The sequence below is a fragment of the Micromonospora sp. DT201 genome (assembly GCF_049841575.1).
GTDB lineage: Bacteria > Actinomycetota > Actinomycetes > Mycobacteriales > Micromonosporaceae > Micromonospora.
Genome location: NZ_JBNCKP010000003.1, coordinates 112093 through 168322 on the forward strand (window position 1 = coordinate 112093; position 56230 = coordinate 168322).

General features: G+C 71.0%; 53 protein-coding genes (2 of these 53 running past the window's edge). 32 read left to right on the forward strand and 21 right to left on the reverse strand.

Annotation, left to right across the window (positions count from 1 at the left end; translation table 11 throughout):
* From ACLQ28_RS07460 to ACLQ28_RS07485, 6 genes are all read left to right on the forward strand, one after another.
* Positions 1-208, forward strand: partial view of a hypothetical protein gene (locus ACLQ28_RS07460; RefSeq protein ID WP_425685457.1) — the 3' portion only. The gene continues 749 nt to the left of window position 1, outside the view; 208 of the gene's 957 nt are visible here — the last part of the coding sequence; the start codon falls outside the window, past its left edge; its stop codon occupies positions 206-208.
* Between the two features lie 12 nt (positions 209-220).
* A complete protein-coding gene (locus ACLQ28_RS07465) occupies positions 221-2473 on the forward strand; it encodes a heavy metal translocating P-type ATPase (protein WP_425685458.1) in 2253 nt (750 codons plus the stop codon).
* A gap of 73 nt (positions 2474-2546) precedes the next feature.
* The gene (locus ACLQ28_RS07470) at positions 2547-2720 is read left to right on the forward strand and encodes a CsbD family protein (protein WP_110564605.1); all 174 of its coding nucleotides are present in this window, start codon (positions 2547-2549) and stop codon (positions 2718-2720) included.
* A 163-nt stretch (positions 2721-2883) separates the two neighbouring features.
* Positions 2884-3231 carry an ArsR/SmtB family transcription factor gene (locus ACLQ28_RS07475; RefSeq protein ID WP_425685459.1) on the forward strand — a complete coding sequence of 116 codons (348 nt, stop codon included), beginning with the start codon at positions 2884-2886 and terminating at the stop codon, positions 3229-3231.
* Positions 3228-3506, forward strand: a complete 279-nt coding sequence (locus tag ACLQ28_RS07480; RefSeq protein WP_425685460.1) for a hypothetical protein — start codon at positions 3228-3230, stop codon at positions 3504-3506. Before ACLQ28_RS07475 ends, ACLQ28_RS07480 begins: the two co-directional genes overlap by 4 nt.
* 122 nt (positions 3507-3628) lie before the next feature.
* Positions 3629-5080, forward strand: coding sequence for an alpha/beta hydrolase (locus ACLQ28_RS07485; protein WP_425685461.1), 1452 nt, complete (start codon positions 3629-3631; stop codon positions 5078-5080).
* 45 nt (positions 5081-5125) lie between these two features.
* On the opposite strand, the gene ACLQ28_RS07490 is transcribed toward ACLQ28_RS07485, so the two are convergent.
* The 3 genes from ACLQ28_RS07490 to ACLQ28_RS07500 form a co-directional block, all read right to left on the reverse strand.
* Positions 5126-6343, reverse strand: coding sequence for an RNA polymerase sigma factor (locus ACLQ28_RS07490; protein ID WP_425685807.1), 1218 nt, complete (start codon positions 6341-6343; stop codon positions 5126-5128).
* 32 nt (positions 6344-6375) lie between these two features.
* Positions 6376-6732: a YciI family protein gene (locus ACLQ28_RS07495; protein WP_425685808.1), complete on the reverse strand. Its 357-nt coding sequence runs from the start codon at positions 6730-6732 to the stop codon at positions 6376-6378.
* Positions 6733-6972: 240 nt separating this feature from the next.
* A complete protein-coding gene (locus ACLQ28_RS07500) occupies positions 6973-8256 on the reverse strand; it encodes a DUF2786 domain-containing protein (protein WP_425685462.1) in 1284 nt (427 codons plus the stop codon).
* Positions 8257-8736: 480 nt separating this feature from the next.
* Here ACLQ28_RS07500 and ACLQ28_RS07505 point away from each other — a divergent pair, with 480 nt between their 5' ends.
* Both ACLQ28_RS07505 and ACLQ28_RS07510 read left to right on the forward strand, forming a co-directional pair.
* Positions 8737-9234, forward strand: coding sequence for a DUF2243 domain-containing protein (locus ACLQ28_RS07505; RefSeq protein ID WP_425685463.1), 498 nt, complete (start codon positions 8737-8739; stop codon positions 9232-9234).
* Positions 9231-10226: a cytochrome c oxidase assembly protein gene (locus ACLQ28_RS07510; RefSeq protein WP_425685464.1), complete on the forward strand. Its 996-nt coding sequence runs from the start codon at positions 9231-9233 to the stop codon at positions 10224-10226. Before ACLQ28_RS07505 ends, ACLQ28_RS07510 begins: the two co-directional genes overlap by 4 nt.
* A gap of 24 nt (positions 10227-10250) precedes the next feature.
* Here the strand turns inward: ACLQ28_RS07510 and ACLQ28_RS07515 are convergent, their stop codons facing one another.
* From ACLQ28_RS07515 to ACLQ28_RS07525, 3 genes are all read right to left on the reverse strand, one after another.
* Positions 10251-10520 carry a hypothetical protein gene (locus tag ACLQ28_RS07515; protein WP_425685465.1) on the reverse strand — a complete coding sequence of 90 codons (270 nt, stop codon included), beginning with the start codon at positions 10518-10520 and terminating at the stop codon, positions 10251-10253.
* 31 nt (positions 10521-10551) lie between these two features.
* Positions 10552-11685 (reverse strand): CaiB/BaiF CoA transferase family protein, encoded by a 1134-nt coding sequence (locus ACLQ28_RS07520; RefSeq protein ID WP_425685466.1) that lies wholly within the window; start codon positions 11683-11685, stop codon positions 10552-10554.
* A gap of 84 nt (positions 11686-11769) precedes the next feature.
* Positions 11770-12936 (reverse strand): acyl-CoA dehydrogenase family protein, encoded by a 1167-nt coding sequence (locus ACLQ28_RS07525; protein ID WP_425685467.1) that lies wholly within the window; start codon positions 12934-12936, stop codon positions 11770-11772.
* A 404-nt stretch (positions 12937-13340) separates the two neighbouring features.
* Here ACLQ28_RS07525 and ACLQ28_RS07530 point away from each other — a divergent pair, with 404 nt between their 5' ends.
* The 4 genes from ACLQ28_RS07530 to ACLQ28_RS07545 all read left to right on the forward strand — a co-directional run bounded on the left by ACLQ28_RS07530 (position 13341) and on the right by ACLQ28_RS07545 (position 15846).
* Positions 13341-13979 (forward strand): TetR/AcrR family transcriptional regulator, encoded by a 639-nt coding sequence (locus ACLQ28_RS07530; RefSeq protein WP_425685468.1) that lies wholly within the window; start codon positions 13341-13343, stop codon positions 13977-13979.
* Between the two features lie 112 nt (positions 13980-14091).
* Positions 14092-14940 (forward strand): MBL fold metallo-hydrolase, encoded by an 849-nt coding sequence (locus ACLQ28_RS07535; RefSeq protein WP_425685469.1) that lies wholly within the window; start codon positions 14092-14094, stop codon positions 14938-14940.
* Between the two features lie 7 nt (positions 14941-14947).
* Positions 14948-15607 (forward strand): CGNR zinc finger domain-containing protein, encoded by a 660-nt coding sequence (locus ACLQ28_RS07540; RefSeq protein ID WP_425685470.1) that lies wholly within the window; start codon positions 14948-14950, stop codon positions 15605-15607.
* Positions 15604-15846, forward strand: a complete 243-nt coding sequence (locus ACLQ28_RS07545) for a hypothetical protein (RefSeq protein ID WP_425685471.1) — start codon at positions 15604-15606, stop codon at positions 15844-15846. The genes ACLQ28_RS07540 and ACLQ28_RS07545 overlap by 4 nt, the downstream gene beginning before the upstream one ends.
* Positions 15847-15879: 33 nt before the next feature.
* Here the strand turns inward: ACLQ28_RS07545 and ACLQ28_RS07550 are convergent, their stop codons facing one another.
* Positions 15880-16686 carry a zf-HC2 domain-containing protein gene (locus ACLQ28_RS07550; RefSeq protein ID WP_425685472.1) on the reverse strand — a complete coding sequence of 269 codons (807 nt, stop codon included), beginning with the start codon at positions 16684-16686 and terminating at the stop codon, positions 15880-15882.
* 72 nt (positions 16687-16758) lie between these two features.
* Here ACLQ28_RS07550 and ACLQ28_RS07555 point away from each other — a divergent pair, with 72 nt between their 5' ends.
* The 7 genes from ACLQ28_RS07555 to ACLQ28_RS07585 all read left to right on the forward strand — a co-directional run bounded on the left by ACLQ28_RS07555 (position 16759) and on the right by ACLQ28_RS07585 (position 26339).
* Positions 16759-17799 (forward strand): TRM11 family SAM-dependent methyltransferase, encoded by a 1041-nt coding sequence (locus tag ACLQ28_RS07555; protein WP_425685473.1) that lies wholly within the window; start codon positions 16759-16761, stop codon positions 17797-17799.
* A gap of 392 nt (positions 17800-18191) precedes the next feature.
* Entirely contained in the window at positions 18192-18281 is a 90-nt protein-coding gene (gene kdpF / locus ACLQ28_RS07560; RefSeq protein ID WP_036390805.1) for a K(+)-transporting ATPase subunit F, read from the forward strand.
* Positions 18281-19936, forward strand: a complete 1656-nt coding sequence (kdpA, locus tag ACLQ28_RS07565) for a potassium-transporting ATPase subunit KdpA (RefSeq protein ID WP_425685474.1) — start codon at positions 18281-18283, stop codon at positions 19934-19936. Before kdpF ends, kdpA begins: the two co-directional genes overlap by 1 nt.
* A 20-nt stretch (positions 19937-19956) precedes the next feature.
* Entirely contained in the window at positions 19957-22152 is a 2196-nt protein-coding gene (gene kdpB / locus ACLQ28_RS07570) for a potassium-transporting ATPase subunit KdpB (RefSeq protein WP_425685475.1), read from the forward strand.
* On the forward strand, positions 22152-23036 hold the full coding sequence (locus ACLQ28_RS07575) for a potassium-transporting ATPase subunit C (RefSeq protein ID WP_425685476.1): 885 nt from the start codon (positions 22152-22154) through the stop codon (positions 23034-23036). The genes kdpB and ACLQ28_RS07575 overlap by 1 nt, the downstream gene beginning before the upstream one ends.
* Positions 23037-23109: 73 nt before the next feature.
* On the forward strand, positions 23110-25662 hold the full coding sequence (locus ACLQ28_RS07580; protein ID WP_425685477.1) for a DUF4118 domain-containing protein: 2553 nt from the start codon (positions 23110-23112) through the stop codon (positions 25660-25662).
* Positions 25659-26339, forward strand: coding sequence for a response regulator (locus ACLQ28_RS07585; protein ID WP_425685478.1), 681 nt, complete (start codon positions 25659-25661; stop codon positions 26337-26339). Before ACLQ28_RS07580 ends, ACLQ28_RS07585 begins: the two co-directional genes overlap by 4 nt.
* 37 nt (positions 26340-26376) lie before the next feature.
* Here ACLQ28_RS07585 and ACLQ28_RS07590 read toward each other — a convergent pair whose 3' ends face one another.
* From ACLQ28_RS07590 to ACLQ28_RS07600, 3 genes are read right to left on the reverse strand one after another with little or no spacing between them, the layout of a single operon-like run.
* Positions 26377-26880 (reverse strand): SAV_915 family protein, encoded by a 504-nt coding sequence (locus ACLQ28_RS07590; protein ID WP_425685479.1) that lies wholly within the window; start codon positions 26878-26880, stop codon positions 26377-26379.
* Positions 26877-27380 (reverse strand): universal stress protein, encoded by a 504-nt coding sequence (locus ACLQ28_RS07595; protein WP_425685480.1) that lies wholly within the window; start codon positions 27378-27380, stop codon positions 26877-26879. The genes ACLQ28_RS07590 and ACLQ28_RS07595 overlap by 4 nt, the downstream gene beginning before the upstream one ends.
* Positions 27377-27799, reverse strand: coding sequence for a hypothetical protein (locus ACLQ28_RS07600; protein WP_425685481.1), 423 nt, complete (start codon positions 27797-27799; stop codon positions 27377-27379). Before ACLQ28_RS07600 ends, ACLQ28_RS07595 begins: the two co-directional genes overlap by 4 nt.
* Before the next feature lie 240 nt (positions 27800-28039).
* On the opposite strand from ACLQ28_RS07600, the gene ACLQ28_RS07605 reads away from it, so the two are divergent.
* Positions 28040-28795 carry a dienelactone hydrolase family protein gene (locus ACLQ28_RS07605; protein WP_425685482.1) on the forward strand — a complete coding sequence of 252 codons (756 nt, stop codon included), beginning with the start codon at positions 28040-28042 and terminating at the stop codon, positions 28793-28795.
* A 23-nt stretch (positions 28796-28818) separates the two neighbouring features.
* Here ACLQ28_RS07605 and ACLQ28_RS07610 read toward each other — a convergent pair whose 3' ends face one another.
* The 5 genes from ACLQ28_RS07610 to ACLQ28_RS07630 all read right to left on the reverse strand — a co-directional run bounded on the left by ACLQ28_RS07610 (position 28819) and on the right by ACLQ28_RS07630 (position 36944).
* Positions 28819-29922 (reverse strand): L-dopachrome tautomerase-related protein, encoded by a 1104-nt coding sequence (locus ACLQ28_RS07610; protein ID WP_425685483.1) that lies wholly within the window; start codon positions 29920-29922, stop codon positions 28819-28821.
* Between the two features lie 100 nt (positions 29923-30022).
* A complete protein-coding gene (locus ACLQ28_RS07615) occupies positions 30023-30907 on the reverse strand; it encodes an SMP-30/gluconolactonase/LRE family protein (protein WP_425685484.1) in 885 nt (294 codons plus the stop codon).
* Between the two features lie 80 nt (positions 30908-30987).
* Positions 30988-31353 (reverse strand): carbohydrate kinase family protein, encoded by a 366-nt coding sequence (locus ACLQ28_RS07620; protein ID WP_425685485.1) that lies wholly within the window; start codon positions 31351-31353, stop codon positions 30988-30990.
* Positions 31354-31365: 12 nt separating this feature from the next.
* On the reverse strand, positions 31366-33819 hold the full coding sequence (locus ACLQ28_RS07625; RefSeq protein WP_425685486.1) for an ATP-binding protein: 2454 nt from the start codon (positions 33817-33819) through the stop codon (positions 31366-31368).
* 98 nt (positions 33820-33917) lie between these two features.
* Complete coding sequence (locus tag ACLQ28_RS07630) at positions 33918-36944, reverse strand: S8 family serine peptidase (protein ID WP_425685487.1); 3027 nt, start codon at positions 36942-36944, stop codon at positions 33918-33920.
* Between the two features lie 376 nt (positions 36945-37320).
* Between ACLQ28_RS07630 and ACLQ28_RS07635 the strand changes: the two genes are divergently transcribed.
* On the forward strand, positions 37321-38163 hold the full coding sequence (locus ACLQ28_RS07635) for a serine/threonine protein kinase (protein ID WP_425685809.1): 843 nt from the start codon (positions 37321-37323) through the stop codon (positions 38161-38163).
* A 42-nt stretch (positions 38164-38205) separates the two neighbouring features.
* Here ACLQ28_RS07635 and ACLQ28_RS07640 read toward each other — a convergent pair whose 3' ends face one another.
* The gene (locus ACLQ28_RS07640; protein WP_425685488.1) at positions 38206-39588 is read right to left on the reverse strand and encodes a DUF222 domain-containing protein; all 1383 of its coding nucleotides are present in this window, start codon (positions 39586-39588) and stop codon (positions 38206-38208) included.
* A gap of 136 nt (positions 39589-39724) precedes the next feature.
* The gene (locus ACLQ28_RS07645) at positions 39725-40204 is read right to left on the reverse strand and encodes a winged helix-turn-helix transcriptional regulator (protein WP_425685489.1); all 480 of its coding nucleotides are present in this window, start codon (positions 40202-40204) and stop codon (positions 39725-39727) included.
* A 103-nt stretch (positions 40205-40307) separates the two neighbouring features.
* Here ACLQ28_RS07645 and ACLQ28_RS07650 point away from each other — a divergent pair, with 103 nt between their 5' ends.
* The 3 genes from ACLQ28_RS07650 to ACLQ28_RS07660 all read left to right on the forward strand — a co-directional run bounded on the left by ACLQ28_RS07650 (position 40308) and on the right by ACLQ28_RS07660 (position 43703).
* Entirely contained in the window at positions 40308-41855 is a 1548-nt protein-coding gene (locus ACLQ28_RS07650) for an MFS transporter (protein ID WP_425685490.1), read from the forward strand.
* A 184-nt stretch (positions 41856-42039) separates the two neighbouring features.
* Positions 42040-42582 (forward strand): TetR/AcrR family transcriptional regulator, encoded by a 543-nt coding sequence (locus ACLQ28_RS07655; protein ID WP_425685491.1) that lies wholly within the window; start codon positions 42040-42042, stop codon positions 42580-42582.
* An 89-nt stretch (positions 42583-42671) separates the two neighbouring features.
* A complete protein-coding gene (locus ACLQ28_RS07660) occupies positions 42672-43703 on the forward strand; it encodes a zinc-binding dehydrogenase (RefSeq protein WP_425685492.1) in 1032 nt (343 codons plus the stop codon).
* Between the two features lie 7 nt (positions 43704-43710).
* Here ACLQ28_RS07660 and ACLQ28_RS07665 read toward each other — a convergent pair whose 3' ends face one another.
* Positions 43711-44892 carry a low temperature requirement protein A gene (locus ACLQ28_RS07665; RefSeq protein WP_425685493.1) on the reverse strand — a complete coding sequence of 394 codons (1182 nt, stop codon included), beginning with the start codon at positions 44890-44892 and terminating at the stop codon, positions 43711-43713.
* Between the two features lie 436 nt (positions 44893-45328).
* Between ACLQ28_RS07665 and ACLQ28_RS07670 the strand changes: the two genes are divergently transcribed.
* The 5 genes from ACLQ28_RS07670 (at position 45329) to ACLQ28_RS07690 (ending at position 50297) form a co-directional block, all read left to right on the forward strand.
* A complete protein-coding gene (locus ACLQ28_RS07670) occupies positions 45329-45502 on the forward strand; it encodes a hypothetical protein (protein WP_167517360.1) in 174 nt (57 codons plus the stop codon).
* A gap of 696 nt (positions 45503-46198) precedes the next feature.
* On the forward strand, positions 46199-46504 hold the full coding sequence (locus ACLQ28_RS07675; protein ID WP_425685494.1) for a glycosyltransferase: 306 nt from the start codon (positions 46199-46201) through the stop codon (positions 46502-46504).
* A gap of 120 nt (positions 46505-46624) precedes the next feature.
* Positions 46625-47761 (forward strand): glycosyltransferase, encoded by a 1137-nt coding sequence (locus ACLQ28_RS07680; protein WP_425685495.1) that lies wholly within the window; start codon positions 46625-46627, stop codon positions 47759-47761.
* Complete coding sequence (locus ACLQ28_RS07685; RefSeq protein ID WP_425685496.1) at positions 47758-48810, forward strand: glycosyltransferase; 1053 nt, start codon at positions 47758-47760, stop codon at positions 48808-48810. The genes ACLQ28_RS07680 and ACLQ28_RS07685 overlap by 4 nt, the downstream gene beginning before the upstream one ends.
* Positions 48807-50297 (forward strand): glycoside hydrolase family 130 protein, encoded by a 1491-nt coding sequence (locus tag ACLQ28_RS07690; RefSeq protein ID WP_425685497.1) that lies wholly within the window; start codon positions 48807-48809, stop codon positions 50295-50297. The genes ACLQ28_RS07685 and ACLQ28_RS07690 overlap by 4 nt, the downstream gene beginning before the upstream one ends.
* A gap of 56 nt (positions 50298-50353) precedes the next feature.
* Here ACLQ28_RS07690 and ACLQ28_RS07695 read toward each other — a convergent pair whose 3' ends face one another.
* Positions 50354-51352, reverse strand: coding sequence for an ice-binding family protein (locus tag ACLQ28_RS07695; RefSeq protein WP_425685498.1), 999 nt, complete (start codon positions 51350-51352; stop codon positions 50354-50356).
* 275 nt (positions 51353-51627) lie between these two features.
* Between ACLQ28_RS07695 and ACLQ28_RS07700 the strand changes: the two genes are divergently transcribed.
* Together ACLQ28_RS07700 and ACLQ28_RS07705 are read left to right on the forward strand one after the other, a co-directional pair.
* Positions 51628-52842 carry a PP2C family protein-serine/threonine phosphatase gene (locus ACLQ28_RS07700; protein ID WP_425685499.1) on the forward strand — a complete coding sequence of 405 codons (1215 nt, stop codon included), beginning with the start codon at positions 51628-51630 and terminating at the stop codon, positions 52840-52842.
* A gap of 69 nt (positions 52843-52911) precedes the next feature.
* A complete protein-coding gene (locus tag ACLQ28_RS07705; protein ID WP_425685500.1) occupies positions 52912-53979 on the forward strand; it encodes a DUF2855 family protein in 1068 nt (355 codons plus the stop codon).
* 10 nt (positions 53980-53989) lie between these two features.
* Here the strand turns inward: ACLQ28_RS07705 and ACLQ28_RS07710 are convergent, their stop codons facing one another.
* Both ACLQ28_RS07710 and ACLQ28_RS07715 read right to left on the reverse strand, forming a co-directional pair.
* Positions 53990-54802, reverse strand: a complete 813-nt coding sequence (locus ACLQ28_RS07710; protein ID WP_425685501.1) for an RNA polymerase sigma factor SigF — start codon at positions 54800-54802, stop codon at positions 53990-53992.
* Between the two features lie 236 nt (positions 54803-55038).
* Entirely contained in the window at positions 55039-55224 is a 186-nt protein-coding gene (locus ACLQ28_RS07715; RefSeq protein ID WP_425685502.1) for a hypothetical protein, read from the reverse strand.
* 320 nt (positions 55225-55544) lie between these two features.
* Between ACLQ28_RS07715 and ACLQ28_RS07720 the strand changes: the two genes are divergently transcribed.
* A protein-coding gene (locus ACLQ28_RS07720) for a sigma-70 family RNA polymerase sigma factor (protein ID WP_425685503.1) crosses the window boundary here: on the forward strand, positions 55545-56230 show its 5' portion. 1207 nt of this gene lie beyond the right edge of the window; the window shows 686 of its 1893 coding nt (coding positions 1-686); the start codon lies at positions 55545-55547; its stop codon lies beyond the right edge, outside the window.

A 56230-nucleotide genomic window follows, 5' to 3' on the forward strand; every position in this document is an offset into this window, starting at 1 on the left:
GGCCGTCACCTTCCTCGTCGAGGTGCCCTCGGCTGGCAGCTACCGGCTCTACCTCGACTTCCGGCACGGCGGGGCGGTGCACACCGCCGAATTCACCGTCAGCACCGGCACCTCGCCCGCCGTCGCCCCGCCGACCGAGAGCGACCCGAGCGGACCCGCGCCGACCGACGGTGCCGAGCACGGCACCCCCGGACACGGGCACAACTGACGGGACCAGACGATGACCACCACCAGCAGGCCGCTGCCCGAGGCACCGAACCGGGTCGAATTGGCGATCGGCGGGATGACCTGCGCCGCCTGCGCCGCCCGGATCGAAAAGAAGCTCAACCGGATGGACGGGGTGAGCGCCACCGTCAACTACGCCACCGAGAAGGCGACCATCCGGTACGCCGACGGCGTCACGCCGGACGACCTGATCGAGACCGTGCAGAAGACCGGCTACACGGCGGCGTTGCCCGCCCCGCCGACCGCCGAGCCGGCTGCGGATCCGCTGAAGGGCCCGCGTACCCGGCTCTGGGTTTCGGTGGTCCTGAGCGTGCCGGTGGTCCTGCTGGCCATGGTCCCAGCCTGGCAGTTCGACTACTGGCAGTGGCTGTCGCTGACCCTGGCCGCCCCGGTGGTGGTCTGGGGTGGGCTGCCGTTCCACCGGGCTGCCTGGACGAATCTGCGGCACGGCGCTGCCACCATGGACACGCTGGTCTCGCTCGGCACCCTGGCCGCGTTCGGCTGGTCGCTCTGGGCGCTCTTCCTTGGTGACGCCGGCATGCCGGGGATGACGCACCCGTTCCGCTTCGCCATCACCCGCACCGACGGTGCCGGCAACATCTACCTGGAGGCGGCCGCGGGGGTGACCGTTTTCATCCTGGCCGGTCGCTACTTCGAGGCGCGATCCAAGCGGACCGCCGGTGCCGCCCTGCGCGCCCTGCTCGAACTCGGTGCCAAGGAGGTGGCGGTGCTGCGCGACGGGGTGGAGACCCTGATCCCCGTCGACCAGCTCGCCGTCGGTGACCGGTTCGTGGTCCGCCCCGGGGAAAAGATCGCCACCGACGGTGTGGTCGACGAGGGCACCTCCGCCGTCGACGCCAGCATGCTCACCGGTGAGTCGGTGCCGGTCGAGGTCGGCCCGGGTGATGGCGTGGTCGGCGCCACCATCAACGCGGGCGGGCGACTGGTGGTCAGCGCCACGCGGATCGGCGCGGACACCCAACTCGCCCGCATGGCCGATCTGGTAGAGCAGGCACAGAGCGGCAAGGCGGCCGTGCAGCGCCTGGCGGACCGGATCTCCGGTGTCTTCGTGCCCATCGTCATCACGCTGGCCGTCGGCACGCTCGGCTGGTGGCTCGGCACCGGGGCCGGCCCGACCGCCGCGTTCACCGCCGCCGTGGCCGTACTGATCATCGCCTGCCCCTGCGCCCTTGGCCTGGCCACCCCGACCGCGCTGCTGGTCGGCACCGGCCGGGGCGCCCAACTCGGTGTGCTGATCAAGGGGCCGGAGGTGCTGGAGTCGACCCGCCGGGTGGACACCGTGGTGCTGGACAAGACCGGCACCGTGACGACCGGCCGGATGACCCTGGTGGACGTGGTGCCGGCGAGTGGCGAGGACCGGGCCGAGCTGCTCCGGCTCGCCGGGGCGGTGGAGGCCGCCTCCGAGCACCCGATTGCCCGTGCGGTCGCGGCGGGTGCCGCCGAGGCCGGGTCGCTGCCCCCTGTGACGGGCTTCGCCAACCTGGAAGGGCTGGGCGTGACAGGCACGGTCGACGGGCGGGTCGTGCTGGTCGGCCGGGCTCGGCTGCTGCGTGAGCGCGAGATCGACGTACCCCTGGAGGTCGAGGAGGCCGTCAGCGCAGCGGAGGCCGCCGGTCGTACGGCGATCGTCGCGGGCTGGGACGGCCGGGCCAGGGGCGTGCTCGCGGTCGCCGACGTGGTTCGGCCGACCAGCCGGGCGGCGGTGGCCCGGCTGCGGGCGCTGGGGCTCACTCCGGTCCTTCTGACGGGGGACAACACCACCGTGGCCCGCGCGATCGCCGCTGAGGTGGGCGTCGACGAGGTGATCGCCGAGGTGCTTCCGGCCGGAAAGGTCGACGTGGTGAAGCGGCTCCAGGCGCAGGGACGGTCGGTGGCGATGGTCGGTGACGGGGTCAACGACGCCCCGGCGCTGGCCCAGGCCGACCTGGGGCTGGCCATGGGCACCGGCACCGATGTCGCGATCGAGGCGTCCGACCTCACTCTCGTCCGCGGCGACCTGGACGCCGCCGTGGACGCCATCCGGTTGTCCCGACGCACGCTCGGCATCATCCGGGGCAACCTGTTCTGGGCGTTCGGCTACAACGTGGCGGCCCTGCCGTTGGCCGCCGCCGGGCTGCTCAACCCGATGATCGCTGGCGCCACGATGGCGCTGTCCTCGGTCTTCGTGGTGGCCAACAGTCTGCGGCTGCGCCGGTTCCGTCCGGCTGCTGGCGATCGTGGGCTGTGACGGCGGTAATGGTTGGACCGGCGACGGCGGGGGTACTTGTGGGTTGTAGCGACGCTTGCAATGGAGGTTGGCAATGGGTATCGACGACAAGATCAACAACGCCACCGAGGATGCGGCCGGCAAGCTGAAGGAAGGCGCTGGTCGCGCCACCGATAACGAGCAGCTCGAGGCCGAGGGTCGCGCTGACCAGTCCACGGCGAAGCTCAAGCAGGCCGGCGAGAAGATCAAGGACGCCTTCAAGAGCTGACGTACGACGTAACCCGCGCGCCGGGCCGGTGATCACTCACCGGCCCGGCGTTCTGCGTGTCCGGCCCTGCCGGTGACCCTGAGATCCCCCTGATTCCGCCACCGACCCCCACCGTCACGCGCCGATACCTGCTAACTTCTATTGGCATGTGCAAGGGCTGGTTATGAGCAGCGCTCCACCGCCGACCGGTGACGACCTGGTCCGGGTGCTGGCCACGTTGGCCAACCCGCACCGGCTGCGGGTCGTCGCCGCGCTGGCCCACGAGCGTGCCTACGTCAGCGGGCTGGCCCGGCAACTGGGCATCAGCCGAGCGCTGTTGCAGGTCCACCTACGGAAACTGGCGGCGGCCGGGCTGGTCACCGCCAGCCTCGAGTTGTCGGAGGACGGAAAGGCCATGAACTACTACGAGGTGGAGCCGTTCGTGCTCACACTCACCCCCGAGATCATCGCGGCGGCAGTCGAGACGCTGACCGTGCCCGACTCGGCCGATCAACCAGGAGCGGACCGATGACCGGGATGAGCGACCACGACTGGACCGAGGTGGTCGGGGCGATCGGCGTCTTCGCCCTGCTGATCAGCGTGTTCACGGTGACCGTCGTCCAGCTCGCCAAGACTCGGCGGGCCCGCTTCGAGTCGGCCCGCACGGACGACTACCGCCGGCTCGCCGAGACGGCCGCTCAGGCCCAGGCGGAGAACGCCCGACTGCTCGCGGCCATGGATGGCCGGCTGGGCGGGATGGAAACCCGGATGACCACGCTCGAACGCGTCCTCCGCGAGGTCGACTGACCGCGGCGGACGAAGGCCCCGGGCCGTCGAGCGGCTACTCGACGGCCCGGGTGGAAGCAGCATCACCTCGCCCAATGGCGAGTTTCACCGGTAACGCTCCTTCGAGGAGAGGACAGCACCTCATGCTGCGCGTACGCAAATCCGCCGTGGGCTGGGCGACCGCCCTGGCCCTCACGGCTGCCGGGCTGACCCCGGCGAGCCCGGCCGCGGCCCTTCCCGCCATCGACTGGCAGCCCTGCCCCACGGACGCCACCGCCGAGTGCGGCACCCTGTCGCTGCCGGTCGACTGGAACCGACCTCGGGGGGAGCGCTTCGACCTGGCTCTCGCCCGCCGGGTCGCCACCGACCAGGCTGCCCGCCAGGGGTCACTGGTGTTCGGCCCCGGCGGGCCGGGCGACAGCGGGGTCGACCGGGTGGTGAACGGCAGCTCCCGGTTCAGCGCCGAGCTGCGCCGCCGGTTCGACATCGTCAGCTTCGACCCGCGCGGCACCGGCGGCAGCCACCCGGTGGTCTGTTCCCGGGACCTGCTCGCGAAGCAACCGCAACTGATCGCCGACCAGGCCCAGTTCGACGCCACGCTTGCGAGCAACGCACTGCTGCGCGCCGACTGCCGGGCCCGTACCGGGCCGCTCTACGACCACGTCGACACCACAAGCGCCGCCCGCGACCTGGACGCGGTCCGCGCCGCACTTGGCGAGCGGCAGCTGACCTTCCACGGCAGCTCGTACGGCACCCTGCTCGGCGAGCGGTACGCGGAGCTGTACCCCGACCGGGTCCGCGCCATGGTGCTGGAGGCCGCGATGGACCACAGCGTCGGCACCCGAGCCTTCCTCGACAGCCAGGCCGTCACCTCGGAGGGTGCGCTCGACGAGTTCTTCGCCTGGTGTGACAGGTCCACCGCGTGCGTCCTGCGCGGGCAGGACTTCCGGGCGATCTGGGCCGGGCTGCACGAGCGGGCCGAGCGCGGCACGCTGACCGACCCGGACCGCCCCGGGGTCGCGCTCACCCCGTTCGAGCTGAGCCGGCTCGCCCACAAGAAGCTCTACGACACGTGGCGGTGGCCAGGACTGGCCGAGTGGCTGGGCAAGATGGATGCCCCCACCACCCTTCGAAGCGCCGACCCATCTGCCGCCGACGCCGTGGCGTCGTACCCCTTCGCGGTCTTCTGCCAGGACTGGAGCCTGCCCGTCCGCGACTACCGTGAGTACGCCGGACACCTGCGCCGGACCGCCCGGCTCGCGCCCGACCTGCGCTATCCGACAGCGCTGTTCGCCCTCGCGACCTGCCTGGGCACCCCGCAGCCGGTCGCCAACCCGCAGCACCGCCTGCGGGTCCGCACCGACGTGCCGCTGCTGCTCGCCGCCACTGTGCACGACCCGGCGAGCGGGTACGACTGGTCCACCAACGTGGCGCGGCAGTTGGGCAGGCACGGTGTGCTGCTCACCTACCAGGGGTGGGGGCACGGCAGCTACACCACCAGCCCGTGTGTGGGGCAGGCTGTCGACTCCTACCTGATCGATCGGGTGGTGCCCGCCCGGGGCGCCACCTGCCCGGCCATCGAACCCGAAGTCTGACCGCCCGTCGTCGGTCGTCGGGGGAGCCGCTCCGCGCCGTCGGCCTCATCGTTGCCCCGTCAGCCGGGCGGCCTTCAGCTCCAGGTATCGCTGCTCGGGCAGGCTCGTGGTGCCTCGTGCCGCCGCCAGGTACGCCTCCCGCGCCGCGCCCGCCTCCCCGGCCAGCTCGAACAGGTGGGCCCGGACGGCGGCAAGCCGGTGGTGGCCGGCGGTGCGCTCGTCGGCGTCCAACGACGTGAGCAGGGCAAGCCCGGCCCGTGGCCCGTCCACCATCGCCACCGCCACCGCCTGGTTGAGCGTGACCATCGGGTTCGGCGCGATCCGGGCCAGCAGCCGGTACAGCGCGACGATCTGCCGCCAGTCCGTCTCCGCCGCCGTCGGCGCCTCGGCGTGCACCGCGGCGATCGCCGCCTGGAGCTGGTAGGGGCCGGGCGGCGACCAGGTCAACGCCTCGGTGATCAGCGCGATCCCCTCCGCGATGGCGGCTGCGTCCCACCGACTGCGGTCCTGCTCGGCGAGCGGCACCAGTTCCCCACCCGCGCCGACCCGAGCCGCCCGGTGCGCGTCGGTGAGCAGCATCAGCGCCAGCAACCCGGCCACCTCGCCGTCATCGGGCAGCAGCCCGTGCAGGATGCGGGCCAGCCGGATCGCCTCGCCGGTCAGCTCGGCCCGGTGCAGGTCCGGCCCGCTGGACACGGTGTACCCCTCATTGAAGATCAGGTAGAGCACCCGCAGCACCGTGCGCACCCGCTCGTCCCGCTCACCCGGCTCGGGCATGGTGAACCGGGCCCCAGCCGCCTCGATCCGCTGCTTGGCCCGGCGGATCCGCTGGCTCATCGTCGCCTCCGGCACCAGGTGCGCCCGGGCGATCTGGGCGGTGCTCAGACCGCCGACAGCCCGCAAGGTGAGCGCCACCTGCGCCGATGCGGTCAGCGCCGGGTGACAGCAGAGGAACAGCAACGCGAGGGTGTCGTCGGCGTCCGCCACCGCCGGCTCCGCGTCGGCCGGCGCCGCCACCCCGGCGTACGCCGGCTCGCGCAGCGCCACCGCCACCTCGCGATCCCGGCGGGCGCTCTCGCTGCGCCACTCGTCGGTGAGCCGGCGGGTGGCCACCGTGAGCAACCACGCGCGCGGATTATCCGGTACGCCCTGCCCGGGCCACTGCGTCGCGGCGGCGAGCAGTGCCTCCTGGACCGCGTCCTCGCACCTGTCGAACTGGCCGTGCCGGCGGACCAGCAGGCCGAGGACCTGCGGCGCGAGCATGCGCAGCAGATCCTCGACCGTCCGGTCGTCGGTCACATCTCCGTCCCGGCCTCGTCCATGATCGGGCGGACCTCCATCGCGCCGCCATAACGTACGTCCGGCCAACGGGCGGCGATCTCGGCGGCACGCTGCGGGCTGTCACAGTCGACGGCCAGATAGCCGGCGAACTGCTCCTTGCTCTCCATGAACGGCCCGTCGACGACCTCGGTGTTGCCGTCGACGAGCCGAACCGTCAACGACTGCGACGGGTTGGCCAGCGCCTGCCCGCCCACCAGCTCGCCGGTCTCGGTCAACTCCTTCATGATCTCGTCGACCTCGCCGAACAGGGCCGTACGCTCCCGCTCGGTCAGTTCCTCGGTGAAGCCGGGACGGTTCCAGATCAGCAGCATGTACTTCACGCCGATACTCCTCAGGCCTCGGTCGCACCCCGGTCGGGGCGCGGCTCACCGGAGGGTCGGAGCCGACACCCCGTTCCCTACCGCGTACCGAAGAAAATCGCAGAAAGTCGAGACAGCGGTGGTCCCACGCCGGTCGGGTCAGTGCCGGTCGGGTCCCGCGCTGGTCGGGTCAGTGCCGGTTGGGTCCCGCGCTGGTCGGGTCAGTGCCGGTTGGGTCCCGCGCTGGTCGGGTCAGTGCCGGTCGGGTCGGCCGAGCACCTGTCGGGGTTTGCGCCCGCCGCCGACGTCCAACGACGCGCGGTCGGCTGCCGAGGTACCGGACGACCAACCCTCGGCGTCGCGGACGCTGAGCCGGTGCCGGGTCACGCCCGGGAAGAGCGTGTCCAGCCGCTCCCGGACCGCCTCACCCCGCGCGGCGAGCACCGGCAAGAGCCGCTCCGCCCCGGCCGTCTCGGCCGCTGCCTGGTCCGCCGCGTCGGTTGCCGCCTCGGTGGCCGCTCGCAGCCGCTCGCCGATCCGTAGCGCGAACGCGTTGAGGAAGGACTCGTCCCAGACCTTCGTCCGACGCCCCGACCCCGGCCGTCGTACTGCGCGCCCACGCAGCATCGCCGCGGTGGCCTGCACCAGCAGCGAGGTGTAGAGCAACTCCACCGCCACCAGGTCGGCCGGCCAGCCCAGCACGGTCGCGAAGCCGAGATCGTCGGACCAGACCGCCTCGCACCGGTTCGCCGCCGCCACCTCCTGCACCAACAGCGCCTTCGCCCCCGCGTACGGGGTGTCGGTGCTGAGCCGCACCCCACCGGGCAGGTCACCGCGCTCCGACCCGGCGGCCAGCAGCGCCTCGTCGATGCTGTGCCGGGCGATCAGCTCCTGCGCCTTACCCGTCAGCGCCTCTGCCTCAGCCGGGAAGGTCGTCGACTCGGCCTTGGCCAGCAGCGCCCGTACCCGGTCCAGCATCGGCGACCCACTGCGTGCCGTACCGGAAATCCGGGCGGTCGCCGCACCGGTCGACCCGGGCGGCGGGCGCAGCACCGCGATCGGCGGCAGGCTCTCCACCAGCGCGAGGACGTCCACGGCCATGCGGAGCGCGTCGACCCGGTCCAGTGCGGCACGGGCGGACCAGGCGGCCAGCACGTTCTCGTCGTCGGCCAGCATGTTCTCGCCGTCCGCCCGCACCTTGATGGCCAACTCGCGCAACTGCTCGTCAAACCAGGCCGGGACCGGATCTGCCTGCTCCCGCCGCTGGACGGCCATCGCGTCGCGGACCAGCCGCGCCGCGCGGGCGTCGAGCCGCCGGCTGGTGATCCGGTCCACGTCGACCGGTTGCCAGCCGCGCGGCCAGAGCCGGCCCAAGCCCCGGACCAGGCGACGCAGCAGCGCCGCATCCACCGCCGTGGTGCCGTCCGCGGCACCGGTGCCGACCATCAGTTGGTCCAGCTGCCGTTCGGCCTGCCGTACGTCAGTGCCGCGCAACGCCGCGAGCGCGTTGGCGACGAGTTCGTCCGCGTCCGGCACGGGCACCTCCTTCTCGGCTCGGTGGCCTGGTCTTGCTCGGTGGCCTGGTCTTGCTCGGTGGTCTGGTCTTGCTCGGTGGTCTGGTCTTGCTCGGTCACCGTTGGGTTCGGTCACCGTTGGGTTCGGTGGCCGTCGGGTTCGGTTGCTCTCCGGTTCCGCTCCCTCCAGGCTCCATGATCATGCCGCTAGTCGTGCCGGAGTCGCGAAACGGGGAGGCCGCGGCCGCTCAGACGCGCCCGATCCCGGACCTCGCCTTGATCAACACAAGATCGCGGATGTTGCGGTATCCGCCAGGCCGGACACCGCAACATCGCCGACCTTGTGTTGATCAGCGCGGGGCGGACGCTCGGAAGGTTGTCGGTTGGGCATGGCTGGTCCATTTTAGGGTAGTTTGTCCCCGACTGGCCTGGCCCGAGCGGCCTCACCGGCCTGGCCCGAGCGGCCCTACCGACCCGGCCTGACGCGGATGCGAGGTGTGTGGTGGCCGACTCGATCGTGCCGAGTACGCGGGCGCGTACTGCCGACGGGCTGGATGCCCGTTCGTCCATGCTTGCCGGCGTTGTGATCGGCATCGCGATCATGGCTGCGGTGGATGAGATCGTCTTCCACCAGTTGCTGGCCTGGCACCACTTCTACGACCGGTCCACCCCGTCGGTGGCCCTGCTCTCGGACGGCCTTCTGCACGCCGCCGAGGTGATTGCCCTGGTCGGCGGGTTCTTCTGGTTCGCCGACCTGCGCCGACGGCGCGCCCTGTCGTCCCGGCTGACCTGGGGTGGCTTCCTGCTCGGCGCCGGAGGGTTCCAGCTCTTCGACGGGTTGGTCGACCACAAGGTGCTTCGGCTGCACCAGATTCGCTACGGCGTACATCTGGTGCCGTACGACCTGGTCTGGAATGTGGCCGGCGCGGTGCTGCTGCTGGCTGGCGCCGCGCTGGTGTGGTGGGCCCGGTCCCGGCAGCAGGGCGACGGCCCGAGGTGACGGCGGCCCCTCCCGACCTGCCAGGCTGGTTCGTGCCACCGCCGATCGCGGATGGCGGGCACGTGGCGGATGGGCCGGGCTGGTCCGTGCCAACGCCGATCGCGCACGGTGGGCACGTGGCGGATGGGCCGGGTTGGTTGCCGCTGCTCCCGGTCGTGTTGCTGGCGGGCGGTTATCTGCTGGCCGCCGTGCGTGACCCGAGGGGTTGGGACCACCGGCGCACCGCGGCCTGGCTCGCCGGATGCGCGTTGCTGGCTGTCGCCGTGGGCCCGCTGGCCCAGCTTCCCGACGAGCCGCGCGGGCACATGGCGCAGCACCTCCTACTCGGCATGCTGGCCCCGCTCGGGCTGGTGCTCGGTGCCCCGGTGACCCTGCTTCTGCGGGTCGCCCCACCGCCGGCGCGCCGGCGGCTGGGCCGGCTGCTGCGCGCCCGCCCGCTGCACCTGATCGCCCACCCGGTCACCGCCGCGCTGCTCAGCACGGGTGGGTTGGCAATGGTGCTGCTCACCCCGTTGTACGCGACGGCGGAGCGCCAACCTGCCCTGCACCACACGCTGCACCTGCACTACCTGGCCGCCGGGTACCTGTTCGCCTGGTCGTTGGCCGGGCCGGACCCGGCGCCGCGTCGCCCCGGGCTGGCGGTACGGGTCGGCGCGCTGCTCGGCGCAGCGGCTGGCCACGCCGTGCTGGCCAAGTACCTGTACGCCCAGGCCGGCACCCTTCCGCCCGGCCTTACCGACCGTGACCCGGCGGCGTTCCAGTCGGCCGCCCAACTCATGTACTACGGCGGCGACCTGGCAGAGCTGCTCCTGGCGATAGCCCTCTTCGCGACCTGGTACCACCGCCCCACCCGCCACCGCCCCACCCGCCACCGCCCCACCCGCCACCGCCCCACCCGCCACCGCCCCACCCGCCTCCGCCCCACCCGCCGACCCCGGTTGATCAAGAGGTTCGCGTCGTCCAGGGGCGATTCCTTGACGCAGACCTCTTGATCAACCGGGGTCGGTATCAAGAACTTATGCGCGCGCTGTCAGGACGGCGGAGAGTTGGTTGAGGAAGGCGCGGATGCTCTGCTCGCTGTGGTGGGTTTCGATCTCGTCGTTGAGGGGGCCGGCGTAGCGGAGCGCCTGATCGAGCGCGTCCAGCATCTCGGCCCGATCCCCCGGGTAGACCCCACCAAGCACCCCGTCGGCGACTCGGGCCACCACCGTGTCATCGAGATCCTGGTCGAACTGGATCCCGTAAAGAATTCCGTTGATGCGGCCCATCCAACTGTCCGTACCCATGCTCGTCGGCTCCCTAAGTGGTCTCCCGAAGTCACCGCCACTCGACGATGATCTCCTCGACCGACAGGGTGTCCTGTTCCGGATCCGGCGCGGGGGTCGGGCGGGCAGCCGGTGTGCGGTCGAAGCGGGGTGCCGGGGCAGGCTGGATCTCGCCGCCCACCTCGACAAAGGTGCCTCGGGCGGCGTTGTGCGGGTGTTGGTGGGCCTCGCCGGGGGCGAGCACCGGTGCGACGCAGGCGTCCGACTCGGCGAAGACCGCCGTCCACTCGTCCCGGGTCCGTTCGGCGAACCGTTCGGCGAACCGACGGCGCAGTTCGTCCCAGCCGCTCGGGTCGTACTGGTCGGGCAGGTCGGGGTCGTCGGCGAGGTCGAGGCCGGTGAGCAGTACGGCGTAGAAGGCCGGTTCCATCGCGCCGACGGCCATGAATCCGCCGTCGGCGGTGCGGTACGTGTCGTAGAACGGTGCCCCGCCGTCGAACATGTTGCGCCCGCGGGGCGCGGACCACAGGCCGGTGCCGAGCAGTCCGTGCAGGAACGACGTGAGCAGCGCCGACCCGTCCACCATCGCCGCGTCGACCACCTGGCCGATGCCGGAGCGTTCCCGTTCCAGCAGTGCGGCCAGCACACCGACGGCGAGCAGCATTCCGCCCCCGCCGAAGTCGCCGAGCAGGTTCATCGGCGCGTACGGGCGTTCGCCGGCGCGGCCCAGCGGTTCCAACGCCCCGGCCACCGCTATGTAGTCGATGTCGTGCCCGGCGCGGGCTGCCAGCGGGCCGTCCTGACCCCAGCCGGTCATCCGCGCGTACACCAGTCGGGGGTTGCGGGCCTGGCAGATCTCCGGCCCGAAGCCGAGCCGCTCGGCCACCCCCGGCCGGTACGCCTCGACCAGCACGTCCGCCCGCTCGACCAGGCGCAGCAGGGCCGCCACCCCGGCCGGTGTTTTCAGGTCCAGTGCGGTGATTCGCCGGCCGCGTTGCAACGGCCCGCCGGTCGGCGCGGCGAGCCTTCCCGCTCCCGGGGCGCCCGGCCGGTCCACCCGCACCACGTCCGCGCCGAGGTCGGCGAGCACCATGCAGCCGAACGGTGCCGGGGCGAGACTTGCCAGCTCGACGACCCGAACCCCCGCGAGCGGCCCGGGCCCGGGGGGAGCACCGGCCGCCGTCACGCAACGCCCGTCGGTTCGGTGGGACGGGCGGCCAGCCGGTCGCCGCGTCCGCGCGGGGTGCGAACGGCGTCGAAGACGTACGCCTCAGAGGGCACGGGCGATCAGCTCCTTCATGATCTCGTTGGTGCCGCCGTAGATCTTCTGGACGCGGGCGTCGGCGTACATCCGGGCGATCGGGTATTCCGTCGTGTAGCCGTAGCCGCCGAAGAGCTGAAGGCACCGGTCGATGACCTCGCACTGCCCGTCGGTGAGCCAGGACTTTGCCATCGCCGCGGTCGCCACGTCCAGGTCGCCGCGGGTGTGCCGGACGATGCAGTCGTCCAGGAAGACGCGGCTGACCCGGGTGCGGGTGGCGCATTCGGCGAGCACCATCCGGGTGTTCTGGTGGCCCATCAGCGTCTTGCCGAAGGCGGTGCGCTCCTTGGCGTACGCGACGGTCAGATCGACGGCCCGTTCCATGGCCGCGACCGCGCCGACGCCGATGACCAGCCGTTCCTGCGGAAGTTGCTGCATGAGCTGGATGAAGCCCAGCCCTTCGGCACCGCCGAGCAGGTTGGCCGCCGGCACCCGGAACTCGTCGAAGAACAGCTCGGCGGTGTCGTTGGCGTGCAGCCCGATCTTGGACAGCAGTCGGCCCCGACGGAAGCCCTCCGGGTCGCCACCGACCTCGCAAACGAGCAGCGAGACGCCGGCCGCACGCTGCTCGGGGTCGGTCTTCACGGCCACGATGATCAGATCGGCCAGGCCGCCGTTGGTGATGAACGTCTTCGCGCCGGTGACGAGGTAGTCGTCTCCGTCGCGGACCGCCCGGCTACGCATCGCCTGTAGATCGGAGCCGCCGTCGGGCTCGGTCATCGCGATCGCGCCGACCAGTTCACCGCTGCACAGGCCGGGCAGCCACCGTCGCTTCTGTTCCTCGCTGCCGTACGCCACCAGGTAGCCGGTGACGATGCCGCTGTGGACGGCCAAGCCGAGGCTGCTCTCCCCCGTGTACGCCTGCTCGTGCAGCAGTACGGCCTCGTGGGTGAACCCGCCGCCCCCGCCGCCGTACTCCAGGGGGACGGACAGGCCGAGCAGCCCCAGCTCACCGGCGCGCCGGTAGTGCTTGCGGTCCGGGTGGCCCTGCGCCAGCAGGCGCTCGGTGTGCGGCAGCACGTCCTTGGTGAAGAAGGTGCGTGCCAGGTCGGCCAGGTCGTCGTGCTCCGGCTCGCGCCAGGGTGCGGGGGAGCCATCGATCGAGGGCGTCGGCATGTGCACCACCCTCGCGCGCTGTTGGCGGCCTGTCAATAAGTCGTGATCCGCAGCCGGCCCGCGGCCATCGGGGCGTCCGGGGACGTCAGGCGTGAGGGTGGCTCAGCGGCGCTGTGGGGTCCTGGTGTGCGCCTGCTCCCTGTAGAGCTGCCCCACAGGTGGGGCGGGACTGAGCGACGATCGAGGCAGGAGAGCCACGCCTCCGGCCCTGCTCGACGGAGCCCGGGTCACGATGTTCGCCAGCCTGGGCCGCCACCTGGTCCGGCGACGTCAGGGCCTGCGGTGATCAAGTGATGAGAAGTAGGTCAGGAACGGCTCTGGCACCTACTTCTCATCACTTGATCGAGGTGGGGCGGCGGTTGACGCTAGGCCTGGCGCGGTGAGCGGTCGATAGGGTCGGGCAGATGAGTGTCGAGACGGCTCCTCGCCGCCGCCGTTTGGAGCCGGATGCCCGGCGCGGGCAGATCCTGGCCTGCGCGGTCCGGTTGTTCGGCGAACGCCCGTACGTGGACGTGTCGACCACCGACATCGCCCGGGAGGCCGGCGTCGCTCGTGGCCTGGTCAACCACTACTTCGGTGCGAAGAAGGACCTCTACCTGGAGGTCGTCCGGGTCATGGTGACCATTCCGGAGGTTGCCCTGGAACGGTTGCCCAAGGGTGATCTTCGGACCCGGGTCGATGCCAGCGTCTCCTGGTTTCTCGACGTGGTGTCCCGGCACAGCACCTCCTGGTTGGCGGCCGTCACCGCCCGGGGGATGGGCGGCGACGCCGACGTGGAGCGGGTGCTCGCCGAAGCCGAGGAGGTCGCTGCGGACCGCATGCTCGTCGCCGTCGGGCTGGCCGACGAGGCGGAGCATCGCGAGGAGTTGCGCGGGATGGTCCGGGCGTACGGCGGGCTGGCCACGTCGACCGCCCGGGAGTGGCTCCAGCGCGGGGTGTTGACCCGCGCCCAGGTGCACCTGCTGCTCACCACCACCCTGCTGACCATCGTCGAGCAGGTCATCCCGCAGGTCATCTCAGGTGATGGTCCGGCCGGCCAGTAGTGACCCAGGTTACGGGAGCAGCGGCACCGCCGAAATAGGCATGGCGGCTATGGTTATTTCAGCGGTCGGTGGGTACCCACGCGGTTCATCGCCGTCATTCGTAGGAGGAGACATGACCACATCTGCCCTGTCATATGAGGTTTTCGTCGTGGATGGCCCGGTTCGTGCGGGTGACCAGCGCATGCCGGACGGGTCGCGGATCAACTGGAGCCCCACTGCGTCCACGCTGATCTCCGGCGCCGAGGAGGCGCTCCTCGTGGACCCGCCGTTCACCCACGAGCAGATCTCGAAGGTGGGTGACTGGATCGCACAGTCGGGCAAGCGGCTGACGTACATCTACGCCACGCACGGGCACGGCGACCACTGGTTCGGCGCCGGCGAGTTGGTCAAGCGCTTCCCCGGCGCGGTCACCTACGCGACGCCCGGCACCATCGACGTGATGCACCAGCAGGCCACCGTCGGGCGGAGCGAGTTGTTCGACCGGGTCTTCCCCGGTCTGATCCCGGAATCGCCGGTCATCGCCGTGCCCGTGCCGACCGAAGGGTTCCTGCTTGAGGGCAATCTCATCCAGGCGGTCGAGACCGGGCACACCGACACCGACAAGACCACCGTCCTGCACGTGCCATCGATCGGCCTCGTGGTGGCCGGCGACGTCGTCTACAACGGGGTGCACCAATACATCGTCGAGACGGTCGACGGTGGCCTGCGGGAATGGCTCAAGGCCCTCGACCGCGTCGAAGCCCTCGCGCCTCGCGCAGTCGTCGCCGGCCACAAGAATCGGGACCTCCCCGACGACCCGGCAAGCATCGACCAGACCCGGCAGTACCTGCTGAACGTGGAGCGGCTGCTGGCCGAGAAGTCGACAGCCCGCGAGTTCTTCGACGAGATGGTGAGCCTCTACCCGGACTGGGTGAATCGGGGGCCGCTATGGTACGGGGCTCTCGCCCTGCTCGGAAAGTGACCTGATCATGCCCTCGGTCCACAACCGCACGACAGACGTGGTCTCCGTGCCGTGGATCGCCACTGCGAGGTACGACATCGACCCGGCTCCAGGCAGCCTCGGGCTCGTCCAGGATCTGCTCAACACGATCTCGGCCGGCGTACCACGGCAGCCGGACCTCCTTGACGATCTGACAAGCGCCACGGCGTGGGCGCACGATGCGGCGTCCCGGTGGTCGGCAGCCACCGGGAGGCCGGCCCCCGAGGCCACGCTCGACGCTGCGGGGCTTGAGGCACTGAGGAGTTTCCGCGACGAGCTGTGGGAGGAGATCGACGCCCGATTCCGCGCCACCCCGGAAGTCGGGCAGCCCGTCCCCGAGGCGCCAGACCGCGCCCCGGCCGGATCCCGTACCGCCGGTGCCACGCTTCGGATCGACCGGAACGGGTCGGTGCAGCTCGACCCCGCCGGGGCCGGGGCTGATCTGCTGATCTCGCTCGTCCTCGCGGCGCTGTTCGAGGCGCAACTCGGCGACCTCCGGCGACGACTCAAGACCTGCCGCAACCTGCGCTGCCGGGTGGCGTTCTACGACCGCTCAAACAACAACAGCGGGACCTGGCACTCCGTACGCGTCTGCGGGAACCCAGCCAACCTGCGCGCACACCGTGCGCGCAGGCGGCAGGTGGATTGAACCAGCGGTACGGCACTCAGGCGGCGAAACGCGCGGCCACTGACCTTCCGGCCACGGACACCGAACTCCTCCCGGATCTTCCGCCGGCTGATCTCGGCCTGCTGCCCGGTGACGCCGACGAATACCTGGTCACCGGAGGCGGCCTGAATGGGCAACGCGGCTCCTTCACCCGAGACGAGGCTGGCGCCATCACCGGGATCGACCTCGCCGGTCGGTTGTTCACGCGCGTTCCCCGATGACGTCCCTCGAAGCACCCTCATGCCGGCGTCAGGTCAGGCGGCGCGACGTTCGCCGGCCTGGCCGAACCGCCGGTCGGCGCTCGCTGCCGGTGCGGCGTGACGATCGGCGGCTTGCACCGGGTACGGCTCGGAGCGAACCACCCGTAGCGGCCGGTCCACCTCGTCGGCGCGGAACCGCCAGCGTGACGGTGCCGGTTGCCGCTGCGGCGCGGGCCCGCCGGGGCGCAGACCGGGCCGGGACAGCAGCACGGTGATCAGGTAGCCGACCACCAGGAAGCCGTGGCTGACCAGCCGCTCCCCGCCGACCGATCCGGTGGCCAGGTCGTTGACCGAGAGCAGCAGCAACGTGCCGACGAACGCGCTGAGCATCGGCAGCAGCCCGGCCGGCGGGCTGCGGCGCACTGCCACGAAGAGGAAACCGGCGCCCACCGCCACGTTCCAGGCGGCCGACTCATGCCAGAGGTGTTGGCCGGTGGGGTGCAGGTGATCGGCGGTCGTGCCCCTGCCCACCTGGGCCAGGCCGAGCACCAACTGCACCGCGCCGAGCAGCCCGAGCGCCGCGCGCAGCCCTGCGACCAGTTGGCCGCGCCCGGCCAAGCGCCGCCACCACGACCGGCGGGCCGGCTCCGCCGTGACCGCGGCCAGGATCGCCGCAGTCCGGTCGGGCACATCTGCCACCAATCGGGTACGAACCCGACGGGTCACCGCAGCCGCTGCCGTGAACCAGGCCCGACACTCGGCACACTCGTCGAGGTGCCCCTGCACCGCTGTTAGTTCGGCGGCGGTCTCCTCCCCGTCCAACTGCGCGGACAGGACCTCCCGCCACTGCTCACACCCCATGTATCGGTAGTCGCTCCAATGGCCGCTCCGGTTCCCGGCGACCCGGGCCCGTTGTGAAATACTCGCCGGATCATGACGCGTTACGGCCTGCTCATCCTGCCCGCCACCAACCGGGTGTACGCCCGCTCCGCTGTCGACCTCACCCGGGCCGAGCTGGAGATCTTTGGCGCTTCGGCGCTCGACGGGCAAATCGGCGAGCTGGACACCGAGGTCGTCGGCGGGGCCTCCTACGTCACGTTCACAGGTGACGGGCTGACCGAGCGGGATCTGAGCGTGCTCGGCAACCTCTCCGCGGGGTACGCGCTGTTCGAGATCGTCGGGGAGTTGCTGCGGCCGGTCGAGTGGAGCCGACTGGACCGCTACGACGACGACCTGCTCACCATCCAGAAGTACCCGGGCAAGACCAACGAGCAGTTCACCAAGCTGCTACTCAACGTCACCCTGCTCGCCTCGGACTGGGCTGGTGAGCTGACCAGTCGGCGGTTCCGGGTGCTCGACCCGCTCTGCGGTCGGGGCACCACCCTCAACCAGGCTCTGATGTACGGGTTCGACGCCGCCGGGATCGAGCGCGACCAGAAGGACGTCGAGGCGTACCGGGCGTTCATCACCACCTGGCTGAAGCAGAAGCGGGTCAAGCACCGGGTGCTGGAGTCGGGGCCGGTGCGGCGGGAGCGCAAGGTGGTCGGCCGGCGGGTGCGCATCGAGTTGGCGCCCACCCGCGAGGAGCACAAGGCCGGCCAGACCCAACTGCTGGACGTGGTGAACGCCGACACGGCCCGCTCGGCGGAGTTCTTCCGCCCGGAGACCGTCGACCTGGTGGTTGCCGACGCCCCGTACGGCGTGCAGCACGGCAGTCGTACCGCCGGCCAGGGGTTGACCCGTGACCCGCTGGCGCTGCTCGCGGACGCTGCGCCGGTCTGGGCGCGGCTGCTGCGTCCCGGTGGTGCGCTCGGTATCTCGTGGAACACCCACGTGGCCAGCCGCGAGGACGCGGCGGCGGCGCTGGCCGACGCCGGCCTGACCGTGGTCGACGAGGAGCCCTACCGCGCGCTGCGGCACCGGGTAGACCAGTCGATCATGCGCGACGTGCTCGTGGCCCGCCGTCCGGCCTGATCGGCCCACCACCACCGCCACACGCACCACCTGAGCCACATCGCACCACCTGAGCCACATCAGTCGCGCCCGCATCGCCGCACATCCGGGGCGTCTGGTGCCCTTTCCGCGCGCATTCCCACGCCCTCTTCCTGAGGGCTCTGTGCCGCATTTCACCTGATCAGTGGGCGGGTGTGAAAACCACGTCAAGAAAAGGTTCGCCTCCGTCATGGTCGCGTTATGACCCCTGTCGTCCGGCAGGTGGTGGGGCTTTGATTGCCCGGCGCGACCGGAAGGCGGTCGCGACGAACCTTTCCGGTATGAGGAGTCAGCGTGTCTGACGTGGTGTTCGTGGTCCTGACGGTGGCGCTGTTCGCAGTGCTCGCCCTGGTGGTCCGGGCGGTGGAGAAGCTGTGAACGCGGTAAACGCCGTCGGTCTGGTGCTCGCGATCGTCCTGGGCGCGTTCCTGGTGTTCGCCCTGTTGTTTCCGGAGCGCTTCTGATGACCATGACAACAGCAGGCGTCATCTTTGTGCTGACGCTGGTGGCCGCCCTGGTCGCCGTATACAAGCCGTTCGGCGACTACATGTTCCGGGCGGTCTCCGGCACGAAGCAGTCGAAGGTCGAGCGGGGGATCTTCCGACTGGTCGGAGTCAACCCGGCAGCCGAGCAGAGCTGGGGCGTGTACGCCCGCAGCGTGCTGGCGTTCTCCGGGGTTTCGATCCTGTTCCTGTACCTGTTCCAGCGGGTGCAAAACCACCTGTGGCTGTCCCTGGGCTTCGATCCGGTGGTGCCGCACGGCGCGTGGAACACGGCCGTCTCGTTCGTGACCAACACCAACTGGCAGTCGTACTCGGGTGAGTCGACGATGGGCCACCTGGTGCAGATGGCCGGTCTGGCCGTGCAGAACTTCGTGTCTGCGGCGGTCGGCATCGCGGTGGCGGTCGCGCTCGTACGCGGCTTCGCCCGCAGCCGCACCGGGCAGCTCGGCAACTTCTGGGTCGACCTGATCCGGATCGTGCTGCGGATCCTGCTGCCGATCGCCGTGCTCGGCGCGATCGCGCTGATGATCGGCGGGGCGGTGCAGAACCTCTCGGCCGGCACCGACGTGAGCACGCTGACCGGCGGCACCCAGACCATCACCGGTGGTCCGGTCGCCAGCCAGGAAGTGATCAAGGAGCTGGGCACCAACGGTGGCGGCTTCTACAACGTCAACAGCGCGCACCCGTTCGAGAACCCCACCGCCTGGACGAACTGGCTGCAGATCTTCCTGATCCTCCTGATCCCGTTCAGCCTGCCCCGGGTCTTCGGCCGGATGGTCGGGCAGAACCGGCAGGGCTACGCCATCGCCGCGGTGATGGGCATCCTCGCGTTCATCAGCGTCGCCATCACCAACGTCTTCGAGTTGGCCGGCCACGGCACGGTGCCGCAGGCGATCGGCGCGGCCATGGAGGGCAAGGAGGTGCGGTTCGACGTGTCGAACTCGGCCACCTTCGCCGCCGCCACCACGCTGACCTCGACCGGTGCGGTGAACTCGTTCCACGACTCGTTCACCTCGCTCGGCGGCATGATGACCATGGTCAACATGATGCTCGGCGAGGTAGCGCCGGGCGGTACCGGTTCCGGTATGTACGGCCTGCTCATCCTCGCGGTGATCACGGTCTTCGTGGCTGGCCTGATGGTGGGCCGCACCCCCGAGTACCTGGGCAAGAAGATCGGCGCGCGGGAGATCAAGTTCGCCTCGCTCTACTTCCTGATCACGCCGATCCTGGTGCTGGTCGGTACGGCGGCCGCGTTCGGCACCGGCAACAACTCCACCGCGCTCAACGTCGGCCCGCACGGCCTTTCCGAGGTGCTGTACGCGTTCACCTCGGCCAGCAACAACAACGGCTCCGCCTTCGGCGGCATCACGGTCAACACCACCTGGTGGGACACCGCGCTCGGGTTGTGCATGCTGCTGGGTCGCTTCCTGCCGATCATCTTCGTGCTCGCGCTGGCCGGCTCGCTGGCCCGCCAAGCACCCACCCCTGCGTCCGAGGGCACCCTGCCGACCCACCGACCGCTGTTCATCGGCATGGTCGTCGGCGTCACGGTGGTCCTCGTCGCGCTGACCTTCCTGCCCGCGCTCGCGCTCGGTCCGCTGGCAGAGGGGCTCTGACCATCATGAGGAACGAGGACATGTCCGTCACGTCCGCCCCAACAGAGCAACTCCCCGGCACGCCCGCCACCCAGGGCAACCGGATCGGCGGGGGCCTGCTCGACCCCAAGCAGTTGATCCGGTCCCTGCCGGACGCGGTCCGCAAGCTCAACCCGACCACGCTGTGGCGCAACCCGGTGATGCTGCTCGTGGAGGTCGGCGCGGCCTTCACCACCGTCCTGGCGGTGACCGACCCGTCGGTGTTCGCCTGGGCGATCACCATCTGGCTCTGGCTGACCGTGGTCTTCGCCAACCTGGCCGAAGCGGTCGCCGAGGGCCGGGGCAAGGCCCAGGCCGCGACGCTGCGGCAGGCGAAGAAGGACACCATCGCCACGCGCCTGATCGACTGGAAGCCCGGCGCGAAGGCCAACGCCTACCGCGATGAGGCCATACCCGCGTCGGAACTGCGCCAGGGCGACTTCGTGCTGGTCGAGACGGGCGGCATCATCCCCGGTGACGGCGACATCGTCGAGGGCATCGCCAGCGTCGACGAGTCCGCCATCACCGGCGAGTCGGCCCCGGTCATCCGCGAGTCCGGTGGTGACCGCAGCGCGGTCACCGGTGGCACCAAGGTGCTCTCCGACCGGATCGTCGTGAAGATCACCCAGAAGCCGGGCGAGAGCTTCATCGACCGGATGATCGCCCTGGTCGAGGGTGCCAACCGGCAGAAGACGCCGAACGAGATCGCGCTGAACATCCTGCTCGCCGCGCTCACGATCATCTTCCTGCTGGCCGTGGTCACCCTCCAGCCCCTGGCCATCTTCTCCAAGGCGTACCAGGCGGCCGCGCCGGACACCGGCGCGATCACCGGCTCCGGCGTCACCGGGGTGGTGCTGATCTCGCTGCTGGTCTGCCTGATCCCCACCACCATCGGAGCGCTGCTCTCCGCCATCGGCATCGCCGGCATGGACCGGCTGGTGCAGCGCAACGTCCTGGCCATGAGCGGCCGGGCCGTCGAGGCGGCCGGCGACGTCAACACCCTCCTGCTCGACAAGACCGGCACCATCACGCTGGGCAACCGGCAGGCCGCCGAGTTCGTACCTGTCGAAGGGGTCACCGCCGAGGCCGTGGCCGACGCCGCGCAACTGTCCAGCCTGGCCGACGAGACCCCGGAGGGGCGCTCGGTGGTCGTCCTGGCGAAGAACGAGTTCGGGCTGCGCGAGCGCGAGCCCGGCGTGATGCCGCACGCCACCTTCGTACCGTTCACCGCGCAGACCCGGATGAGCGGCGTCGACCTGACCCCGGAGGCCAGCGTGGACGCTGGGGCCGCCGGAAAGGGCCGCCGGGTCCGCAAGGGTGCCGCAGCCGCGGTGATGAAGTGGGTACGCGAGAACGGCGGACACCCGACCGAGCAGGTCGGCGAAATCGTGGACGGGATCAGCAGCACCGGCGGCACCCCGCTGGTCGTCGCCGAGCACGTCGACGGTGAGCCCGCCCGCGCCCTGGGCGTCATCCACCTGAAGGACGTCGTCAAGTCCGGTATGCGGGAGCGGTTCGACGAGATGCGCCGGATGGGCATCCGGACCGTGATGATCACCGGTGACAACCCGCGTACCGCGAAGGCGATCGCCGACGAGGCCGGGGTGGACGACTTCCTGGCCGAGGCGACGCCGGAGGACAAGCTCGCGCTGATCAAGCGGGAGCAGGAGGGTGGTCGGCTGGTCGCGATGACCGGTGACGGCACCAACGACGCGCCGGCGCTCGCCCAGGCCGACGTCGGGGTGGCGATGAACACCGGTACGTCGGCCGCCAAGGAGGCCGGCAACATGGTCGACCTCGACTCCGACCCGACGAAGCTGATCGAGATCGTGGAGATCGGCAAGCAGTTGCTGATCACCCGCGGTGCCTTGACCACGTTCAGCATCGCCAACGACATCGCGAAGTACTTCGCGATCATTCCGGCCATGTTCGCCGGCCTCTACCCGAGCCTGGACGCGCTGAACATCATGCGGCTGTCCAGCCCGGAGTCGGCGATCCTGTCCGCGGTCATCTTCAACGCCCTGGTGATCATCGCGCTGATCCCGCTCGCCCTGCGGGGCGTGCGGTACCGGCCGGCCGCCGCGTCGAAGCTGCTCAGCCGCAACCTGCTGGTGTACGGACTGGGCGGCATCATCGTGCCGTTCATCGGGATCAAGCTCATTGACCTGCTCATCCAGTTCATCCCGGGGATTTCGTGATGCGCCTACCCAACTGGCTCTCCCAACACCTCGCCGCTCTGCGCGCTGTGCTCGTCTTCACCGTGCTGCTCGGCCTGGTCTACCCGCTGGCCCTGGTAGCGGTCGGTCAGCTGCCCGGCCTCAACCACAAGGCCGACGGCTCGCTCATCTCCTCGGGCGGGACGACGATCGGCAGCTCGCTGATCGGCCAGTCCTTCACCGACGCGGACGGCAACCCCATCGCCCGCTACTTCCAGTCCCGCCCCTCCGCCGCCGGTGCCAACGGGTACGACCCGACCGCCACCTCGGCCAGCAACCTGGGCCCGGAGAGCGTGGTCGACACCATCGCCACCGACCCGGAGGAGTCCAGCGAAAGCCTGCTCACCCAGGTGTGCGGGCGCAGCAAGTCCGTCGGCGAGCTCAACGGCGTCGACGGCCGGCGCCCGTTCTGCACCGACGACGGGCTGGGTGCCGTGCTTGCGGTCTTCCGCGCCAACGGTCTGACCGGCCCGGTCACCCGGGTGGTCAGCGTCAACCAGGCCGCCCCGGCCACCCCGTTCATCACCTCGTACGAGGGGGTTGCGGTGGAGCTCGCCCAGCCCGGCGAGGACTACGTGGCCGACGGTGGTGTGGTCACTCCGATCCGGGGCGACGCGCCCGCCGACCCGGCAGTGCCCGCCGACGCGGTCACCGCCAGCGCCAGCGGCCTCGACCCGCAGATCAGCCCGGCGTACGCCGAGCTGCAGGTGAACCGGGTCGCGCGAGAGCGCGGCACGGACCCGGCTGCGGTCCGGAAGCTGATCGACGAGCACACCAGCGGCCGAGCGCTCGGCTTCATGGGTGAGCCGGGGGTCAACGTGCTGGAGCTCAACATCGCGCTCGACAAGCAGTTCGCGGCGCGCTGAGCACAATCGCAGGCGGGGCCGTGCCAACCGGCACGGCCCCGCCCGGCAATTCTGACCAGGGAGAATGGACCCCGTGGCACGCGGAGAACTGCGCATCTATCTCGGGGCCGCCCCCGGCGTCGGCAAGACATACGCCGTGTTGGAGGAGGCCCAGCGGCGTGCCGCCCGCGGCACCGACGTGGTGATCGGCTTCGTGGAGACCCACGGCCGCCAGCACACCGCCGCGATGCTCGGCGACATCGAGCAGGTGCCTCGCCGCACGATGGACTACCGCGGCGCCGAGTTCACCGAGATGGACCTGGACGCGGTGCTGGCCCGCCGCCCGGAAGTCGCGGTGGTCGACGAGTTGGCGCACAGCAACGTGCCCGGTTCCCGCCACGACAAGCGTTGGCAGGACGTCCAGGAGTTGCTCGACGCGGGGATCGACGTGCTGTCCACGGTCAACGTGCAGCACCTGGAGTCCGTCAACGACGTCGTCGCCCAGATCACCGGCACTACCCAGCGGGAGACCGTGCCGGACGAGATCGTCCGCGCCGCCGAGCAGGTCGAGCTTGTCGACATGACCCCCGAGGCGCTGCGCCGACGGATGGCGCACGGAAACATCTACCGACCCGACAAGATCGACGCCGCGCTCGGCAACTACTTCCGGGTCGGCAACCTCACCGCGCTGCGCGAGCTTGCGCTGCTGTGGCTGGCGGACAAGGTCGACGAGCAGCTCGACCGCTACCGCAGCCAGCAGGGCATCGCCGCCACCTGGGAGGCCCGGGAACGGGTCGTTGTCGCGTTGACCGGCGGCCCGGAGGGCGAGACGCTGATCCGCCGCGCGGCCCGGGTCGCGGCCCGCAGCAAGGGCGCCGACCTGCTCGCCGTCCACGTGGCCCGCAGTGACGGTCTGGCCGGTGCCGACCCGGCCCAACTGGCCCGCCAGCGGGTGCTGGTGGAGAGCCTCGGTGGCACCTACCACCAGGTGCTCGGCACCGACGTGCCGGCCGCGCTGCTGGACTTCGCCCAGGGCGTGAACGCCACCCAGCTGGTGCTCGGCGCCAGCCGGCGGGGTCGCTTCGCGCAGCTCTTCGCCCGGGGTGTCGGGGTGACCACCACCGCGCTCTCCGGGTCGATCGACGTGCACCTGGTCACCCACAAGCAGGCCGGCAAGGGTCGTCGGGCGGCAGCCGTCCCGGCGGCGCTGTCCCGGCGTCGGCGGCTGCTCGGCTTCGCACTGGCCGTGCTGGGCGTGCCGCTGCTCACCCTGCTGTTGAAAACTCTGCCCGACCTGACGATTACCAACGACATCCTGCTGTTCCTCGCCGGGGTCGTCGGGGTGGCGCTGGTCGGCGGGGTATGGCCGGCGCTTGTCGCCGCACTGGGCGGTTCCCTGCTGCTCAACTGGTTCTTCACCCCGCCCTACCGCACGTTGACCATCGCCCAGGCGGACAACCTGCTCGCCCTGGCCGTCTTCGTCGGTGTGGCATTGGCGGTGAGCTGGGTCGTCGACGTTGCCGCCCGTCGTACGCGGGAGGCCGCGCGCGCCGCCGCCGACGCGCAGACCCTCGCCGCCGTCGCCGGTGGCGTGTTGCGCGGCGAACGACCACTGCCCGCACTCCTGGAACAGCTTCGGGAAACCTTCGGGCTGCGCGCGGTGAGCGTCCTGGAGCTGGCCGAGGACGCCAGCGGACGCCCGGAGCGGGCCCGCGAGGAGCACGCCTGGGGTGTCGTGGCCAGCGTCGGCGATCAGCCGCCCTGCACCCCCGAAAGTGGTGAGACGGCGGTACCGGTCGACGACCGGATCACCGTCGTCCTCTGCGGTCGACGGTTGGAGGCCGCCGACCGGCGGATCGTCGAGGCGTTCGCCGCCCAGGCCGCCGTCGCGCTCCGTCAGGAACGACTCGCCGAGGAGGCCGCCACCGCTCGACCCCTCGCCGCCGCGGACCGGATGCGCACCGCGCTGCTCGCCGCGGTCAGCCACGACCTGCGTACGCCGCTGGCGTCCGCGAAGGCGGCCGTGACCAGCCTGCGCAGCCACGACATCGAATTCGACGAGCACGACCGCGAGGAGTTGCTGGAAACCGCCGAGGAGTCGCTGGACCGCCTCGCCCGGCTGGTCGCCAACCTCCTGGACATGAGCCGACTTCAAGCCGGCGTCCTCGGCATCACGGAGACTGCGATCGGCCTGGAGGACGCCGTACCCCTGGCGTTGGACGAACTTGGCCCGGCGGCCGCGACCGTCGGCACGGACATCCCGGCCGACCTGCCGGCCGCCACCGCCGACCCGGGCCTGCTGGAACGGGTGCTGGTCAACATCATCGCCAATGCGCTGCGCTACAGCCCGCCCGGCCAGCCCCCCACGATCACCGCCAGCGCGCACGCCGGCCAGGTCGAGCTACGGGTGATCGACCGAGGGCCGGGCATCCCGGAGGAGCAGTGGGAGCACGTCTTCCTGCCGTTCCAACGCCTCGGTGATCGGGACAACCAGACCGGTGTCGGTCTCGGTCTTGCCCTGTCCCGCGGGTTGGCCGAAGCGATGGGTGGCAGCATCACCCCCGAGACCACCCCCGGCGGTGGGCTCACCATGGTGCTGCGGCTGCCGGCAGCCGCGCAGACCAGCTCGGAAGGGCCGCAGGAATGACGCGAATCCTGGTCGTCGACGACGAACCGCAGATCCTGCGCGCCCTGCGGATCAACCTGCGCGCCCGCCGCTACGAGGTGGACATCGCCGCGACCGGTGCCGCTGCGCTGAAGGCCGCCGCCAGCCACCCGCCCGACCTGGTGGTGCTGGACCTCGGCCTACCCGACATCGACGGGGTGGAGGTGATCCGGGGCCTACGCGGATGGACCGCCGTGCCGATCATCGTGCTCTCCGGCCGGGCCGGCAGCGAGGACAAGGTCGCGGCGCTCGACGCTGGTGCGGACGACTACGTCACCAAGCCGTTCGGGGTGGAGGAGCTGCTGGCCCGCATCCGCGCGGTGACCCGCCGCCTCGGCACGCCCAGTGAGGCGGTGTCGGCACTGCGGATCGGCCAGCACACCGTCGACCTGGCCGACCACAGCGTGCTGCGGGACGACGGCACCGAGGTCAAGCTGACCCCCACCCAGTGGAGCGTGCTGGAGAAGCTGCTGCGCCACCCCGGCAAGCTGGTCAGCCAGCGCCAGCTCCTGCAGGACGTGTGGGGGCCGGAATACCAGAACGAGACCAACTACCTGCGGCAGTACCTGGCTCAGCTGCGGCGCAAGTTGGAGGACGACCCGGCCCGCCCCCGCCATCTCATCACCGAGCCGGGAATGGGCTACCGCTACCGGCCCTGAGCGAAGATCGCTCTACCGGCCCTGAGCGAAGATCGCTCTACCGGCCCTGAGCGAAGACCGGTCCGGTGCCGATCGGGACTCCGGTGCCGATCGGGATCGGGCGTGCCGCAGGCCGCGGGTCGACGGGCGCGGCCGGAATCCGGGCCGGCACGGTCGGCGCGGCGCGGTCGCCGACGCTCGGGTCGAGCGCCGGCGCAACCAGCAGCGGGTCGACCTGGATCACGTCGATGCCGAGCGGTCGCAGCATGCCGCGCAGTGCGGACTCGCACAGCTCTTCCCACGGCTGATCCGCGCCCATCGCGGCGATCAGCAGCTCCGGTCGGGTGAAGGCGATGCCCACCCGGTGCCCCTGTGGCGAACGGCCGGTTCGCACCGTCCGCACCAGCCGTCCCGGCAGATCGCGCACCGGAACGGCGTAGATTATCGGGGCCTCGTCCATGATCGGGTTGGTCCTTTCCATTCGTGCCGTCGTTCTGGCGGCGGTCATCGGTTGTGCCGCAGCAGCGGCGGTCATCGGTTGTGCCGCAGCAGCGGCGGTCATCGGCTGAATCGTTCGAGGTCGTGGGCAAAGCGGCGGATCGTCGCGGCCCGGGCCCAGGGCGGGGCGGGCACCGCGATGACTGGCACGGTCGCCCGTTCCACGCAGTACCGGGTGACGTGCCCGCGCGACCGGCCGAACCGGCCGCGTTCCGGGCTGCCGAGGACGAGCACGTCGGACTCCCGGTGCGCATGGTCGACAAGCACCTGCCCGGCGTACCCCTGGGTCACCACCAGCCGCACGGCCAGGTCCCGGGGCAGGCCACCGAGTGCCGCGTCGAAGACGCCGCGCAGGTAGACCTGGGCCGCCCGGTCGCACTCGTCCTGCCAGCGCCAGGTCAGCGTGCCTGGCCGCCAGGTCGGCGCGAAGACCCACGCGCGTACGGCGTCCAACTGCGCGCCGTCGCGGCGGGCCAACTGCACCGCGCGGCGCAGTGCCTGCATCCCGGCGAACGACCGGTCGACGCCCACCACGATCCGTCGGGTGACTGCTGGGCCGTTCATGCTGCGGGCACCACAAACGCGGGGGCGTCCTTCGCGGTACGCGGGTCCGCCATCGTGGTCAGGTCGAGCGCGCGGAGGATGTAGTTCGCCACCGCCACCTCGACCCCGGCGCGGCGGCGCAGGTCCGCCACCGCGCGGTGCAGCACGGTCATGCTGTCGGCGGAGAGCCGCACCACGGCGTCGACGTCGGCGGCGATCCACCACGCGTCGACGGCGCAGGGCTCGTGCCGCAGGTACTCCACCAGGTGGCTGCCGGGTGCGGACGGGCCGAGCCGGACGCTGACCAGCGCCTCGTGCCGGCGTGTGGGCTCGTCGGCCCTGGTCGCGGGGGGCGTCGGCTGCTCGCCGGGGCTGCCGCCCGTGTCGGTGCCGGGTGGCAGGTCTCCGCGTTCCCAGCGTGTCATCCGCCAAGGACTCATGGACCCATCGTCACCACCGAGCGACTGAGGTGCACCTGCCGATACGCCGTTGCGACGGGCCACCGCCATTTCTTGACGCCGCGTTCACGCGACGCGCGCCCATGTCAGTTGCCGGGGAACCGCACGCCCACCAGCCGCTCTTGTCCACGGATCGGCGGTCCCCGGTTGGGAGTCGAGAAAGTCCGGCTGCGCAGGGAGTAGCGTTCTTGACGATCAACAACTCGCGTACGAGGAGGCCCGGTGCAGACGACGACGGTGGACATTCAGACAGGTGACGGGGTCGCGGACGCGTCCCTCAGCCGGCCCGATGGCAACGGCCCGTTCCCGGCGGTGCTGCTCTTCATGGACGCCTTCGGGTCGCGCCCGCGCCTGGTGGAGATGGCGGAGCACATTGCGGCCCGGGGTTACCTGGTGCTGACGCCCAACCTGTTCTACCGGGCTGGCCGGGCGCCGCTGTTCGACCTGTCCCCGCTCGCCGAACCAGATCAGCGCGGTGCGCTCTTCGAGAAGATCATGCCGCTGATCAGCGCGTTGACCCCCGACGTGATCAGCCGGGACACCACCGCGTACCTCGACTTCCTTGCCGCCCGCGACGACGTCCGGCCAGGTCCGGTCGCGATCACCGGTTACTGCATGGGCGGCACGAACGCGCTGCGGGCCATCGAGGCGCACCCGGACCGCATCGCCGCGATCGCCAGCTTCCACGGCGGGCGCATCGTCACCGACGCGCCGGACAGCCCACACCTGGGCGTCGACTCGATCACCGGCGAGGTGTACTTCGGGCACGCCGACCAGGACCAGTCGATGACGCCCGAGCAGATCGCCACCCTGGAGAAGGCACTCGACGCCGCTGGCGTGCGATACCGCTCCGAGCTGTACGAGGGTGCCCCCCACGGCTTCACCATGGCAGACACCCCGATGTACCACGAGCAGGCCACCGAGCGGCACTGGGTCGCCCTGTTCGACCTGCTGGACCGCACCCTGCCGACCACCTGAGGGGTGCTGCTGCGGCGCCGCGGTCAGCGGCGCAGCAGCACCGGGCCGGCGTCGATGCGGGTGCGGAACAGCGCGTACGGCTTGCGTCGTAGATCCTGGCCGCGCTGGTACTGCGCCTGCCGGTGCAGTTGGTTGGCGGTGACGTAGAGGTACCCGTCGACGGCCACCGACATGGTGTCCGGCCAGAGCAGTCGTGGGTCGTGGACCACTGTCTCGTACTCGCCATCCGGCAGCCGGCGCAGCACCGCGTTGTGCTCGTACGAGGTGAGGTAGAGCCGCCCCGCGTCGTCGGATTCCAACCCGTCCGAGGCGGTGCCCTTGTCGCCCTCGTCGACGACGGTCGCCGCGGCCGCCTCCTGGTTGACGCCCGGGTCGGCCAGCGCCTCGGTGGACACGCTGTACCAACGCCGGGACGCCAGCGGGCAGTAGTGCAGCCGGTTGCCGTCGGCCGAGATGGCGATGCCGTCGGAGCCCATGGTCACCGGCTTCGGCGGCCCGTCCGCCGGCCGTTCGAGGAACGGCCGGCCCTCCACCACCGGGCGGAACGACGCCAGCGGCTCCGCCTTGGTGGACGGGTGGTCGTGCAGCCGCCGCCACGAGGCCCCGCTGGCCAGGTCCACGACGATGATCCCGTTCGGCCCAGAGGCCGCCGAGTCGGTGATGTACGCGACCCCCGACTCGCCGCGCCGCAGGTCGAAGCGGACATCGTTGAGGTACGTCGTCGGCAGCGCCACGTCCGCCGGGAAGGTGATCACCTGGGCGACCGTGTTGGTGTCCAGGTCGACCCGGACCAGTTTCGGGCCGCCCGGCTTCGTCGGCTGGAACATGGGGCTGCCGGTGTCCAGCACCCAGAGTCGGTCGGCCGGGTCCACGACGATGCTCTGCACCGACACGAACGCGCCCGCGTCGTCGGCACCGGACGGGTCGTTCCACGCCTGGTCGGGGTAGGGCACCTCCCGGCCGTCCCGCAACTCGACGACGGTGGCCGGCACCTCGTCGCCCCACTTCGGGAAGTTGACGAAGATCCGGCCCCGGTGCGAGACGCTCACCCCGGTCGGCATCGGGCCGGTGAAGGTGTGCACCAGCTCCAGCTCGCCGAGCGGCTCGTCGCCGACCGGCCCGTTCATGACGCCCGCCCCACGCTGTCCATCGTCCCGCCCCCTGTCCGGCCGGCCCGTCGCCGCTCCGGTGCGGTTATTCCCGCCCTGGCGTCCGATATGCCTCCGGTCAGCCGGCCTCGGGGGCGGTGGCGTGTGCGGCGGGCAGGCCGGGGACCGGGACGTCCACCGCGAGCAGCGCGCCGTCCACCGGGCCCGCCGCAGTCAGCCCCACGCGGGCGGTGCCGATGAAGAGTCGGCGCAGGTCGGGGCCGCCCAGGCAGATGCCGGCGGGCTGCTTCGCCGGTAGCTGGATCTCCCGTTCCAGCGTGCCGTCGGGCCGGTAACGGCGTACCGCCGCGCCGCCCCAGAACGCGATCCAGAGGTGACCCTCCGCGTCGACCGTCATGCCGTCCGGGCCGCCGTCGGCCGGGGACAGCCGTAGGAACGGCTCCCGTCCGTGCAGGGCCCCGGTGTCGGGGTCGACGGTGAACCGGTCGACCTCGCCGCGCGGCGTGTCGGCCAGGTACATGGTGGTGCCGGCTGCGTCGAACGCCGGCCCGTTCGGGATGGTCAGCCCGGTCACCGCGGGCACCGGCGTCGCGCCCGGTGCCAATCGGTAGAGCGTGCCTCCGCCGGGCACCGCGGCGTACGTCATGCTGCCGGCCCAGAATCGGCCGTGCGGGTCAGCGACGGCGTCGTTCATCCGGGTCGGCTCAGGCGCGTCGGCGACCAGGTCGGCGACCGATCGGGAGTCCCCGGTGGCGGGCAGCAGGGTGACGCCGGTCCCGGCGGCTGCCAGCCAGTCGCCGGGCCGGTCGGCCACCGGGGCGACCGCGCCCAGCGGAACGTCGAGGCGGCGCAGCTCCCGCAGCGGACCCGGCGCGTCGCCGCCGGTCTCCAGCAGCCGTCCGGCCAGCAGGTCGACGAGGACCAGCCGGTCGTCGACCCAGCGCAGCCCTTCGCCAAGCTCCAACCGGTCGGTGCTCCAGACGGTTGGTTCGGTCAGCTCCATCTCGCTCCTCCAAACGTTCTCCGGCGGCGGTCGGTGGCCACACCGGTCAGCGGTGATCGGCAGCCGTGCCGCCGCACCGCTCAGCGGACGGTACCGCCGGGTCCGTGGTCGAGCAGCGTCAGCTCTGCCCGGTCGGGCAGGCCCTCCCAGTCGCCCCGGGTGGCGACTGCGAATGCGCCGGTGGTGACCGCCCGGTCCAGCCGGGCTGGCGCGTCGACGCCGTCGAGCCAGGCGGAGAGCAGCCCGGCCACGAAGGCGTCGCCCGCGCCGACGGTGTCCACCGGCACTGTCCGGGTTGGACGGTGCACCGTGCCGGCCGCGCGGTGGCTGGTCGCCCCACCGGCGCCGTGCTTGACCACGACCTCGGTCACGCCGGCTGAGAGTAGCGCCGCGACCGGGTCGGTCGCGTCGGTCAGCACGGCCAGCACGTCGTCGGAGGCGACCACCAGCGGGTCGGCTCAGCTGGGCACGAGTTCCCGGCACCGGCGCAGGGTGGCCAGGGCGAGTGGCGCGTCGCGGCCCGCGATCCCGACCTCCAGCTCGGTCACCGCTGCCGCGGCCCGCGCCGGGTCACCCGCTGTGGCGGCGGCCTCCGCCAGCACCAGCACGGCCTCGGCGGCCCACGCCAGGATGCCCTTTCCGCGTACCAGCGTCAGCGCATCCGTCGCGTGCCGGACGGCCTCGTCCGGCCTCCCGTCCAGCGTCAGCCGGGCCAGCGCCGAGAGCGCCTGCACCAGCGGCCAGATCGCGCCGACCCGCCGGGCGTCGGCCACCACCTCGCGCAGCGTCCGTTCGGCCAACTCCATCTGGTCGCCGCCCTCGCTGTCCCCGGCGGAGGTTGCGGTGGCGGCGGTACGCGCCAGCACGGTCGCCAGTTCGGCCCGCGCGTCGAGCAGGGTGACCGGCATCCGCTCAGTGCTGGCGACCAGCCGGGTGAGCCGATCGGCGAGCCCGTCCAGCCGCCCGGCGGCCCGGTCCAGCGACAGCTCGGTCGCCTCCACCAGGGCGGTCAGCCGCTCGTACCCGGTCTCGTCGACCAGCGCCCGGCCGGCCGCCAGGAGCGTTTCCGCCTGCTCCGGGTGCCCGGCGTGCAACGCGCCCTGCGCCCAGTTCAGACAGGCCCGGGCATGCTCGCGGGGCCGGTCGGCCAACTCTGCGGACGCCCGAAGCTCCGAGATGATCGTCCAGGCGGTCAGGTCGCCCAGTTCCAGTAGCAGCGAGGCTCGGGCGATACGGACCGCGAGGTGCGCCCCCGGGTCCCCGCTGGCCGCTGCGGCGCTCTCCGCCTCCGCGCAGCGGGCCAGGTGGTCGTCGATGTGCCGGCCGACGACGGTGTCCGGGGCCGCGAGCACCGCGAGCGCCGGGGCTTTGCGGCGCGGTGCACGCAGGTACGGCACCGCGCGCTCGATCTCGGTGTACCCGCGCAGCGCCTCGCCCTGCTGGCGCAGCATCCGCCCGAGTACCAGACCCAGCTCGCCCCGGGCTCCGGGCGGCAACCGTCGGTCCGCGAGCAGCCGTTCCAGCACCGGGATCGCCTCCGCCTGGCTGAGCCCGTCGATGGCCGAGCGGCCCAGCTTGGCGGCGAGCCGCACCCGTACCGGCCGGGGAAGCTCGGCGACGTCCATTGTCTGGAGCAGGAAGCTGGCGGCGGTGGCGTCGTCGCCGCGCTCGGTCGCCAGGTCGGCGGCCGCTTCGGCGTTGCGGACGAAGTCGGCACCGCTGCCGGCTCTGCGGTAGTGGTGCGCCAGTTGGGCGACCGGCCTCGGCAGCTCCTGCTCCAGCACCCGTGCGATCCGCAGGTGCAGCCACTCGCGGCTCTCCCGGGGCACCAGGTCGTACACCACCTGTCGGGCCAGGTCGTGGCGGAACCGCAGGCCGTCCCCGGCGTCGTGCAGCAGGCCCGCCCGATGCGCCACGGTCATCGCCGCGCCGACCGCCACCCGGTCCAGGCTGAGCGCCGAGGCGAGGATGCGCTGATCCGGTGCCAGCCCCAGCACGGCAGCGGCGCCAAGCACCTCCCGGGTGGCCTCGTCGAGCGGACGTAGCCGCCAGAGCAGCACGTCCCGCAGGACGAACGGGACGCTGTCGTCCGCCAACGGGTCGCCACCCCGCTCGGCGAGCGTACGCAGCACCTCCTCGACCACGAACGGGATGCCGGCGGTGCGGTCGAGCAGGGTCGCCGTCAGTTGCTGCGGCGGGTCGTCGAGCCGCAGGGTCCGGGCGGCCAACCGGCGTACGTCGTCGGCGTCCAACGGGTTGAGCGCCACCCGGGTGACACTCCACGGTGGAGTCCGCGCCAACGCGTCGTGGATCGGCGTACTGCCTCCCGGCGTCGGCGTGCGGGCGGTCAGCACCACCGCCAGCCCGTCGACCGGGTGGGTGCTCAGGTAGCCGAGGAACTCGCAGGTCGCCGGGTCAGCCCAGTGCAGGTCTTCGAGCAGCAGCGTGGCGGGACCCAGCGCGGCCAGCACTGCGGCGACGGCCCTGAGCAGGCGGTGCCGCTCGGCCGCCGGGTCGGTCAACGGGGGCGGCGCGTCGGGTAGCGCGTCCGCCAGTTCGGGTAGCAGCGGTGCGAGGGCGCCGGCCACCGGGCTGAGTGCGTCGAGTCGGTCGGCGCTGCCCCGGATCGCGTCCAGCAGTACGCCGAGCGGGAAGGGCTCCGGCACGTCGTCGCACTCACCGACGAGGTGCTGCCCGGGAAGTTTGGCGAGCAGTTCGGCGACCAGCCGGCTCTTGCCGATCCCGGGCTCGCCCTCCAACAGGATCAGGCACGGCGGCGCTTCGACGAGCCGGCGTAGCTGGGCCAACTCCGCCGCTCGTCCGACGAACTCGACGGGTCCGCGCAGACGTTCGGGGCGGACGGGAACTGGGCCCCCGCCGCCCCGCGTCTTGTCCTTGCCGCCGCCGATCACCGTGGGGTCGAGCAGATCACCCCCACCGGCGCGAACGGTCGGCCGGCGGACCGACGATGACCTGGGTCACACGTCGGGCCGCCGGCGCGTCGACACCGTCAGGACTGGACGGTGACCGGGACGGTCTTCAGGGAGCCGTCACCGTTGCGGAACTCCAGCACCCCGACGTAGCGCTGCCCCGGCGCGAGGCCAGACCAGCGCAGGGTCAGGTTCGCCGTCGCCCCCGGCTGCACGCTGCGCTGCTTCGGGTCGATGGTGAACCGGCCGGTAGAGGTGCCCGGCGCGCCCGGCAGGTAACTGGTGATGGTGTACGCGTTCGCGCCGGACGGGATGTTCTCGGTGAACCCCTGCTCGACGACGACGATGTAGTCGCCGGCGCCCTCCGGCAACGTCACCTTGGCGCCGTCTCGACCACTGACCGTGGCGGTGACGAACTTCCCGTCCTTGTCATAGACGTTGAGGCTGAACTCGGTGCACTCCATCACCCCCTCCTCGTCGTCCCAGTCGATGTGGGAGCAGGTGGGCCGCTCCGACGTGACCTGGATGAGCGGGCTGCGGGTGCCGGCCGGCACGTGCAGGGTGGTCCTGCTGATCGATGCGGGCAGTGGCACCGGCAGGTTGTTCGACGTGCTCCAGTCCCAACTCGGTCCGTCACCCTGCAGGGTGACGGTGCTGCTGGTGCCCGCGGTCAGGCCGGAGAGCTGGGAGATCAGCTGACCCTTGTAACCGACCTCGGCGGCGATCGGGACGCTGCCGGAGGTGCCCTTGCCGGTAATGGCGTCGGGGGCGACCAACCCGGAGTTACGCACGACCAGTGGGCTGCGTACCTCGTGCTTGAACTGGTCGCGCCAGGTCAGCGAACCGTCGGCCCAGGTGTCGAACGCGCCGCCGGTGTTGGTGACCTCCACATTGAAGCGAGCCGACTTGCCGGGACGGATCTGCATCTTGGCCGGGGTGACCTTGACCTTGTAGCCCGGCGGGGCCTGCACCGACGAGGTGTAGGTGCTGGTCTTGTCGCTGACGTTGGTGACGGTGCGGGTGACCGTCTGCTTCCCCACCATCTGGCCCAGCGAGATCGACGGGTAGTTGAGCTGGGCCGTGTCGATCGCGCCGATCGTGTCGCAGCCCTCCAGGTCGGCGAGGCCGTAGTCGCTGCCACGGTCGGCGGACACCCCGCACAGGTACTGGTGCCAGTCCTGCTGGTTGGAGTCGTAGACCAGGCCCGGGTCGAAGGCGCTGCCCGGCTCGACCTGGCCGGCACCGTAGTTGAGCGGGGTGGCGTCGTACGTGCCGATCTTGATGGGGTTGCCCTTGTCGGTCTTGTCCACCGCGCTGGTCATCAGCGCCGAGCGGACGGCGGCCGGCGACCAGTTGGGGTGCTTGGCCAGCAGCAGGGCGGCGATACCGGCGATGTGCGGTGCCGCCATCGAGGTGCCCGACTCCAGGGCGAAGTCGTTCCCGCCGATGGACGGGGAGAACGCCGCCACGATGTCCTGACCGGGCGCGCTGATGTCCGGCTTCAGAAGCTCACCGCCGTTCAGGTTCGACGGGCCGGCCGAGGAGAACGCGGCGACCGACGGAGCTTCGACGGTCTCCAGCTTGCTCGGCGAGATGGTCGCCGTGGCGTTGCCCTTTGCGATGTACGCGGTGACAGTAGCCAGGTCGACCTCGTTGATGTGCACGGTCGGCACGGTCTGCACGTCGGCGTTGAGGGAGCTCAGCTCCTCGTTGTACAGGACCATGCCGACCCCGCCGGCCCGGGCCACCTCGATGCTCTTGTCGGTACGAGGGATCTCGCCGCGTACGCAGAGCACGATCGCGCCCTTGACCTTGGCCGGATCCAACGTGTCGTCGGCGCAGAGGCCGGCACCGTAGGCGCCGTCCGGGTCGAGCGCGCTGTCCTTCGCGAAGACCAGGCGGGCCGGCCCGACGCCGGTCTCACCCATGCCCGCACCGGTGATGGCGGTGCCGTCGCCGAGGGTGAGCTTCCTGTTGTTCTGTCGGTCGGTGGTGCTCGCGGCCACCGTGGTCAGCCACGGCGTCGAGTTGTCCACGGTGTTGGCGAACGGGCCGGAGTTTCCGGCGGCGGCGGCAACGAACACCCCGGCGGCGGCGGCGTTGAAGAACGTCGCGTCGACTGCCCCGAACCGCTCGGTGTCGTCACCGATCGAGTAGTTGATCACGTCGACGCCGTCGGCGACCGCGTCGTCGATCGCGTGCACGATGTCGATGTCGGTACCGGTCGCCCCGCCCGCGCCGTTGTCGTACAGCGCCTTGTAGATCGCCAGTCGCGCGGCCGGCGCCATGCCGGAGATCATGCCCAGGTCCTGGGTGCCCGACGTCGCCCGTACGCCGTTGAGGCCGGCCGCGGTGCTGGCCGTGTGGGTGCCGTGGCCGTTGCGGTCACGAGGCGAGGAGTAGTCGTCCGGAAACGCTTCGGCGATGCCGCTGTCGTTGTACCAGCGGGCTCCGATCACCTTGTTGTTGCAGGTGACCGGCGCCTCGGTGCCAACGTCGCAGGTGCCCTTCCACTTGGCGTCGATGACGGCCTGGTCGGGGCGAGGGCTGGGCAGTGGCGCGAAGCTCGCGCTCTCCGGCCAGAAGCCGCTGTCGATGACCCCGACGATGACGCCTTCGCCCGCGCGGGAGTCTCCGCCGAACTCCTTCTTCCACACCCCGCCCTTGCCGGTCAGGCCCAGGTAATCGGGGGTGTGGGAGGTGGTCGCGTGTACCGTCTGGCTCTCGTACACCGCCCGCACACCCTGGGTGGCGCGCAGCCGGGCGGCCTGCGGCCCGGTCAGGTCGGCGGCGAAGCCGTTGAACGCGGTCTCCATGGTGACGCGGGTCCGGTCGGCAGGAACGCCGACCCGGTCCAGCACGGACTTGCGCTTCTGGCGCAGGTGATCCCGGTACGCGTTGGCGCTGCCCGACGTGCGGTTCAGTTTGGCGCCGTCGGCCGGCTTGGTCGCGGCGATCCCGGGGACACCGCCGGTGTAGGTCGCCAGCGGCTCTTCATCGAGCTGAACGAGGTAGCGGCCGGTCGGTCCGCTGCTGGTCGGCGCGGCGGTGGCGCTGCCGGGCAGGCTGGTCAGGCCGGCCGCGGTCAGCGCAACGGCGGCCAGCATGCTGACCCCGCGCCTGGCCCGTCCGGTCCGATGTGTGTTCGGTTGTGGCACGTCGTTGCCTCCACGTTCGGTGCCGGCCGCCACGACTGATGACGGTGGCCGAAACCTAGGAGCGGTATCGATCATCGAGAAGCGCCCGTAACCTGGCTGTAACTTCGGAAACAAGCTCGTAACGCAACGGGTACTTTGCGCGTCATTTCGGGCCGCCGGTGCGGTGCTGTCCGCGTGCGGTGCTGCCCGCGTGCGGTGCTGTCCGCGTGCGGCGCTGTCCGCGTGCGGCGCTGCCCCCGTGCGGCGCTGTCCGCGTGCGGCGCCTGTCGTCCTCGGGCGGGCGCCGTAGTCTCGTCGGGTGTCCGTGTCATCTCGTCGGTTGCCTGTGCCATCGATCGAGTCGGCCTTCGTGGTCTTCGATGCCCAGGACTCCGGATGCCTGTCCTGCGGAGTCGAGGAGGCGGGCCGGCGCTGGCTCGTCAAGACGGCCACCACGGCTGAGGGACGAGCGTCCCTCGACCGGGCCTGCGCGGTGCACGCCGCAGTCCGTCATCCGGTGATCGTCAGTCCAGCACAGACAGTGCATGGCGATGCCGGCCCGACGCTCGTCTACCCCTGGTACGACGGCACCGTGCTCAACCACGCCACCGTGCACGGCACGGACCGTACTGGGCTGACCCGGTTCCAGCAGCTGCCGGTGCCGCAGATCGAGGTGGCGCTCGACGCGATCCTCGACGCCCATCTCGCCGTCAGCGCCGCAGGCCTGGTCGCCGTCGACCTCTACGACGGCTGCTTCCTGTACGACTTCACCGCCCGCCGGATGCGGCTGATCGACCTGGACGAGTACCGGCCCGGCCCGTTTGTGCTCGACGCCGACCGGTTGCCCGGCTCACGCAGCTACATGGCCGCGGAGGAGTTCGTCCGTGGCGAGGTGATCGACGAGCGGACCACGGTGCACCTGCTCGGCCGCACCCTGCACCACCTTCTTCGTTCGCCGGAGGGCTGGCGGGATTCGCTGGAGGACTGGCGGGATTCGCCGCAGGGCTGGCGGGATTCGCCGGAGGGCTGGCGGGATGGTCCGCAGGGCTGGCGGGGTAACGGCGACCAGCGTCGCGTCGTGGACCGGGCCACCATGGCTGCGCCTGCCGCCCGATACCCCGACGTGCCAGCGCTCGTCCGGGCCTGGCGCCTGGCGACACCCCAGCCACCAGCCGCCGCACGGATCTGATCGCTGGCGGGAGGCGGTGTCGTCGCTGACTGCCGGCCGTGCCTACGTGCGCGGGTGGTAGTGATTGCGGCGGGGGAGCTGTTCGGGGTCGAGCCAGGCGGGTGGGGTGAATTCGGGGTGGCCGTCGCTGGCGAGGTGGACGGTCCAGTCGCTGTGGTGGATGTGTCGGTGGTGGTGGCCGCAGAGCAGGACGGCGTTGGCCAGGCTGGTGGTGCCGCCGTTGGCCCAGTGGTGGATGTGGTGGGCGTCGCACCAGCGGGGTGGGCGGTCGCAGCCGGGGAAGGCGCAGCCGCGGTCGCGGAGGACGAGGGCGCGTCGTAGCGGGCCGGTGATGAGTCGGCGTTGTCGGCCGATGTCGAGTGGTTGGCCGGTGCCGCCGAGGACGGCGGGCAGGATCGTGGCGTCGCAGGCGAGCCGCCGAACGGTTTCCGGGGTGAGTTGGAGGCCGGTGTCGAGAGTGCCCGCGCCGAGCTGGAGGCTGGTGTCGGGAAGGCCCGCGCGGAGCTGGAGGCCGGTGTCGGGATTGCCCGCGCGGAGCTGGAGGCTGGTGTCGAGGGTGCCCGCGCTGAGCTGGACCCTGGTGCCCGCTGTGCCCGCGCTGAGCTGGCCGGCGAGGTTGTCGTAGCTGGTGGTGACGACGATTTGGGCGGGGTCGCCGCCGTGGTGGGGTAGTTCGTTGGTGCGCAGGGTGAGTCGGCAGAGGTCGGCGAGGGCGTCGTGTCGGCGTTGCCCGGGGGAGCGCTGATCGTCGGGGCCGGTTGGTGCGGTTAGTGGGTCGATGGCGGCGCGCAGGAGGCCGGCTGTTTCGGTGTCGAGGGTGCCGGTGAGTCGGAGTCGGCCGTCGGTTAGTTCGGAGAGGGTGAGGTGCCGGTCGCGGGTGGCGCGGGCGGCCTCTGCTTCCAGTGCGGCGCGGGCGGCGGCGTCGGCGATGTCGGGGGCGACGTGGTCGAGGATGCGGGTGCCGAGTTTGCGCAGGAGGGTGGGGTCGAACTGGCCGGCCCAGCCGACGAGGACGGTGACGGCTTTGTCGGCGGCTTCGGGGCCGGCGGCGTTGTGCACGGTGGTGACGGTGTCGGCGATGACTCGGGCTTGGTCCAGGGTGATGCGCGCGTCGGCTAGCGCTTGTCGTACCTCTGGGTTGCTGTTGTCGAGTGCGGTGGCGAGGTCGACGAGCCGGCGGGCGGCAGGGACGGTGAGGTGTAGCCGTTCGCGCAGCCAGACGGCGGTGGAGGAGGCGCCCTGTGCGCGGGCGGTGCCGCGGCCGTCGAGCTCGCGGACCAGGGCGAGTTTGACGGCGGCGAGGCGTTGCTCGAGGCGGTGCGCGGCGTCGAGCGCCGCGACCAGCTCATGCTCGGGGAGGGCCCAGGTGGCGGCGGTGGCGCAGGCGGCGATCGCCGCGTCTGCCTGGGCCAGCTCCTCAACCATGACCCGACTTTAGAACAGGTGTACGACAGCTTCAGTCCTCATGATCGATCAGTTCGTCCGCGAACGAGCGAAGAGCGAAGAGCGAAGTGCGAAGAGCGAAGTGCGAAGTCTCCGGCGGTGCCGCCTGGGGTCGGCGTCAGTCGCGCCGGATCCGGCCCGGCCCGGCGCTGATGTCGATCTCGCCGCCCTCTATCTCGTGGCCGGCTGCACAGCGGAGCACCGCGTGGACCGGCTGGCCACAGTCGTGGTGGCTGGCGATGACGGACGGGCCGGCGTCGTCCGCGGCCCAGGTGTCGCCCCAGTTGCGCAGCGCGGTGATGGCCGGCAGCAGATCGTGGCCCTTGCGCGTGAGTTGGTACTCGTGGCGGGTGCGTTGCCCCGGCTCCCGGTAGGGGATCCGTTCGAGCAGGCCTGCGGCGACCATCTCCTTGAGTCGAGCGGCCATGGCGGGCTCACCGACGCCGACCCGGCGGACGAAATCGTCGAATCGTCGCGTGCCGAGCAGGGCTTCGCGCAGGGTCAGGACCGTCGACCTGCTGCCCACGATGTCCATTGCCCGGGCCACCGAGCAGTTCGCATTCGACCAGGAGTCGCGGTCGTCCCGTAGGTCCTCCATGCCGTCAAGCGTACCTGACTTGTGTAAAGGATAGTCAGGTGGTTCACTGGGGCTGCTGACTTCAGCAAACGCAAGCCAGCCCGACAAGCCACGAGGACGCCCAGTGACCACCAGCACCGCGGCCCCGCCCGCACCCGAATCGGCCGCCATCGGCCGCTCATCGGTCCGAGGCTCCCGCCCGGTGACCCTGATCGCCATGTGCCTGGGCGCGATGATCACGTTCTTGCAGATCACCGCGACGGTCTCCGCCCTGACCACGATCCAGCAGGACCTACAGGTCGACCCGACCACCCTGGTTTGGATCTCCAGCGCCTACACCCTGGTGGTGGCGAGCGTGGTGCTGTCTGCCGCCACGCTGGGCAACCGCTACGGGCGCAGGCGCATGTTCGGTGCCGGAGTCATCGCGATGATCGTTGGCGCTACCGTCGTGGCCGGCGCGCCGACCGTGGCCTGGGTCATCGTCGGGCAGTTGGTCGCGGGGCTCGGCGGGGCCCTGATCCTGCCGAACAGCCTCGCGATCCTCGGCGCGACCTTCACCGACCCGCACCGACGCACCGAGGTCATCACCGCATGGTCGGCAGCCTCCGGTATCGGGCTCGCGATCGGCCCACTCATCGCCGGCACGCTGCTGCGGCACTACCAGTGGCACAGCGTCTACCTGTCGACGATCACGCTCGGCGTGATCACCCTCGTCGTCGCCGCCATCGGGGTGGCCGAGTCGCGGCCGAGCGCCGCCCGACTCGACGTGCCCGGCCTGTTGCTCGGCACTGTCGCCATCGCAGCCGCCGTCTACGCGATGATCCAGGGCGGCAAGGATGGCTACACCAGCCCGGTGGTGACGGCCGCCTGGATCATCGCGGTTGTCGCACTGGTCGGGTTCGTGCTGGTCGAGTTGCGGGCCAGCGCGCCCATGCTCGACGTACGGCTGTTCCGGTCCGCTTCGTTCAGCGCCGTCATGGTCGTCGCCGCGGTGTCGCTGTTCGGCTTCACCGGCGTGGCGATCCTGCTGGTCCTCTTCCACGAGCGTGCCCAGGCCCTCAGCCCGCTGGACACCGGCTGGCGGATGCTGGTGCTCTTCGGCGCCTACGTTGTCGTCGCCTTCGGTGCCGGGCGCGTGATTCGTCGTACCGGCTTCAAGACGCCGCTCGCCCTCGGCCTGGTCCTCGGAGCGGTGGCCAGCTTCGCTCTGGCGGCCCAGGGGGCGACCGCGTCATTCGGTCACCGCTGGGCGCTGTTCGCCCTGTTTGGTGCCGCTGGCGGCCTGGTGGTGGCGCCGGCGACCGCCGCAGCGCTGGCGAGCGTCGCGCCCGCGCAGGCAGGCATGGCCTCCGGCGCGGTCAACGCCGCCCGCCAGGTCGGCTCGGTGGTCGGCTCGTCCCTGCTGGGCACGCTGCTCACCACCACGATGCTGGCCGACCTGCCCGACCGACTCGCCGCCCACCACGTCGACGAACCCACCCGGGCCGTCGTGCAGGCGGCGGCGGCCACCGGTGCCACCGGCGACCAGCCGCTGCCTGATTCGGTACGGGCGGCGCTCGCGGAAGCACTGACCTCCGGAGTCCAGGCGGGGTTGCGAGTCAACGGCATCGTCTTCCTCGTCACCGCCGTGCTCGTGCTCGCGCTCGTCCGCAACCGGCCGCACCAACACTAGGGAGCCAACGCGTCCAACTCCTCGATCGCGTCGGCCGGCAGCCTCAGGTCGGCCGCCGCCGACATGATCGACACCATGTCGCCGATGTGGGCGTAACCTGCGCCCCGGATACCGCAATGTCGGCGACATGGTGTGGACCATGCCCGGCTTGACGTACCTAGTTTGTGAGTGCACACTTACAAACATGCGATCGACTGCCGAGGCCCGCCGGGTCACCGTCCTGAACGCCGCAGTGTCGGCGTTCGCGCGCTCCGGCTTCCACGCAACCCCGGTCACCACCGTGGCCGCTGCCGCCGGCATCTCCGAGGCGTACGTCTTCCGGCTCTTCTCCGGCAAGCTCGGTCTGTTCGTGGCCGCCGCCGGCGCGTGCTTCGAGCGGATCGCCCTCGCCATCGAGGAGGGGGCCGAGCGTGCCGTGGGCGCCAGTCCGGAGGAGATCCTCGACGCGATGGGCGGTGCCTACGCCGAGTTGATCGCCGATCGCGATCTGCTGCTCTTCCAGGTCCAGGCCCAGGCCGTCACGGACATCCCCGAGATCGCCGAGGCGGTGCGGGCCGGCTATCGCCGGGTCGCGACCTTCGTGCAGGACCGGGCCGGCGCCAGCGACGCGCAGGTGCAGCAGTTCTTCGCGTACGGCCAGCTCTGCCATCTGATCGTGACCGTCGGCTTGGAGCAGGTGCCCGAGCCGTGGGCGCGCGCGCTGACCGCCGGCATCCGCCACCCCTGACCCGACTGTCGACCCTGGGCCGCGACGGCGGCCCACTTTTTGACCTCAACAAGTGTGTGAGTGCACACTTACAAACAAAGGAGTACCCGATGACGACCGACACGATGATCACCGAAGTGGTGCTGCCCGGCGTGGTGGAGCCCGACGGGCTCCAACTGCACCGACGCGCCGTGCCCGTCCCCACCCGGGGGCAGGCGCTCGTCGAGGTCGAGGCCACCGGCATCTCGTACGCCGAGCAGCAGATGCGCCGCGACCGCTACCCCGGCCAGCCGAAGTTCCCGTTCGTGCCCGGCTACGACCTGGTCGGCAGGGTCCGGGCGGTCGGTCCCGACGGCGACGAATCGATTGTCGGCACCCGGGTCGCGGCGGTCACCAAGACCGGCGGCTGGGCCACCCACGCGCTTGTCGACATCGACGTCCTGACCCCCGTACCCGCGGATTTGGATCCCGCCGCCGCCGAGACCGTCGTCGTCAACGGCGTGACGGCCTGGCAGATGCTGCAGAGTGCGCGCCTGCGGGCCGGGCAGACCATCCTCGTGCACGGAGCGAACGGCGGTGTCGGGACCGTGCTGGTCCAACTCGGACGCCACCTGGGCCTGCGGGTCATCGGCACCGCCGCCGCACGGCATCACGCCGCGCTGCGCGAACTCGGCGTCGAACCGCTGGACTACCGTGACCCGGGCATGGCCGCGCGCGTCCGTGAGCTGTCGCCGGGCGGTGTCGACGCCGTCTTCGACCCGGTCGCCGGCCCGGGCGTACGCACCTCGTACGACCTGCTCGCCCCCGGCGGCACGCTTGTCGTCTACGGCAACGCCGCTGCCGTGGGCTCCGCCCAGTCGGTCGTGTGGGTCTTCGTGAAGCTGCTGACCCGCCTCTACACCTGGAACGCGCTGCCGAACGGGCACCGGGCCGGTTTCTACAACTTCTGGGCCGGTCAGCTCACCCGCCGCGCCGCGTTCCGCCGTCGCCTGCGTACCGACCTCGGCATCGTGCTCGACCTGTTGCGGCAAGGCGTGATCGTGCCGCAGATCGCCGCCCGCTACCCGCTCAGCGAGGTCACCGCCGCGCTGGTGTTCGCCGAGGCCCGCAGCCGGCCGGGCAAGGTGGTGCTGGAGCCTTGACCTCCGACTACGTCGATGGCATCGGCGGTTCGGGCGGGTTGCCGTGGGCCCGGATGCTGTCGCTGACGGCAACCCCGGCGAGTACGAGAGTGGCGGTGAGCCCAGCAGCCAGGGCGGGGGCGAGCAGCAGGGCGGGTCCCACGACCGCCAGCACGAGCAGCGCGACCAGCCGGGAGGGCGAGACGCGGCTGAACACCTCGTACTCGAATCGGGCGCGTCCAAGTAGAAACAGCGCCGGTCCGCCGAGGACGACGCCGACCAACCAGGGCGACGACTCCTCGGTGGGGTGGGCGATGATGGCTTCGAAGCCGGCGGAGGCGGCCACGACGCCGGCCACCATGAGCAGGTGGGTGTTGGGCGCGGACCGTACGAAACCGCCCGGATCCCGGGAGGCTTCGATGGCGGCTTTCAGCAGGGCCCCGGCGCGGTGAACGTAGACCTGCCACAACAGCACGGTCGTGGCGAACCCGACCAGGAGTGCCGCCGTACGGTCGATCGTCAGATCGTTGCCGGCGTAGGTGAGGGTGATGACGAGAATGAGGTCGCCGAGGGCGAGCGTGAAGATCTGCTGGTAGCGCTCCGCCAGGTGGTCGGCTGCCACCGCGTACTGAGGCGAGGGCAGTCGACCGATCTTCGGCGTGGGATAACGGAACAGGGCCGCCCCGTAGTCGACGGCTAGCGCGGCGCCCCACAGCAGGCCCCGCGCCGGGCCGGTCACGAAGGCGCCCGCGAGCCACGGCACGGCGGACACGCAGTTCCAGAAGAGGAGTCGATTCGAACGTTGTCGCGCCGATGGGCCGGCCAGCGCGGCGACGAGGACGATGCCACGCCCCACCTGGATCGCCACGTATGCGCCCGCGAACACCAGGCCGTGCTCGGCGAACGCTCCGGGCAGCGCGCCCGCCATCAGGATCGTCCCGAACATGACCCAGATCGTCGTGACGAAGATCGGGGGTCGGAGGGGATGGTGGAGTTCGGTTGCCAGCGCGCTCGCGGCCCACACCCACCAGATCGCCGTGAGCAGCACCGCGGTCTCGAAGATCCCGACCCAGTCGAGACGCTGTGCCAGGGTTCGCGAGGTCAGGGCGAGTGCGGCGACGAACACCAGATCGAGGAAGAGCTCCAGCAGGGTCGCGCGCTGGGGGCCCTCATCCTCGCGGGCCAGCCCTACCGCCTGGTCGATCGTCATCAGGTGCCCGCCTACGCGTTCCGGGCTCTCATGCTAGTGAGGTTTCGCCCGAAAATCGGGCAAAGTCGCGGCCCGGCCTTGCGGGGGGCCGGATCCGGCCGTGCCGCTGCACCGGGGCGAGGATGAGCCCGGGTTCCGGCAGGCCCGGCTGCCGGTGGATGTGCGGCCGCCCACCGCGAGGGCGTACGGTGAACACGTCGCCCGGGACCCCGGTGGCCGCCAGACGCCGTCGCCACCAGCCCATCAGGGGCGTTATCGATCGTCATCCCCATCGCCGCGACGTGCTGGTCGTGTTTGTTGATCGCCGACCACGTCCCCGGCCGTCGGATTCGCCGCTCGTCGCGGCTGGAACGGCTGGTGGTCCGGATGCGACAAGCGTTCACACCGCTGTCTGTGCGAATGATCGTTCTGAACGCCTTAACCAGGGGAGCACCAGATGAGGATCGCCAGGCACAGGATCGTCAGCGCACTTCGCGACAGGGGCCAGCAGGCCCGGGCCGACTGGGTCGAGCGCGAACTGCCGGAACGGGTCGACCCGGCGAAGCACTCCGGGCTGCTCGCCACCCTGCACCTCGACCCAGCTGACCTCGCCGACGCGCCATCCCCGTGAGGGTTGCGCTGCTCGGACCGGTCGCCTGGCGTACGCCCCCGCACCACTACGGCCCGTGGGAGCAGGTGACCGGCCTGCTCGCGGAGGGTCTGGCCAGCCGCAGCGTCGATGTGACGCTGTTCGCGACACTGGACTCCGTCACCTCCGCTGAACTCGACGGCGTCTGCCCACGGGGGTACGCCGACGACCCGGACTCGGACGGTCGAGTGTGGGAGGCGATGCACGTCTCCCACGCGATGGCCCGTTCGGCGCAGTTCGATCTGGTGCACAGCCACCTCGACTGGCTGCCACTGGCGTTCGCGGAGCACTGCCGCGCCCCGCTGCTGACCACAGTGCACGGTTTCTCCGGCGCGGGAATCCTGCCCGCCTACGCCCGCGCCCGCTCGGCGTACGTGTCGATCTCCGACGCCGACCGGGCACCCGAGCTCGACTACGTCGCCACGGTCTACCACGGCGTCGACCTCGACGGGCTGCCGTTCACCAGTGATGCCGGCCCTGGGCTGGCCGCCTTCGGCCGGATCCACCCTGACAAGGGCACCCACACCGCGATCGAGATCGCCAGCCGCGCGGGCCGGCCCCTGACCATCTGCGGCATCGTGCAGGACGAGCGGTACTTCGCCGAACAGGTGGCCCCGCACATCGACGGCGACCAGGTCGTCTTCCTCGGTTCGGTGGGGTCCGCGGCGGCGTGCCGAGGTGCTGGGCGACAGCATCGCTCTGCTGCACCCGATCGCCTTCGACGAGCCGTTCGGCCTGTCGGTGGTGGAGTCGATGGTCTGCGGCACTCCGGTCGTCGCCTACCAGCGGGGGTCCATGCCGGAGGTCATCGACGAGGGGGTGACGGGCTTCCTCGTCCACACCGTCGGCCAGGCCGTCGACGCGGTCACCCGGGTCGCCGGCCTCGATCGGGCAGCCTGCCGGGCGCGGGCTCGGCAGCGCTTCGGTGCGGACCGGATGGTCACCGACTATCTCGCGGTCTACGACCAGCTCATCCACGGCTGACTCATCCACGGCTGAACCAGCCCGTTCCGCCGGTCACACACGCTGACCGGGGTGCGCCGTTCCCGCGTGAGGCTCGCCCCGAACTGCGGGGCCAGCCGACAACCGGAAGGCCCGAGTTTCATGCCCAGCTACGGATTTCTCAGCACCCACCCACCGACCCGGTGCGGCCTGGCCACGTTCAACTCTGCGCTCGCTGCCCAGTTGACAGCCGACGGCACGCGCGGCGGCATCGTTCGGGTCACCGACCACGGCGACGATCAGCGGCCGGTGCCCGGGGTCGTGCACACGTGGTCGTCGCGTACCTCGGCCGGCTGGCGGGACGCGGCGGCTGCCCTGAACGCCTTCGACGTGGTGATCGTTCAGCACGAGTACGGCATCTACCCCGGCAACGACGGCGAGGACGTCCTGCCTTTGCTGCGGCGGCTCACCGTGCCGACAATCGTGGTCCTGCACACCGTGCTCCGCCAGCCCTCGGCCCGGCAGAAAGCCCTGTTGGAGCAGATCGTGGCCACCGCCGGGGCGGTCGTCACGATGACCGACACCGCCCGCGACCGACTGCTCGTCGGATACGCCGTCACAGCGGGCAAGGTGACGGTCATCCCGCACGGTGCCGTCGAGCTTGCCCGCGTACCCGTCGAGCGGCGTACCCGCCCGCACCTGCTGACCTGGGGGCTACTCGGCCCCGGCAAGGGTGTCGAGTGGTCGTTGCGGGCCCTCGCGCGGTTGCAGGATCTCGAACCGACACCGACCTACACGGTGGCGGGGCGGACGCACCCGAAGGTGATCGAGCACCACGGTGAGGCGTACCGGGCCGGGCTGCACCAGCTCGGCGCCCAACTGGGCATCGCGCACGCCGTCGACTACCAGGACGTCTACCACGACCAGGAGGCACTGGGCCGACTGATCCGCTCCGCGGACGTGGTCGTCCTGCCCTACGACTCCCGCGAACAGGTCACCTCCGGCGTACTCATCGAAGCGGTGGCCGCCGGGGTGCCCGTTGTGGCGACGGCGTTCCCGCACGCCGTCGAGCTGCTGACCGGCGGGCCGGGTCTGGTCGTACCTCATCAGAATCCGGCGGCGCTGGCCGTGGCGATCCGGCGGGTCCTGACCGAACCCGGCCTGACCGCCCGGTTGGCCGGTCGGGTGCGGCCGCTGGCCGCGCACCTGCGTTGGCCGGCGGTGGCGGCCCGCTACGGCACGCTGGCCGAAGACCTCTCTGACCTCCGCCGGCCCGTCGTCAGCGCGTTGTCGGCATGACCGCGACCACCGGCCGGCCCTGGACAGCGACGCGTGGGCGCTGGGTGACAGCGCCCGCGCCGAGCTTCGCGCACCTGGCCCGGATGAGCGACGACACCGGTCTCTTCGAGCACGCCCGGCACGCCATCGTCCGTCGCGAGCACGGCTACTGCACCGACGACGTCGCCCGCGGCCTGGTCGTCATCAGCCGCGAGCCGGAGCCGAGCGACGCGTTGCTGCGGCTCGCGGAGTGCTACCTCGCGTTCCTGACCCATGCGCAGGACGCCGGCGGCGCCTTCCGCAACCGGCTCGGGCACGACCGGCAGTGGGCCGACGAACCAGGGCTCGGCGACTGGTGGGGCCGGGCGCTGTGGGGCCTGGGCACGGCCGTCGCCCGCAGCCCCGCGCCCTGGGTACGGGAGGAGGCGCTTGTCGCATTCAGCCGGGGTGCGACCCGGCGCACCAAGTTCCCACACGCGATGGCTTTCGCCGGGCTGGGCGCGGCCGAGGTGCTCCGCCGTCACCCGGGTCATGTCGTCGCCGCGTCCCTGCTGGCGGACGCGGCCAGCACGGTCGGCCCCCCGGGCTCCGACCCGAGGTGGCCGTGGCCACGGCAGAAGCTGACCTACGCCAACGCGGCTCTCGCCGAGGTGGTCATCGTCGCCAGCCAACTGCGGGAAGGTGGCCCACCCCTCGACGAGGGCCTGCGGATGCTGGCCTGGTTGCGCGACGTCCAACTCCTCGACGGGCGGCTGTCGGTCGTACCCGCCGGGGGGTGGCGGCACGGCGCGGTACGCCTGCACCACGACCAGCAGCCGATCGAGGTCGCCGCGTTCGCCGATGCCTGCGCCACGGCGGCCACGGTCACCGGCGACCCCGAGTGGGACAACGGGGTGCGGCAGGCGGTCGGGTGGTTCCTCGGCGACAACGACATCGGCACGCCGATGTGGGATCCGGAGACCGGCGGAGGCTACGACGGGTTGACCCCGCACGGGCCCAACCTCAACCAGGGCGCCGAGTCCACCCTCGCACTGATCTCCACCCTGCAGCACGCGCGACGGTGGTCGTGACCGGGGTTAAGGCCGTCCGGCAGGACGTGACTCTCGCCTCGGATCCACACCGGGTCATCGTCAAGCTCTTCGTCCCGGGTGAGGACGCGGCGGTGGTGCGCACCCGGGCGCGGGCGCTCATCGACCGGGTCGCGCACCTCGACGACGAGGAGACCGGCCGGCTGTTGCGGGACACCCTCGACCGCTTCGGTGCCCGGCACCGCGACCTGGCCGGCACGTTCCACCATCATTACGACCTGGTCCGGCATCGGGCCGCCCGGGCCCGGGATCTCTCTCCGACCAGCCGGCTGCTGGTCGGCGCCTACTTCAGCCACGAGTACGCCGTCGAGGCCGCTGCCCTGTGCAACCCGTCGATGGTGGCCCACCCCGACCAGACGGATCTGGGCACCGGGCAGCTGCGCGTCGCGGTCAGCCTGCGCCAGATCGGCGAGGGGCACGTGTCGTCCATCGGGTTCGCGACCGCGGTCCTCGGACCTGGGCGACAGCTGAGCGTCGCCGACCGGGCCGGCCCGCTGGCCGTTGGGCAGCGGGTGGGCGTACGGCACCGCCGGGACCTGCTCGCTGCCGGCCTCGCCGAGGAGGACTGCGACAACGAGGTCACCGCCACCGCGCTGGACGCCCTGCCCGAGTGGTACGACGAGGCCACCTTCGAGCGGGTGCTCGGCAAACTCCCACCGGATCTGCTCTCCCGCAGTACCGGGTTGGGCACCCTGGAACAACTGCGTCGCACCAACGCCGGTAGCTATGCCACGGCCTTCCCCGCCGACACGGCTCTGCATCAACGGGTGCTCTGGCCAGCCACCCCGGCAGAGAGCAGTGGCATGGAGGACGCGCGGTTCGTCCGCTTCGTCGATGAGTCCGGGCCGGTGTACCGGGCCACCTACACCGCCTACGACGGCCGGAGCATCGCCACCCGTGCGCTGGTCAGCCACGACCTGCGCCGTTTCGAGATGACCCCGATGCGGGGGCCGGGTGCCCGTAACAAGGGTCTCGCGCTGTTTCCGCGTACCGTCGGCGGCCGGCACCTGGCGTTGTGCCGCGCCGACGGGGAGACCATTGGCCTGACCGTCCTCGACGGCGAGAACCGCTGGCAGGCCCCGACCCCGCTGCATGCTCCGCGCGACAGTTGGGAGCTGATCCAGGTCGGCAACTGCGGGTCTCCGATCGAGACCGACGCCGGCTGGCTCGTGCTCACCCACGGTGTCGGGCCGATGCGCCGGTACGCGATCGGTGCGCTCCTGCTCGACCTGCATCGACCGGAGCGGGTCGTCGCGCGCCTTCCCGGTGCGCTCCTGTCACCCGACGAGAACGACCGGGACGGTTATGTACCCAACGTCGTCTACTCGTGCGGAGCGGTCATCCACGACGGTGAGCTGTGGTTGCCGTACGGGGCGAGTGACACCCGGGTGGGTTTCGCCACCGTGCCGGTGGCCGCCCTCCTCGCCGCGATGGTGGAATCCCCACCGACGAGCGATGGGGACGGATGATCGTCGGTGGTGCTGCCCCGGCGGCCGGTTTGTCGCCGGCCGCCGGGGCACTTCGGTCAGGAGTTGGTCGTCCGGCGTCGGTAGAGGAGCAGCAGGGCTGCGCCGCTGACGACGGCGACGCCGCCGATCCCGCTCAGGACGGGCACCAGAGCGCTACCGCCGCTACCGCCGGTAACGGGCAGGCTCGTGCGGGTGGGCGTGGGCTGGCCGGTCGGCGTACCCGTGGGCTGGGTCGGTGTGCCGGTGGGCGTGCTCGTGGGCGTACCGGTCGGCGTACCGGTCGGCGTCCCCGTCGGTGTCCCCGTCGGTGTCCCCGTCGGCTGGAGGCAGACGGGGGCATTGATGGTGTTGGTCTGCAGGGTGACGGCACCCGTCCGTGCCAGGGCGCGGCCTTGGAGGGTTGCACCGGTGTTCATGGTGATCGATTCCTGGGCCATGATGTTGCCCACGAACTGGGTGCCGGTGCCGAGCGTGGCCGAGCTGCCCACCTGCCAGTAGACGTTGCAGGGCGAGGACCCGTTGATGAACACGACGCTGCTGCCGGACGCGGTGGTGAGGGTGGAACTGATCTGGAAGATGAACACCGCTCCCGGGTCGGACTGACTGTTGAGAGTCAAGGCTCCGGTCAGCTGAGCGGCACCGATCCGGTACACCCCGGGGACCAGTGTGGTGCCACCTAGTTCGGCGGGAAGATTGGTGAACGGCGTCCGTCCGGCGGCGTCGACGTAGGCGGTGGTCAGGTCGTTCTTGGCCTGCAGGGCGACGGCGTCGCCGAGGTGCGTCTCGCCGCCGACGAGGCCGGGCGGGAAGCCGGTCGCGGCGCTGCCCGGGCTGACGCCGAGGTCCTGGGCGAGGAAGGTCGGCCCGGTGTTGGTGACCATGGAGCCGGCCAGCACGGAGAAGTTCGCCGCTGTCCCCAGGTTGACCGGTGCCTCGGCGGCGCTCGCGCCGGTACCGCTGAAAATCAGTATGGCGACGGCGGTACCGCTGGCGGCGACGGCCGCCAGTGCGGACATGGCCGCGCGCCGCGGATGGCTCAACAGTTTGGTTGTCACTACGTGCCCTTTCGCGAAGGCATCTCACCAGACGCCGGGTGTGCGGCGGTTGGAGGCCGCACCGAACCCCAGGGGTTTGCTTAATCGGACTTTTGCACACCTAATTCGCAAAGGTTGCAAAATCCGCGAGATGGGTGAGGCGGGTGGGGACGAAGGGGTATTGGATCGGCCGGGAGTGGGCGATCGGCACGGGGAGGAACGCGGCGGGGCAAGGTAGCCTCACCGCTTGTCCTGCCGTGGCCGCACGGTCGGGGGAGGGCAGGGGGAGGCGCAGCGTGGTCGACGTCGGCGAGGTGGTGCGTTGGCTGCAGCTCAACGCACACCGAGGTGGGCCGGACGAGCTGTCGCAGTTGGTCGCCCGGGCGGCTCCCGCCATCGACGCCAGTGAGATCGTGATCTATCTCGCCGACTACACGCAGTCTCTCCTCGTGCCACTGCTCGGCGCGGGTCTCGTCCGGGACGAGTTGCCGATCGAGACGACCCTCGCGGGCCGGGCCTTCACCAACCTCGAAATCCAGCGCGCGCCCGACAACCCGGATCGGCTCTGGGTGCCACTGCTGCTCGGCTGCGAACGGATGGGCGTGCTGGAGATCGTCTCGCCGGCAGCCGCCGACGAGACCATGGACGGGCCAGCCTGGGAGGTGGCGGTCAACGTCGCCCAGATCCTGGTCAACCGCCGGCTCTACGGTGACGTGGTCGAGCGGATGCGGCGGCGTCTCCCGATGCAGGTCGCGGCCGAGATCGTGTGGGGCCTGCTTCCGCCGTTGACCTTCGCCACCGACGACCTGGTGATCACCGCCATCCTCGAACCGTGTTACGACGTCGGCGGCGACATCTTCGACTACGCGCTGAACGACGACGTGCTCAGCGTCGGGCTCTTCGACACCTGCGGGCACGGCATCAAGGCGAGCACCCTGGCCTCACTTGTGGTCAGCGCCTACCGCAATGCCCGCCGGTGTGGCCTCGACCTGGTCGACACGGCGATCAGCATCGACCGGTGGGTGCGTTCAGAGCACCCGAACTTCTTCTCGACCGGGCTGATCATCGAGTTGGACCGCAAGACCGGCCGGCTGAGCATGATCAACGCGGGTCATCCCGGTGCGATGTTGCTGCGCGACGGCAAGGCCATTCGGGAGTTGCCGGGGCCGACCGCGTTGCCGCTCGGGCTGGGCCACCTGTCCGCGCACCGCCCACGGGTGCATGTGGAGGATCTGCACCCGGGCGACCGCATCCTCGCCTACACCGACGGCATCACCGATGCGCGCAGCGCCGACGGGGAGCAGTTCGGGCTGGACCGGCTCGTCGACTTCGTCAACCGCGCCCTCAACGACCGGTTGCCCAGCCCGGAGACGATGCGTCGGCTGGTGCGCGCCGTCGTCGCGTACCAGGACGACAAGCTTGAGGACGACGCCACGGCCCTCTTCGTGGAGTGGCGGCCGCCGCACCTGCCGCTCGCGCACCTCCGCGACCTCGCCGAGCTCCGACCCTGACCGCACCCAGTGGGATTTTGCACTCGCAGTGCACTTGTCTCCGCCAGGAGGGCTGTCTAGCGTCACCTCATGGGTGACTCATGGACCTTCGCCGTGGCACGTGACGACCTCGGGCAGACCACGCTCGTCGATGACGCCACACCCGCCGTGGCCGACGGCGAAGCGCTGCTACGTGTGGACCGCGTCGGGCTCACCGCCAACAACGTGACCTACGCGGTGCTCGGCGACTCGATGCGCTACTGGGAGTTCTTCCCGCCGACGTCTCATGGGCTCGGGGGTCAGTGGGGCCTCCCGCCGCTGTGGGGCTTCGCCGACGTGGTCGCGTCGACAGTCGCGGGGGTCGAGGTGGGGCAGCGGATCTACGGTTACCTCCCACCCGCGGGGCACCTGTTGGTGCGACCGGACCGGGTGGACGCGTCCGGGTTCCGCGACGCGAGCCCGCACCGGGCCACGTTGCCGTCGCCCTACAACGCGTACCGGTCGACCACCGGGGACCCGGCGTACCAGCCCGACCAGGAGGATCTGCTGATCCTGTTCCGGCCGTTGTTCTTCACCTCGTTCATGCTGGCCGACCAGGTCGTCGACAACGACTTCTACGGTGCCGAGTCGCTGCTGGTGTCGTCGGCTTCGAGCAAGACCGCGTACGCCACCGCGTTCGAGCTGCGCCGTCGCGGGCCGCGCCTGGTCGGGCTCACCTCACCGGGCAACGTGGCCTTCACCCGGTCCCTCGGCTGCTACGACGAGGTCGTCTCGTACGACGACATCGGCGTCCTCGACGCGGTCCCGACCGTCTACCTCGACCTGTCCGGCGCGCCCTCGACCCGTGCCGCCCTGCGTCGGCACCTCGGCGACCGGCTCGTCCGGGACATCGCGGTCGGGCTCACCAACCAGACGCCGAACGCCGACGCTGCCGAAGAGGTGTTCTTCGCACCGGTCCAGATGCGCAAGCGCAGCCACGACTGGGGTCGCGATGGGCTCGACCAACGGTTCACCGAGGCCTGGCAACGCTTCACCGTCGTCGTGAGCGAATGGCTCGACGTCCAGGTCGGTGCTGGGCCGGAGGCCCTCCAACACGCGTGGCTCGACGTTCTCGCAGGTCGTACGCCGCCGCGAGTGGGTCACGTCGCTCAACTGTGACGCGTCGGCCTCAGAACGCGCTGTGGTCGGAGTTGGCGAGGTGGTGACGCAGCGTGGCCAACGATCGGGTGATCAGCCGGGAGACGTGCATCTGCGAGACACCCATCCGGTCGGCGATCTGGGCCTGGGTCAGGTTGCCGCGGAAGCGCAGGCTCAGGATCTGACGTTCGCGCTCCGGCAGCGTGGCGAGGGCCGGGCCGAGGGCGACACGGATCTCGACGAGGTCGAACTCGCGGTCGTCGCCGCCGAGGGTGTCCCCGAGTTCCCGGTTGCCGTCGGCACCGACCGGGGTGGACAGCGAGGTGGCCCGATAGGCGCGCGCACCTTCCAGCCCTTCCAGGACGATCTCCTCGGACAGGTCGAGGTGGGACGCGATGTCGGCCACGGTCGGCGAGCGACCGAGGGTCTGGGTCAGGGTGCTGTTCGCCGCGCTGATCGAGAGGCGCAACTCCTGGAGGCGGCGGGGCACCCGCACCGCCCAGGTGCGATCCCGGAAGTACCGCTTGATCTCACCGATGATCGTGGGAATGGCGTACCCGGTGAAGTCGACGCCTCGGCTGTGGTCGAAGTTGTCCACGGCCTTGATGAGCCCGACCGAGGCGGTCTGGGCCAGGTCCTCGTCGGGTGCGCCGCGCCCGGCGTAGCGACGTGCCAGATGCCGGGCGAGTGGCAGCCATGCCTCGATTGCGCGGTCCCGCAGGGCTGGTCGTTGCGGGTCGTTCGCCTGGGTCGTGGCCAGGGCGGCCAGGAGGTCGTCCGGGCTCTGGTCGTTGCTCGGCTGGCCGAAGCGGGTGCTGGTCGCGGTTCCGACGGTGATGGCCATGAGGGTGGTCCTTCCCGCATATGCCCGTCGATCGGATCGACCGGAAGATCTCCGAACCGGCTGTCGCCGGAGCGCACGTACGGGCGAAATGCGCTGTCGCAAGGCCACGATCACGGGCCTCGCCACCGCGTCATGTCGTTCATTTGATGACCCGGACACTACCCGAAAGATTGATTAACTACTAGCCAAAAGTATGAACTCACACCGTGTTTCTGGGTGAGTGCGGGCCCGCTGGATCAGCCGCGCCGATCGGTGTCGTCGCCAGCGGCCGGGGCGTGCGGGGCAGGCTTCACCGCGAACGGGTGGCGCAGACGCCGCATGGCCTCCTCACTGCTGTCGAAGGTCACCGCCGGCCCGTCGAGCCCGTCGGCATTCGACGTGGCGAGAAACAGGGCGGGTCGACCGTTGTCGTTCGATGTCATGCAGGATTCCTGTCTTCGATGAAGGAGTGCGTCCCGGGCCCGGCAACTCTCGCCGTGCGACCTCAGGACGGTGCGGCGCTCACACTGGCGCCCGATCAGGGTGTCTCGTTCACGGGCGAACGCCCGGCGACACCGACACCCCGCACCATACCCGGCGTCGTCGACCCCTATGCACCACTGGCGGGCCCCGGCTCGCATCTGGTCCAGCGGCGGCCAGAGAATTCTGTAATCCAACCTGCTGGTGCGAGTCTCCGATCTTGAGGGCGGTCAGCGCACATCGCGTGGGCGCCGCGCCGATGCGCACACAAGGAGTGACACCCATGTCGTCAGCCGGTCGAGCACTACCCGATGTCGGGTTGGTCGTCGCGGCCCGACAGGGCGACCAGCGCGCGCTCGACGACGTCGTCGCGGCCTCGCTTCCGCTTGTCTACAACATCGTCGGGCGTGCGCTCCGCGGTCACGCCGACGTCGACGACGTGGTCCAGGAGACCTTGGTACGGGTGATCCGGTACCTGCCCGCGCTCAACGACCCGGCGGCGTACCGGTCCTGGCTGGTGGCGATCACCATCCGCCAGGTGCGCGACTGGGAGCAGCGCCGACGTGTCGCGCTCAACCGCGACGCCGGGCTCGACGCGATCCACAACGTGCCCGATCCTGCCTCCGACTTCGCCGGCATGACCATCCTCCGGCTCGGTCTCACCGACCAACGACGTGAGGTCGCCGAGGCGACCCGCTGGCTCGACCAGGACGACCAGGAGTTGCTCTCGCTGTGGTGGCTGGAGGAGACCGGCGAGATTGATCGAACTGAGGTCGCCGACGCGCTGGGGCTGTCACCCGGGCACGTCGCGGTGCGGATCCACCGGATGAAGGAGCAGATCCAGAGCGCCCGAGGCGTCGTACGCGCGCTGCGTGCCCGCCCCGGTTGCCCGAACCTGCGGGCCGTGGCCGCCGAGTGGGACGGCACTCCCAGCCCGCTGTGGCGCAAGCGGCTGGCCCGGCACGTCCG

Excerpts from the sequence above, each read along its gene's own strand:
- kdpA (WP_425685474.1), top strand. The coding sequence starts at position 18,281 with ATGACCATGACAACAGCAGGCGTCATCTTTGTGCTGACGCTGGTGGCC.
- ACLQ28_RS07680 (WP_425685495.1), top strand. The coding sequence starts at position 46,625 with ATGCCCAGCTACGGATTTCTCAGCACCCACCCACCGACCCGGTGCGGC.
- ACLQ28_RS07590 (WP_425685479.1), bottom strand. The coding sequence starts at position 26,880 with ATGACCGCCGCTGCTGCGGCACAACCGATGACCGCCGCTGCTGCGGCA.
- ACLQ28_RS07525 (WP_425685467.1), bottom strand. The coding sequence starts at position 12,936 with ATGCCGACGCCCTCGATCGATGGCTCCCCCGCACCCTGGCGCGAGCCG.
- ACLQ28_RS07480 (WP_425685460.1), top strand. The coding sequence starts at position 3,228 with ATGACCGGGATGAGCGACCACGACTGGACCGAGGTGGTCGGGGCGATC.
- ACLQ28_RS07470 (WP_110564605.1), top strand. The coding sequence starts at position 2,547 with ATGGGTATCGACGACAAGATCAACAACGCCACCGAGGATGCGGCCGGC.
- ACLQ28_RS07530 (WP_425685468.1), top strand. The coding sequence starts at position 13,341 with ATGAGTGTCGAGACGGCTCCTCGCCGCCGCCGTTTGGAGCCGGATGCC.
- ACLQ28_RS07490 (WP_425685807.1), bottom strand. The coding sequence starts at position 6,343 with ATGCTCGCGCCGCAGGTCCTCGGCCTGCTGGTCCGCCGGCACGGCCAG.
- ACLQ28_RS07670 (WP_167517360.1), top strand. The coding sequence starts at position 45,329 with ATGAGGATCGCCAGGCACAGGATCGTCAGCGCACTTCGCGACAGGGGC.
- ACLQ28_RS07595 (WP_425685480.1), bottom strand. The coding sequence starts at position 27,380 with ATGAACGGCCCAGCAGTCACCCGACGGATCGTGGTGGGCGTCGACCGG.
- ACLQ28_RS07660 (WP_425685492.1), top strand. The coding sequence starts at position 42,672 with ATGACGACCGACACGATGATCACCGAAGTGGTGCTGCCCGGCGTGGTG.
- ACLQ28_RS07585 (WP_425685478.1), top strand. The coding sequence starts at position 25,659 with ATGACGCGAATCCTGGTCGTCGACGACGAACCGCAGATCCTGCGCGCC.
- ACLQ28_RS07555 (WP_425685473.1), top strand. The coding sequence starts at position 16,759 with ATGACGCGTTACGGCCTGCTCATCCTGCCCGCCACCAACCGGGTGTAC.
- kdpB (WP_425685475.1), top strand. The coding sequence starts at position 19,957 with ATGTCCGTCACGTCCGCCCCAACAGAGCAACTCCCCGGCACGCCCGCC.
- ACLQ28_RS07475 (WP_425685459.1), top strand. The coding sequence starts at position 2,884 with ATGAGCAGCGCTCCACCGCCGACCGGTGACGACCTGGTCCGGGTGCTG.
- ACLQ28_RS07705 (WP_425685500.1), top strand. The coding sequence starts at position 52,912 with ATGGGTGACTCATGGACCTTCGCCGTGGCACGTGACGACCTCGGGCAG.
- ACLQ28_RS07610 (WP_425685483.1), bottom strand. The coding sequence starts at position 29,922 with ATGAACGGGCCGGTCGGCGACGAGCCGCTCGGCGAGCTGGAGCTGGTG.
- ACLQ28_RS07540 (WP_425685470.1), top strand. The coding sequence starts at position 14,948 with ATGCCCTCGGTCCACAACCGCACGACAGACGTGGTCTCCGTGCCGTGG.
- ACLQ28_RS07710 (WP_425685501.1), bottom strand. The coding sequence starts at position 54,802 with ATGGCCATCACCGTCGGAACCGCGACCAGCACCCGCTTCGGCCAGCCG.
- ACLQ28_RS07515 (WP_425685465.1), bottom strand. The coding sequence starts at position 10,520 with ATGGGTACGGACAGTTGGATGGGCCGCATCAACGGAATTCTTTACGGG.
- ACLQ28_RS07645 (WP_425685489.1), bottom strand. The coding sequence starts at position 40,204 with ATGGAGGACCTACGGGACGACCGCGACTCCTGGTCGAATGCGAACTGC.
- ACLQ28_RS07485 (WP_425685461.1), top strand. The coding sequence starts at position 3,629 with ATGCTGCGCGTACGCAAATCCGCCGTGGGCTGGGCGACCGCCCTGGCC.
- ACLQ28_RS07655 (WP_425685491.1), top strand. The coding sequence starts at position 42,040 with ATGCGATCGACTGCCGAGGCCCGCCGGGTCACCGTCCTGAACGCCGCA.
- ACLQ28_RS07685 (WP_425685496.1), top strand. The coding sequence starts at position 47,758 with ATGACCGCGACCACCGGCCGGCCCTGGACAGCGACGCGTGGGCGCTGG.
- ACLQ28_RS07630 (WP_425685487.1), bottom strand. The coding sequence starts at position 36,944 with ATGCTGGCCGCCGTTGCGCTGACCGCGGCCGGCCTGACCAGCCTGCCC.
- ACLQ28_RS07640 (WP_425685488.1), bottom strand. The coding sequence starts at position 39,588 with ATGGTTGAGGAGCTGGCCCAGGCAGACGCGGCGATCGCCGCCTGCGCC.
- ACLQ28_RS07615 (WP_425685484.1), bottom strand. The coding sequence starts at position 30,907 with ATGGAGCTGACCGAACCAACCGTCTGGAGCACCGACCGGTTGGAGCTT.
- ACLQ28_RS07495 (WP_425685808.1), bottom strand. The coding sequence starts at position 6,732 with ATGCTGCTGATCTGGAACCGTCCCGGCTTCACCGAGGAACTGACCGAG.
- ACLQ28_RS07600 (WP_425685481.1), bottom strand. The coding sequence starts at position 27,799 with ATGAGTCCTTGGCGGATGACACGCTGGGAACGCGGAGACCTGCCACCC.
- ACLQ28_RS07465 (WP_425685458.1), top strand. The coding sequence starts at position 221 with ATGACCACCACCAGCAGGCCGCTGCCCGAGGCACCGAACCGGGTCGAA.
- ACLQ28_RS07575 (WP_425685476.1), top strand. The coding sequence starts at position 22,152 with ATGCGCCTACCCAACTGGCTCTCCCAACACCTCGCCGCTCTGCGCGCT.
- ACLQ28_RS07550 (WP_425685472.1), bottom strand. The coding sequence starts at position 16,686 with ATGGGGTGTGAGCAGTGGCGGGAGGTCCTGTCCGCGCAGTTGGACGGG.
- ACLQ28_RS07665 (WP_425685493.1), bottom strand. The coding sequence starts at position 44,892 with ATGACGATCGACCAGGCGGTAGGGCTGGCCCGCGAGGATGAGGGCCCC.
- ACLQ28_RS07715 (WP_425685502.1), bottom strand. The coding sequence starts at position 55,224 with ATGACATCGAACGACAACGGTCGACCCGCCCTGTTTCTCGCCACGTCG.
- ACLQ28_RS07535 (WP_425685469.1), top strand. The coding sequence starts at position 14,092 with ATGACCACATCTGCCCTGTCATATGAGGTTTTCGTCGTGGATGGCCCG.